Annotated in this window: 51 protein-coding genes, 1 tRNA gene, 3 pseudogenes and 1 riboswitch (2 of these 56 cut by a window edge); of the genes and pseudogenes, 28 read left to right on the plus strand and 27 right to left on the minus strand. The window is 69.5% G+C overall.

All coding sequences use genetic code 11. The features are described from left to right. The 7 genes from ASE25_RS11640 to ASE25_RS11670 form a co-directional block, all read right to left on the minus strand. Nucleotides 1-694, minus strand: the 5' portion of a protein-coding gene (locus ASE25_RS11640) for a tyrosine-type recombinase/integrase (RefSeq protein WP_082622829.1). It extends 446 nt beyond the left edge of the window; the window shows 694 of its 1,140 coding nt (coding positions 1-694); the start codon lies at nt 692-694; its stop codon lies beyond the left edge, outside the window. Nucleotides 695-815: 121 nt separating this feature from the next. Further along, nucleotides 816-2,276: an ATP-binding protein gene (locus ASE25_RS11645; protein WP_235508642.1), complete on the minus strand. Its 1,461-nt coding sequence runs from the start codon at nt 2,274-2,276 to the stop codon at nt 816-818. After that, nucleotides 2,276-3,724 carry an SCO6880 family protein gene (locus ASE25_RS11650; RefSeq protein WP_056825476.1) on the minus strand — a complete coding sequence of 483 codons (1,449 nt, stop codon included), beginning with the start codon at nt 3,722-3,724 and terminating at the stop codon, nt 2,276-2,278. The genes ASE25_RS11645 and ASE25_RS11650 overlap by 1 nt, the downstream gene beginning before the upstream one ends. A gap of 1 nt (nt 3,725) precedes the next feature. Next, a complete protein-coding gene (locus ASE25_RS22780; protein ID WP_056825478.1) occupies nt 3,726-5,060 on the minus strand; it encodes a type IV secretion system protein in 1,335 nt (444 codons plus the stop codon). Then, nucleotides 5,057-5,650, minus strand: a complete 594-nt coding sequence (locus ASE25_RS11660) for a hypothetical protein (protein ID WP_056825483.1) — start codon at nt 5,648-5,650, stop codon at nt 5,057-5,059. Before ASE25_RS11660 ends, ASE25_RS22780 begins: the two co-directional genes overlap by 4 nt. A gap of 199 nt (nt 5,651-5,849) precedes the next feature. Further along, on the minus strand, nt 5,850-6,143 hold the full coding sequence (locus ASE25_RS11665) for a DUF6112 family protein (protein ID WP_056825485.1): 294 nt from the start codon (nt 6,141-6,143) through the stop codon (nt 5,850-5,852). Between the two features lie 109 nt (nt 6,144-6,252). Beyond that, the gene (locus ASE25_RS11670; protein WP_235508643.1) at nt 6,253-7,209 is read right to left on the minus strand and encodes a C40 family peptidase; all 957 of its coding nucleotides are present in this window, start codon (nt 7,207-7,209) and stop codon (nt 6,253-6,255) included. A 217-nt stretch (nt 7,210-7,426) separates the two neighbouring features. Between ASE25_RS11670 and ASE25_RS22785 the strand changes: the two genes are divergently transcribed. Continuing rightward, nucleotides 7,427-7,906 carry a hypothetical protein gene (locus ASE25_RS22785; protein ID WP_157623398.1) on the plus strand — a complete coding sequence of 160 codons (480 nt, stop codon included), beginning with the start codon at nt 7,427-7,429 and terminating at the stop codon, nt 7,904-7,906. Here the strand turns inward: ASE25_RS22785 and ASE25_RS11675 are convergent. Beyond that, on the minus strand, nt 7,846-8,271 hold the full coding sequence (locus tag ASE25_RS11675; protein ID WP_235508644.1) for a hypothetical protein: 426 nt from the start codon (nt 8,269-8,271) through the stop codon (nt 7,846-7,848). The genes ASE25_RS22785 and ASE25_RS11675 overlap by 61 nt on opposite strands. 5 nt (nt 8,272-8,276) lie before the next feature. Further along, entirely contained in the window at nt 8,277-8,687 is a 411-nt protein-coding gene (locus ASE25_RS11680; protein WP_056825494.1) for a hypothetical protein, read from the minus strand. Nucleotides 8,688-9,043: 356 nt separating this feature from the next. Between ASE25_RS11680 and ASE25_RS11685 the strand changes: the two genes are divergently transcribed. Both ASE25_RS11685 and ASE25_RS11690 read left to right on the plus strand, forming a co-directional pair. Further along, on the plus strand, nt 9,044-10,567 hold the full coding sequence (locus tag ASE25_RS11685; protein ID WP_157623399.1) for a transcriptional regulator: 1,524 nt from the start codon (nt 9,044-9,046) through the stop codon (nt 10,565-10,567). Continuing rightward, the gene (locus tag ASE25_RS11690) at nt 10,564-10,908 is read left to right on the plus strand and encodes a hypothetical protein (protein WP_056825497.1); all 345 of its coding nucleotides are present in this window, start codon (nt 10,564-10,566) and stop codon (nt 10,906-10,908) included. Before ASE25_RS11685 ends, ASE25_RS11690 begins: the two co-directional genes overlap by 4 nt. A 59-nt stretch (nt 10,909-10,967) precedes the next feature. On the opposite strand, the gene ASE25_RS23470 is transcribed toward ASE25_RS11690, so the two are convergent. The 3 genes and pseudogenes from ASE25_RS23470 to ASE25_RS23810 form a co-directional block, all read right to left on the minus strand. Next, entirely contained in the window at nt 10,968-12,647 is a 1,680-nt protein-coding gene (locus ASE25_RS23470; protein ID WP_235508645.1) for a cutinase family protein, read from the minus strand. Then, entirely contained in the window at nt 12,536-13,273 is a 738-nt protein-coding gene (locus ASE25_RS23805; protein WP_369793484.1) for an IPT/TIG domain-containing protein, read from the minus strand. The genes ASE25_RS23470 and ASE25_RS23805 overlap by 112 nt, the downstream gene beginning before the upstream one ends. A gap of 84 nt (nt 13,274-13,357) precedes the next feature. Beyond that, nucleotides 13,358-14,402 (minus strand): annotated as a pseudogene (locus tag ASE25_RS23810) (IPT/TIG domain-containing protein); the annotation flags it as partial. A gap of 1,192 nt (nt 14,403-15,594) precedes the next feature. Here ASE25_RS23810 and mobF point away from each other — a divergent pair. Further along, nucleotides 15,595-18,546: a MobF family relaxase gene (gene mobF, locus ASE25_RS11715; protein WP_235508663.1), complete on the plus strand. Its 2,952-nt coding sequence runs from the start codon at nt 15,595-15,597 to the stop codon at nt 18,544-18,546. Between the two features lie 158 nt (nt 18,547-18,704). On the opposite strand, the gene ASE25_RS11720 is transcribed toward mobF, so the two are convergent. From ASE25_RS11720 to ASE25_RS11730, 3 genes are all read right to left on the minus strand, one after another. Then, complete coding sequence (locus ASE25_RS11720; protein ID WP_056825511.1) at nt 18,705-18,887, minus strand: YegP family protein; 183 nt, start codon at nt 18,885-18,887, stop codon at nt 18,705-18,707. Between the two features lie 439 nt (nt 18,888-19,326). Beyond that, nucleotides 19,327-20,295: a hypothetical protein gene (locus ASE25_RS11725; RefSeq protein ID WP_056825513.1), complete on the minus strand. Its 969-nt coding sequence runs from the start codon at nt 20,293-20,295 to the stop codon at nt 19,327-19,329. A 447-nt stretch (nt 20,296-20,742) separates the two neighbouring features. After that, complete coding sequence (locus ASE25_RS11730; protein WP_056825516.1) at nt 20,743-21,771, minus strand: hypothetical protein; 1,029 nt, start codon at nt 21,769-21,771, stop codon at nt 20,743-20,745. Nucleotides 21,772-22,731: 960 nt separating this feature from the next. Here ASE25_RS11730 and ASE25_RS11735 point away from each other — a divergent pair. After that, nucleotides 22,732-22,944, plus strand: coding sequence for a hypothetical protein (locus ASE25_RS11735; protein WP_056825518.1), 213 nt, complete (start codon nt 22,732-22,734; stop codon nt 22,942-22,944). Then, on the plus strand, nt 22,941-23,522 hold the full coding sequence (locus ASE25_RS11740; protein ID WP_056825519.1) for a hypothetical protein: 582 nt from the start codon (nt 22,941-22,943) through the stop codon (nt 23,520-23,522). The genes ASE25_RS11735 and ASE25_RS11740 overlap by 4 nt, the downstream gene beginning before the upstream one ends. Before the next feature lie 275 nt (nt 23,523-23,797). Here the strand turns inward: ASE25_RS11740 and ASE25_RS11745 are convergent, their stop codons facing one another. The 3 genes and pseudogenes from ASE25_RS11745 to ASE25_RS11755 form a co-directional block, all read right to left on the minus strand. Further along, a complete protein-coding gene (locus tag ASE25_RS11745) occupies nt 23,798-24,601 on the minus strand; it encodes a helix-turn-helix domain-containing protein (RefSeq protein WP_056825521.1) in 804 nt (267 codons plus the stop codon). Between the two features lie 320 nt (nt 24,602-24,921). Beyond that, nucleotides 24,922-25,349 (minus strand): annotated as a pseudogene (locus ASE25_RS22400) (integrase core domain-containing protein); the annotation flags it as partial. Nucleotides 25,350-26,127: 778 nt separating this feature from the next. Beyond that, nucleotides 26,128-26,196 (minus strand) — tRNA-Phe (locus ASE25_RS11755). A 521-nt stretch (nt 26,197-26,717) separates the two neighbouring features. On the opposite strand from ASE25_RS11755, the gene ASE25_RS11760 reads away from it, so the two are divergent. The 3 genes from ASE25_RS11760 (at nt 26,718) to ASE25_RS11770 (ending at nt 30,056) form a co-directional block, all read left to right on the plus strand. Next, nucleotides 26,718-27,221, plus strand: coding sequence for a hypothetical protein (locus tag ASE25_RS11760; protein WP_157623401.1), 504 nt, complete (start codon nt 26,718-26,720; stop codon nt 27,219-27,221). A 109-nt stretch (nt 27,222-27,330) separates the two neighbouring features. Continuing rightward, entirely contained in the window at nt 27,331-28,314 is a 984-nt protein-coding gene (locus tag ASE25_RS11765) for a hypothetical protein (RefSeq protein ID WP_056825526.1), read from the plus strand. Next, complete coding sequence (locus ASE25_RS11770; RefSeq protein ID WP_157623402.1) at nt 28,314-30,056, plus strand: Ig-like domain-containing protein; 1,743 nt, start codon at nt 28,314-28,316, stop codon at nt 30,054-30,056. The genes ASE25_RS11765 and ASE25_RS11770 overlap by 1 nt, the downstream gene beginning before the upstream one ends. A gap of 65 nt (nt 30,057-30,121) precedes the next feature. On the opposite strand, the gene ASE25_RS11775 is transcribed toward ASE25_RS11770, so the two are convergent. After that, complete coding sequence (locus ASE25_RS11775; protein ID WP_304437916.1) at nt 30,122-30,925, minus strand: acyltransferase; 804 nt, start codon at nt 30,923-30,925, stop codon at nt 30,122-30,124. Nucleotides 30,926-31,055: 130 nt separating this feature from the next. Next, nucleotides 31,056-32,480 (minus strand): YibE/F family protein, encoded by a 1,425-nt coding sequence (locus ASE25_RS11780; protein WP_056825530.1) that lies wholly within the window; start codon nt 32,478-32,480, stop codon nt 31,056-31,058. Nucleotides 32,481-32,638: 158 nt separating this feature from the next. Between ASE25_RS11780 and ASE25_RS11785 the strand changes: the two genes are divergently transcribed. The 11 genes from ASE25_RS11785 (at nt 32,639) to ASE25_RS11835 (ending at nt 43,735) form a co-directional block, all read left to right on the plus strand. Then, entirely contained in the window at nt 32,639-33,247 is a 609-nt protein-coding gene (locus ASE25_RS11785) for a CDP-alcohol phosphatidyltransferase family protein (protein WP_235508646.1), read from the plus strand. Continuing rightward, the gene (locus tag ASE25_RS11790) at nt 33,244-34,293 is read left to right on the plus strand and encodes a DUF881 domain-containing protein (RefSeq protein WP_056777151.1); all 1,050 of its coding nucleotides are present in this window, start codon (nt 33,244-33,246) and stop codon (nt 34,291-34,293) included. Before ASE25_RS11785 ends, ASE25_RS11790 begins: the two co-directional genes overlap by 4 nt. Next, complete coding sequence (locus tag ASE25_RS11795; RefSeq protein WP_028785606.1) at nt 34,290-34,622, plus strand: small basic family protein; 333 nt, start codon at nt 34,290-34,292, stop codon at nt 34,620-34,622. The genes ASE25_RS11790 and ASE25_RS11795 overlap by 4 nt, the downstream gene beginning before the upstream one ends. A gap of 2 nt (nt 34,623-34,624) precedes the next feature. Next, complete coding sequence (locus ASE25_RS11800; protein WP_056777148.1) at nt 34,625-35,695, plus strand: DUF881 domain-containing protein; 1,071 nt, start codon at nt 34,625-34,627, stop codon at nt 35,693-35,695. A gap of 187 nt (nt 35,696-35,882) precedes the next feature. After that, nucleotides 35,883-36,272, plus strand: coding sequence for a glycine cleavage system protein GcvH (gcvH, locus tag ASE25_RS11805; protein WP_056825532.1), 390 nt, complete (start codon nt 35,883-35,885; stop codon nt 36,270-36,272). 106 nt (nt 36,273-36,378) lie between these two features. Next, nucleotides 36,379-36,849: an FHA domain-containing protein gene (locus ASE25_RS11810; RefSeq protein WP_056777143.1), complete on the plus strand. Its 471-nt coding sequence runs from the start codon at nt 36,379-36,381 to the stop codon at nt 36,847-36,849. Continuing rightward, complete coding sequence (locus tag ASE25_RS11815) at nt 36,846-37,571, plus strand: MerR family transcriptional regulator (protein WP_056825534.1); 726 nt, start codon at nt 36,846-36,848, stop codon at nt 37,569-37,571. Before ASE25_RS11810 ends, ASE25_RS11815 begins: the two co-directional genes overlap by 4 nt. A 40-nt stretch (nt 37,572-37,611) precedes the next feature. Further along, on the plus strand, nt 37,612-38,130 hold the full coding sequence (locus ASE25_RS11820) for a bifunctional nuclease family protein (RefSeq protein WP_056777139.1): 519 nt from the start codon (nt 37,612-37,614) through the stop codon (nt 38,128-38,130). 213 nt (nt 38,131-38,343) lie between these two features. Then, nucleotides 38,344-38,928, plus strand: a complete 585-nt coding sequence (locus ASE25_RS11825; protein ID WP_056825535.1) for a MerR family transcriptional regulator — start codon at nt 38,344-38,346, stop codon at nt 38,926-38,928. A gap of 108 nt (nt 38,929-39,036) precedes the next feature. Further along, nucleotides 39,037-39,136: riboswitch (glycine riboswitch) on the plus strand. 77 nt (nt 39,137-39,213) lie between these two features. Next, nucleotides 39,214-42,141, plus strand: a complete 2,928-nt coding sequence (gcvP, locus tag ASE25_RS11830) for an aminomethyl-transferring glycine dehydrogenase (protein WP_082622835.1) — start codon at nt 39,214-39,216, stop codon at nt 42,139-42,141. A 106-nt stretch (nt 42,142-42,247) separates the two neighbouring features. Continuing rightward, nucleotides 42,248-43,735, plus strand: coding sequence for a hypothetical protein (locus ASE25_RS11835; RefSeq protein ID WP_056777134.1), 1,488 nt, complete (start codon nt 42,248-42,250; stop codon nt 43,733-43,735). 87 nt (nt 43,736-43,822) lie between these two features. Here ASE25_RS11835 and ASE25_RS11840 read toward each other — a convergent pair whose 3' ends face one another. Further along, on the minus strand, nt 43,823-44,449 hold the full coding sequence (locus ASE25_RS11840) for a histidine phosphatase family protein (RefSeq protein ID WP_056777132.1): 627 nt from the start codon (nt 44,447-44,449) through the stop codon (nt 43,823-43,825). A gap of 72 nt (nt 44,450-44,521) precedes the next feature. Here ASE25_RS11840 and ASE25_RS11845 point away from each other — a divergent pair, with 72 nt between their 5' ends. Both ASE25_RS11845 and ASE25_RS11850 read left to right on the plus strand, forming a co-directional pair. Continuing rightward, nucleotides 44,522-45,394 carry a PhzF family phenazine biosynthesis protein gene (locus ASE25_RS11845; protein WP_056825537.1) on the plus strand — a complete coding sequence of 291 codons (873 nt, stop codon included), beginning with the start codon at nt 44,522-44,524 and terminating at the stop codon, nt 45,392-45,394. Nucleotide 45,395: 1 nt separating this feature from the next. Beyond that, nucleotides 45,396-45,935, plus strand: coding sequence for a DUF1697 domain-containing protein (locus ASE25_RS11850; RefSeq protein ID WP_056777126.1), 540 nt, complete (start codon nt 45,396-45,398; stop codon nt 45,933-45,935). Nucleotides 45,936-45,945: 10 nt separating this feature from the next. Here the strand turns inward: ASE25_RS11850 and ASE25_RS11855 are convergent, their stop codons facing one another. Further along, a complete protein-coding gene (locus ASE25_RS11855; RefSeq protein WP_056777122.1) occupies nt 45,946-46,707 on the minus strand; it encodes an RNA methyltransferase in 762 nt (253 codons plus the stop codon). Nucleotides 46,708-46,815: 108 nt separating this feature from the next. On the opposite strand from ASE25_RS11855, the gene ASE25_RS11860 reads away from it, so the two are divergent. The 3 genes from ASE25_RS11860 (at nt 46,816) to ASE25_RS11870 (ending at nt 49,855) form a co-directional block, all read left to right on the plus strand. Beyond that, nucleotides 46,816-47,910: an LLM class flavin-dependent oxidoreductase gene (locus ASE25_RS11860; RefSeq protein WP_056825541.1), complete on the plus strand. Its 1,095-nt coding sequence runs from the start codon at nt 46,816-46,818 to the stop codon at nt 47,908-47,910. Beyond that, entirely contained in the window at nt 47,907-48,530 is a 624-nt protein-coding gene (locus ASE25_RS11865) for a CE1759 family FMN reductase (RefSeq protein WP_056777115.1), read from the plus strand. Before ASE25_RS11860 ends, ASE25_RS11865 begins: the two co-directional genes overlap by 4 nt. A 140-nt stretch (nt 48,531-48,670) precedes the next feature. After that, complete coding sequence (locus ASE25_RS11870) at nt 48,671-49,855, plus strand: WXG100 family type VII secretion target (RefSeq protein WP_056825543.1); 1,185 nt, start codon at nt 48,671-48,673, stop codon at nt 49,853-49,855. A 189-nt stretch (nt 49,856-50,044) separates the two neighbouring features. On the opposite strand, the pseudogene lhgO reads toward ASE25_RS11870, so the two are convergent. Continuing rightward, nucleotides 50,045-51,166, minus strand: a pseudogene (lhgO, locus tag ASE25_RS22405) (L-2-hydroxyglutarate oxidase); the annotation flags it as partial. After that, entirely contained in the window at nt 51,093-51,500 is a 408-nt protein-coding gene (locus ASE25_RS11880) for a GNAT family N-acetyltransferase (RefSeq protein ID WP_056825547.1), read from the minus strand. The pseudogene lhgO and the gene ASE25_RS11880, both read right to left, overlap by 74 nt. 25 nt (nt 51,501-51,525) lie before the next feature. On the opposite strand from ASE25_RS11880, the gene ASE25_RS11885 reads away from it, so the two are divergent. From ASE25_RS11885 to ASE25_RS11895, 3 genes are all read left to right on the plus strand, one after another. Further along, entirely contained in the window at nt 51,526-52,146 is a 621-nt protein-coding gene (locus ASE25_RS11885; RefSeq protein WP_056777102.1) for an L-threonylcarbamoyladenylate synthase, read from the plus strand. Between the two features lie 63 nt (nt 52,147-52,209). After that, the gene (locus ASE25_RS11890) at nt 52,210-54,171 is read left to right on the plus strand and encodes an amylosucrase (RefSeq protein ID WP_056825778.1); all 1,962 of its coding nucleotides are present in this window, start codon (nt 52,210-52,212) and stop codon (nt 54,169-54,171) included. A gap of 59 nt (nt 54,172-54,230) precedes the next feature. Beyond that, a complete protein-coding gene (locus ASE25_RS11895; protein WP_056825548.1) occupies nt 54,231-55,427 on the plus strand; it encodes a Fic family protein in 1,197 nt (398 codons plus the stop codon). On the opposite strand, the gene ASE25_RS11900 is transcribed toward ASE25_RS11895, so the two are convergent. The 3 genes from ASE25_RS11900 to ASE25_RS11905 all read right to left on the minus strand — a co-directional run. Further along, a complete protein-coding gene (locus ASE25_RS11900; RefSeq protein WP_056772792.1) occupies nt 55,398-56,384 on the minus strand; it encodes an IS481 family transposase in 987 nt (328 codons plus the stop codon). The genes ASE25_RS11895 and ASE25_RS11900 overlap by 30 nt on opposite strands. Nucleotides 56,385-56,634: 250 nt before the next feature. Further along, nucleotides 56,635-56,859 carry a hypothetical protein gene (locus ASE25_RS22410; protein ID WP_235508647.1) on the minus strand — a complete coding sequence of 75 codons (225 nt, stop codon included), beginning with the start codon at nt 56,857-56,859 and terminating at the stop codon, nt 56,635-56,637. Beyond that, a protein-coding gene (locus tag ASE25_RS11905; RefSeq protein ID WP_056825551.1) for a DUF2332 domain-containing protein crosses the window boundary here: on the minus strand, nt 56,823-57,671 show its 3' portion. Its footprint extends 303 nt past the window's final position; the window shows 849 of its 1,152 coding nt (coding positions 304-1,152); the start codon falls outside the window, past its right edge; it ends in the stop codon at nt 56,823-56,825. Before ASE25_RS11905 ends, ASE25_RS22410 begins: the two co-directional genes overlap by 37 nt.

Genomic DNA, 57,671 nt, shown 5'->3' on the forward strand with positions numbered 1-57,671 from the left:
GGTAGGCGGCCAGGTGCTCGAAGAAACGGGACGAGATCGGCACGAACCGTTGGTGGCCGCCCTTGCCCTCAGCGATGAACAGCCACCGCTCCGCGGCGCGGACATCCTCCAGCCGCAGCCCCAGGACCTCGCAGCGCCGCAACCCGCCGAGGAGCATCGCGGCGACCATGGCCCGGTCCCGGTGCGTACGCAACGCCGCGGTGAGGGCATCGACCTCGGTCGGGGTCAGGATCCGCGGCAGCGTCCGTCCCGGCGCCCGCACCAACGGCACGCCTTGGGTTGGGCGGTGCCGTTCGCGGCGGGTCGGCAGCCCGCGCGGGACCGGGCTCGCGGGCACGTCGCCTCGGGCAGTCAGGAACGCGTACAGCCCTGCGATCGTGGACAGTCGGCGACGCACGGTACGCAGCGACACCCCGACCGTGTCACCGTCGGCCGCAGCGAGCAGGGGGTCCGGAAGGTGCGCGGAGCCGCTGCGCTGGGCCGTGATGAACCCCAGCACGTCCGTCGCCGTCACTGCCTCGGTCGGCTTGGCCACCACCCGGAAGAACACCGTCAGGTCGAACCGCGCCGCCAGCACCGAGTTCGGCCTGCAGCGCCCGGACAAGAACTCCACATACGCATCGAGCAGCGGATCACCGAACGGCTCGTGTCGTGGCTCAGTGGACGGGATCAGACACGGCGCGACCTGCGGCATACGGGGCCTCCTCGAGGAGAACGGACACCCCAACGTAGGAGCGCCGGCGACCCCGAAGGATCACCCACATATCAAGCAGATCCGGTAGATCATGAACGCCTGAGGTAAGAGCGGGCGGGACTCATCCAGTCGACCTTGAGAGCTCCATGCGCGAGTTGGTGTCAAACAGCGTTAGCTCGTCGTCCGTCGCCACGTGCCGAACTACGAATGCCCTCTGGCCAACACGCCAGAGCCCTTCGCCGCGTTGGAGATCCGGGAGTTGGGCGCGCTCCGCCGATGACAGACCGAGCTCGAGTGCCGTTTGGGGTGCTTCGCTGACCTCCTGCTGGTAGACGATCTTCGTTGAGCAGTCGCCGAGCAGACCTCGAGCGAGGGCACGTGACTCCGAGCCAGCGTTGCCCACGGCGTCAAGGTCCGACAGCCGGTGCACGATGAGAAGGTTCGCGATGCCCAGGCCGCGCGACAGCTTCCATTGGGACTGCATGCGGGCGAGCAGGGCCGGCTGGCGCATGAGCCGCCAGGCCTCGTCGTAGATGACCCATCGCTGCCCTCCGTCGGGTGTGGACAGCGCCGACTCCATCCATGCCGAGGCGCACGTCATCACCATCGCGATGAGCTGATCGGAGCCCTGAATCTGCGAAAGGTCCAACGAGACCATCGGCAGAGTCGGGTCGAAGGTGAGGGTTGAGGGTCCGTCGAACAGGCCGCTGAGGTCACCGGCGACCAAACGCCGCATGGCATGGGCAAGGTCGCGCCCGTCGCGTGCGAGCTCAGCGGCGGTTGAGCCAGGAAGTGCAGACTGTGGCTCCAAGAGCAGATCGACGACCATCGGCAACGTCGGTTCGACCGCCGCCGCAGCTGCGCCGGCCAGCGCAACGTCGAGGGCGGTGTGCTCCACGGACACCAGAGGCCGCCCGAGTGCCGACTGGGCCAGTGACCCGACCAGGGCGCGTCGCCGGTTGGCGACCAGTAGGTGCCACTGGGAGTCAGGGAGCGCCGGGTCGCGAGGCCCGGGGTCCAGCGGGTTCAGACGGTTGCTTGACCCGCCTCCGAGCTGGATAGCGGCGCCACCGACCGCCTTGGCGACGACGGACCATTCACCCTTCGGGTCGCCCGGCACGTAGACCCGCCGCCCGAAGGCGATCGACCGAGTCGCCAACGACTTGGCGAGGCATGACTTTCCCTTCCCGACGACCCCGGCGAGCAAGCAGTTCGGATTCGTGATGATGCCTTGGCGATAGAGCACCCAGGGGTCGAAGCAGAAGCCACCTCCCGACCAGGCGTCCTGACCGACGTAGACGCCTTCGCTCCCAAGACCAGCCTCCGCAAGGAAGGGGTAGGCGCCAGCGACCACGTCGGAGGTGGCGCGGTGTCCCGGCAGCCGAAGCCGGCGATAGGACCGTCCAGCCTCAGGGCCGCTCTCTCCCTCGACAGGAAGGAATCGCTGCGAGTCTTCGTCACCATTGCGTCTGCTAGGTGCCTCGTCACCCGAGCGAGCAGCCGGTGGCTTCTCATGCCGACCACGTCGACGCTTGGTGCCCTGTGGCGCATAGAAGGTTCCTGACGCTCCTGCTGACGACATCAGCTCACCTTTCGCGCGAGCGGAAGTGAAGCCGAGACGAAGGCTCGGGCCTGCTGCCCGTAGAGCCGTCGCGTCTCGCACCCGCACTGGATGGCGGCGCGCGAGATCTCCGCGACTGATGCTTCGAGCTCATCCCGCGACGGCGCAGTGATGGAAATGAGGCCGGTGAACTTGACGTCCGCGTGGCCGCTGATGAGCGCCCGTTCGCGTTCGAGGACGTCGTCGCGTTCGGCACTGTCCGAGAGGTCGGCGATGGCGCCGATCTTGGCCTTCTGCGCCGCCTCGGTGGCGTACTCGACCTTGGCCTTCCGGATGTCACGCATCGCGGCATCCGCGGGGATCGGCTGGATCGTCATCGAGAGTGTCTTGCGGATGCCGGGCTGGAAGACCAGCGAGTGCAGGAAGTACGGCGGCGCACCGACCCGCGGCCACTCGCAGATCCAGAGCACGGCGGAGTATGCCGTGTCGTGGCGGACGTGGTCCCACTCTTCGTCCATGGCCACCGGACCAGCACTCGCCAGCGTCTGAGTGCCGGCGTCACCCGTCTCGTGCCCGGGCTCGAACGATTCACGCAGAGTCGCCGCGAGCTCGCTCTCGTTGAGCCATGTGGCAAGCGACAGGTCGGCGGCGCGGAGCGCCGCCTCGAGGGACGTCATCTCCTGTCGTAGGAACGCGGCGGCCCCGCGGAGTCCACGTCCCGCCTGCTTGATGTGTGCCCGGGCGCTGCGGAGGTCGAGCGAGAGCGCGAGAACCGTGCGGTGGGTCGATGCTGCCGGCGCCGCTGTTTTCATGAGCGACTCGTACTGGTGCACGGCCCATTGGCCCGGCTGCTTGACACCGTTGACCTCCCACCAGCCGGTGATGCCGCGACCCGCGTCCGGTAGCGACACCTCGAGCACCTGCAGCCGGCAGCCGGTCCCGGACGCGGCCAGGTTGGCCAGCGCTCGACCCCATCCGTGAACGCGTCTCGCCTGCTCGTCGCTGGACAGGAGCACGTATGCCGGGTGACGCACGAGAGCCACCGCGGTGAGCGTGTGCCCGTGTGGGTCGTGCAGCATCGCGGCGCCGGACTCCTCGTCGATGAGGAAGCGAAGCGCGGCTGCGTCGCCGGGGAGGGCGAGCGTGCCGCCGGGTCGCGGCGCCGATGGGCGCGCGCGGAACTTGGTCTGACCGTTGAGCTTCCGCACCGCGTAGTGCCCCGCCGTGGGGAGCGACTCGACGGCGGGTCGGCCGTGCCAGCGGACAAAGGCGAGGGCGATGAGTCCACCCCAGAGCGGTGCCGTCAGCCCCGCGCCGGTCGAGCTGCCCAGGAAGATCGCGGGGACGAAGACGAGCGCGGAGATGCTCAGGCAGAGAATGCGTGACGAAGAGAGCCCGAGGAGCAGGCCCCGCCGGGGGAGGCGTCCGAATCGGACGGTCATCGGGGTGGTGGTCGTGGCGTCGGTCATGTCAGCTCCTCGAGCCGTGGGTGAGTGGCTGCTTCAGGGGCGACTCCTGGATGGCGGCGCTCGGGCCACCGCCGGGGGAAGAGACCCCGGGTGGGTTGGTAGCGACGTCGCCGGCCTTCATGGCTATGGCCTTGCCTCCGAGGGCGACCCCGGCGACTGCGGCAGCTGGGGCAGCCAGCGAGGCGGCGGCTGCGGCGCCTCCCGCGCTGGCTGCTCCAGCCGGTCCTGTGGCACCGGCCGCAAGTCCGGATCCCGGGCCCGGCGGCGGGCCCGCGGGTCCCGGGGGAGCGGGGCGCGGGGGAGGCGGCGGCATACCGCCACCGCTCTTGCCGCCGCGGCTGTGTCCGGACGATCCAACGGAGGCGAGTGCGCGGCCCTGTGCCTGGATCGCGCTGACCTTCTGGGGTGCGCTGACCAGGGTCTGCGCGCCGACCGAGGCCTGCCGCGCCGTGGCGTGCGCAGAGTGAAGGGTGTCGCCGGCGAAGTGGAACATGCGGATCGCCACCCAGGGAGCCAGCCCGCCCAGCAGCAGGATCAAGGAACCGCCGGCGAGCTGGGTGACGGTCTGACCCACGCCAGTGCCGGACTGCCCGGCGCCGTTGAGGACGGCGACGCCGATGCTCAGGATGATGACGAGGAGCAGCTTGGAGACGATCATGGCCGCGACGAACTCGATCCAGCGACGCACCCAGGCGCGTGTGAAGTCGGCCGTCGCCCCGGCAAAAGCCAAAGGGGCCAGCACGGCGGCCACGATGAGCATCAGCTTGCGGATCATCATGGCCGCCCAGACGACGACTGCCGCGAAGATGATGACGATCGCCAGAAGGATCACGACGGCAGGGTTCTGCATCTGGGCGAGCCCGACGAAGGACAGCTTGCCACCGAGGGCGCCCATCTGCGTGTCCATCGTGAAGCGGACGACTCCGTCGCTGAGGGCGTCGACGGCTCCGAGGACGACGCGCGTCGTCGCCAAGGCGAGCGCGGACCCCACGAAACTGATGAGGAGGCCGCTCAGGGCGCGGCCCAAAGTCACCGGATGCCCCCGGAGGGCAGCGGTGGTGACCTGGATGATGAAGAGGCCGAGACATAGAGTGGCCGCGATCGCGCCGGTGATCGCCATCTCCCGCGCGAGAGCCGGCGAGGCCAGATCCAGCGTGGTCGCCTCGCCGATCTGCTGCCACAGCCAGGTGGTGGCGTTCTGAGCTGCGAGCCCGAAGTAGCCGGCGATGTTGCTGAAGGCCCCGTCGACGACGTTGGACGCGGCCCCCGCGGTTCCCGCTGCCGCTTGGGCGACGAGACACATCGGGTTGGCCGCCATGATGCCGTCGCAGCTCATGACGCGCTCACCGCCAGGGACGAATAGGTGACCGCAGTGACGAAACCCCACGACGCGCGCGTCGGTGGCCCTTGAATGTTGAGCGTCATGGCTACGGAGGACGTCGACGTCACGGCCTTCCCCTCCTTTCGGTAGTGGAGGGTGACGGCGGCGGCGACCTCACGTCCGGTGATGCCCGGGTCGCTGATTCTCCCGCTCGAGACGGCGGTGCTCCACGCCATCGGCTCTGTCACCCCTTCGATGCGGACGGTGGTGTAGGCGTCCTGCAGTCCGAGGGCGGTCCACTCGTTCTGTCCGAGGACAGCAGGCGGCTGGCTTACAGCGTCGGTCACGGAGTAGACGGCGAGATGGTCGCGCAGCTCCTTCGGCACCAGCCCGATGACGAGCGGCTCGGAGGTCTGGGCGGCTTCTGACTGCACCCAGGCGAGGTGCTCGGCTCGCGACGTCCGGTAGTCCTGGGTCAGGAGACGGCGGACGAACTCAGCGGCGTACAGGTCGGGCTGTTGAGAGAAGTCGCCGGTAATGCGCCGCCCCGGCGGCCCGGGTGCGACTCGTGCCGCGGCTCGAAGGCGCTCGATCTCAGTCGTCACTGGATCCTTGGTCGGCTCGGACGACTGAGTGGTCGTCGAGTGTGGCGTCGGCGTGACGCCCGGTGTTGGCGAGCCCGAAACCGGGGGTGCGCCGCCGACGGGCGCATCGGAGTGAGACAGCGCGACGACTCCAGCCAGAACGAGCAGGCCGACGACGCTCGCAGCGGCCAAGTAGGGGCGCAGAGCTCTCCAGCCCATGTCACTGGACCGCGGAGCCCGCAGCGCTGAAGAAGGTCACGAGTGTGTTCGCCGCGCCGATGAGCATCGCTGCCCCCGCGGAGACGAGGACGCCGGTCTTGCCGCGACCGGCCACGTGGGGGTTGGAGGAGTGGGAACCGATGGCCCATGCGATCGCCGAGATGGCAATGCCGGCCACGGCCGCGATCAGGCCGAAGGTCAGCAGGGCGCCGACGATCTTCTCAATCGCGGCGATGCCAGGCAGTCCGTTCTGGTTGGGCGGGACGTCGACGGAGGGGATGATCCAGGTCCTCATGGTGGTGCCTTTCGCAGCTTGTGCAGACCGGTTCCGCACATGGCAGCGATAGAGGACCGGTCGGGGCACTATTGGTCGAAGCGCCGCAGATGAGGCCCAGGTTGCGACGTCAGGAGATGTGCCGAAGCCCTGAAACGCCCTGCGAGACAAAGGACTTGTAGGAGACAACCCGCACGACGTCGCCAGTTCGAGGAGCATTCACGACGAGTCCACGGCCGATGTACATGCCGACGTGGCCAGGGGAGGCGAGCGTCCCGGAGGACCCCGGGATCATCACTAGGTCGCCCGGGGCCAGCGCGCCCGAGGTCGTGGCCGTGCCGTTGCGCAACTGCTGGCTGACGACGCGTCCGATGGAGATGCCGGCTCGGCGCCACGCCTGTTGAGTGAGCCCAGAGCAGTCGAAGGCCCCAGGTCCGTTGCCACCCCACAGGTATGGCTTCCCGAGCTGGGCGAGCGCAAAGGCCACTGCCGTACGCCCCTCGGGAGATGTCGTGGCCGGCAACCCGAAACCTGCCGGGAGCCCGTGAGTGCCGGATCCGCCCGGCGCGAGGGCGTCTGATGGAGCGCCTCCGCAGTCGAGGCTTGCAGTGTCACGCTCGATGAAGGCCAGGACGGCTGATGCGCGGGCGGTCTGTCGTTGGTAGTTGCCACCCACAATGCTCGAGCCACCGTTCGCCGCGCTGGGGCGCCCAGTGAACGCTGACCGCTGGACCATTTGGGCGGCATACCAAGGCGTCATCGACTGCCAGCCATCGAGCCGGAGGAGGGCGTCGACGAAGAGGTGGGTCGACTCGGCCGCGTCCATCCGTTCGGCCGCACTGCCCCACCCCGGACGCTGCTGGAACAGGCCCAAGGAGTCGTGGTCGAAGCCGACGCCCTCGCTCGGGAACGCCGAGCCCGTCGGGTCATTCGGGTTGGAGAGGACGCGCAGGTCCGATTCGGCCAGAGCAACCGTGAGGGCGATGAAGGCACCGGCCCTGCCCGCCCGTTGTTCGGCTGCCGCAACGATCGTGCGGGCGTTCTGCGCTTGGGCCGGCGAGAGTCCGTGGACGGAGCCGCTCGACACGCACGCGGGAGGGCGGGATGGGAGCGCGCCACTCTGCGTGGCGGCGATCGTCACAACACCCAGGCCACCGAGCACTGCGACTCCGCCCGCGGCAACGACGGCGGCTGCATGGGTGAGCGGCATGGTGCGCGAACCGCGGGGTCGGGGCACTACCGGCATGTCGTGCGCCGATGGTGCCCCATGACGGCAAGTTCTCCTCGCCAAGGAGGTATGCCGTATGAACGGACTGAGATCACGGCCACGTCCCGCTCGCCTCAGGTCCGACGACTCGGCGGACGCTCGACAGCTTGCGCTGGAGCTCGCCGGGCTGACGCCGCTGCGGATTGTCGATGTCATGTCGCTGGGGCTCGTCCTCGAGCCCGGCGAACGCGCGCTGCGCCAGGTGCCGCTCGAGGTGCGACACGCTGACCGGACCCGCTGGACGGGGGAGTCGCGGGGTGTCAGCTTGCTGACTGACCGCCGCCTTCTGGTCAACCTCGAGACGGGACACTCGATCTCGTTCTGGTGGGGAACTTTGGTTGGGTTCCGGCCATGCGTTGAAGGCGGCTACGCGGTGCTCGACTATGGCGACGGGATCCCTCGACTACTGTCGAGTCGCGCCCTGGCGTCGATCGCGGTCGCCGGCGTCGCTGTGCTCTACGGCAACGCCGGACTCGTCGAACACCCGGCGCTCGCCCTGCTGCGAGGCACCGCGTGATGGCGCAGAGTCTGCACCTGACGGCGCGCGTACTGACGCTGTCCACCGGTGAGGTCCTGCGACGCGGCATACAGCCGGAGCAGTCCGGGCCACCCCGAGGGGGAGCCGGCGAGGAGCCGGTGGACGGCGCGCCGCTGCGCGGCGGTGAAGCCGAGCTGCTCGAGCATCCGCTTGGTGCATGCGCGAGAGTTCCCTCCGGCCCGCTTGGTCGTGATCGTGGTCAACGGGTCTGCAGCGCCACGTCGTCTGGCTTCCTCGATCCTGGAGATGAACAGGTCGAAGACGGGGGTGAGATTGATGTCGGCGAGCTCCTCGGCCGTGAGGTGGAGCTGAGCTGCCGTCCAGTCGTTGAAGGTGGTCTGCATGATGGTCACGCCACTTCCGACATCTCGAGGTCGGCGAAGACAACCGGCTCTCCCGGGCTCACGTGGGTCATGCCGTGAAGCGCGTCGGCCTGCGCTGCGCGTGCGGATCCGAGCGCGCCGCGGGTGGCAACACCCCGCAGCATGATGAAGAGCTCGCGAGGCGCCATCGCTCTCGCCTGGGCCTCGTGGGCGACGAGCCACTCCATAGCCGCAATGAGCTCGTCGGTGGAGTGCTCGGGCGTCACCCACACCGGGGACGTCGACCCCATCGGCACGATGTGACATGTGCTGCGGGTGCAGACCACCTCTTGAATCGTGAGCCACAGATCATCTCTTCCATCAGACACCTGGGCCAACGGCCCGCACTGGCGCAGGCTCTCAGCGAGCTGCTCGGCCTTGACGTCGCGAGTGGTCATCCCCTGCTCCTTCGTGAGATCAGCGGGGCCCCTGCAGCAGCCCGCTCCTTACCATTTGTCCCGCTTGTCGCCACTCGGCGCTCGCCCGGTCTCACGCAGTTGTGGACAAGTCTCAGAAGGCGACACGTTGTCCACATGGGCGACGCGGACGAGTTGCGGCCCGGCGAGATCGACGCACAATGCGCGCGCCGAGGGGTGTGGATCACCCGGACGTCGGCCGTGTTCGGGCCCGCTTGCCGTGATGACTTCATGCGATCCAGTCAGCCAGCGCCGGAGCCATCGCCCCATGACCCGCTGATGCACTCGCGATGCACTCAGGTGAACAGCCGAGCCCCGCGACGCTCGGGAGGTAGCTCATGACGTCAGTCGTGGTGCCGACCTGGCAGCCTGCCGACGCGGTCTGTCTCCAGCAGGCCCTGAGGCTGACGAACGAAGCCTTTGCCGAGACTCTGGGCTCAGCCGCTCGCACGGTCGCGAAGTGGCACGCGAACCCAGCCATGAAGCTCACGACGGAGATGCAGGCCGCGCTGGACACGCTCCTCAGCCGCGCCACCGAGGATGCGCGCGAACGCTTCGCCCAGCTTCGCTTAACTGGGGCCACCGACTCATCGCAGGTGGCTGAGTCCGTGGTTGCACTGCAGGGCGCGACGCACCTCCACTCGGCTCTGCAGTTCCTCGACGAGCTGCGAGGGTCCAGCCCTGGCACATCGCTTGCAGCAGTTGCTAATCGGGCGGCCGCGTTGACTCGTGACGAGCCGACCTGTCATGTCGACAGGCGGGTGGTAAGTGATCGGCTGTTGGACTTCTACAGCACCGAGAGTGGGCTCGAGGGAGCGGTGCACATTCGGTCCAGCGAGGGAGACATGACGACGACTCTGGTCACCCCGTACGGGGGCCTGGCCGCTCGGAAGAGCAGAGTGCCGTCTTTCGGATTCGCTCGCCGTGCATCGGCTCCACCGCTACTCGCTACACCAGCCCTGCTCGCGGCCGCCGAAACGCGGATGGCGGGTTGTCTGTTGGGTGGCACGCGCTTTTCGGATCAACCGACCTACCGTCTCGTGGACCTAAAAAACGAGCCGGACGGCATACGAGCGCAGTTCACCATGACCACGTTCGCGCGCTACGCACTCACGTGGGATCTGCTCGAGGCGGAGGTCCTCACGGCCCTCGCTGCCGGCTCGTCACTGCTTCCACTCCGAGAGCAGCTGTTGCCCACCGCACGAGCGGTGCTCACCCCGAGCGCCCGAGAGTGTGTCGGGGGAGCGCTCGCACTGTCGGCCTTCGCTCGTCCGGCATCGGGCAACCGGCTGGCTGACTACGTCCTGCTCATCCAGCAGCGCAGCGCCAGGGTTCTCAACGGAGCTGGACGCATCGCCGTGATCCCCAAGTGCTTCCACCAGCCGACCAACGAGGCGACTGCTGAGGTGGACGTGCGACTCACTCTCCATCGGGAGACAGAGGAGGAGCTGTTCGGGCGGGTGGAGACGGACAACAGCCTCGGGCCGTCATCGGTGGCCGACCTCCTGCACCCGAGCCGCATGACGCCGGCAATGCGTTGGCTGACGGAGTCCTCGGCTCTCGACGTGCACCTCAACGGCTTCGCGTACAACCTCGTGGCTGGGAGCTTCGAGTTCCCCGCCCTGCTCGCCGTGCACGACGAGACCTTCTGGCAGCGCTTTGGTGGTGACGTCGAAGCGAACTGGGAGGCCTCTGGGCTGCTGCGCTACTCGAGCGCCGACGCTGACGGACTCGCTGCGCTGCTGCATGACCCGCAATGGACGGATGAGGGGCTTGTCGCATGTGCCCTAGGTTTGAAGCGGCTCGCCCAGCTCAACCCGGAGCGAGTCAGACTGCCGGCCTTCCAGATTGGAGTCTCGTGAGCATCGCTACTGGCAACGCGTTCGATGACGGCCCCGCGCACCGTGGGTGGCTCGTCGGGAACTTCATCGCGCCTCCCGACAGCGTGGCGAACACGACCGACGTGGAGATCAAGTGGGGCACGCATGCCGCGGGGGAGGAGCGCGCCGACTGGACCACGGGTGAGACCCGCACCTCGATGATGTTCCTGATCTCCGGGCGTTTCGTTCAACGGCTCCCGGACCGTGAAGTTGAGTTAAGTCGGCAAGGCGACTACGTGATTTGGGGTCCAGGGGTCCTCCACGCTTGGCGGGCCGTTGAGGACTCGGTCATGCTCACGGTTCGCTGGCCATCTATGGATTGACCCATAGGCCGGCTCATGGATCTGCCGGTCTTGGTTTCTCGGACGTCGGCACCCCGCAACTACAGGGCATCGATAGAAAGCATGTATCCCAAGGCCGAGAGCTCCGTCGCCGTATAGCTCGTATGCGGGCCGATGCCTGCCCCTGGATACAGCGAGCACACCATGTCCTTTTCGTGGCACAACGCTGCCGTTCGAGACGTCACTGATGTCGGAAGCGGACCTGCCACGTCACCGTCAAAGAGGCCCAGCGGCGACCACACGCCTCCGCTAAGCGTCTGGGCAACCGTGGGCGCATACACGGTGAGCTGAGAACCGTCGTAGGAGGCGCTCCTCCACCAGTCCTCCTGAGCGTTGGGGACGCGGCCGGGGTCGGCGACAAAGGCCACTCCCGCGACTCGCGACAACATGGTCGAGTCAGACTTTGCGAGTTGCCGCAAAGCCAGGTGCCCGGCCAACGCACCTTGCGAGTAGCCCAGGATCAGGAACTTGGTCGAGGGGCAGTCCCGCTGCTCGCGGTACATCCGTGAGATCAACTTGTCCACTCCGTCGTAGATACTCCGGGTGTAGTCGTCCGGCCAAACTCTCAGGTCGACGACCGGTACTGGTAGAGCCTGATATTGCACGGCGACCTGCTTTACGGACGACGTCTTGTACTTCTTGAAGGCGTCAAGCACCTGGCCGTTGTAGTTGCCGAACCCGTCAGTCTCGCTGCTGAATGACGGGGTTGACCATCCGGTCAGTAGACTCCAGTTTCCCTGCGGCGCTTCAGCCGATCCGCGAAGACCAAGCGCCACGTAAGTCGTGCAACGGGTTGAGTTGTCCGTAGGAACGGTCTGCGCTGGAGAGGTAGCAGGTCGCGGCGGCGCGACGTACCCGACCCACGGCGTATATACGACTCCTGTGCCCTGGACGTCGCTTGCATCTGGTCCAGTTGACGCGCCCCAATCCACGTTCCGGGCATCTACGTAGTCGCCATTCGAGACCACGCCCGAGGAGCAGTTAGCGATCTTGCCTGAGATGGCTGCAGATCCTCCGGAGTATACGTAGAGAGCAGTTGATGCGTATCGCACCTCTGTGTTCTGGAGCTGGGCGGACCCTCCGGAGTTGACGTAGATCCCGTACCAGTTGCCGGCGGCGGGGGTGGTGGCGGTGCCGTCGGCGTTGGTGTCGTCGTCGCGCAGCGAGGTGAACACGACGGGGCTGGTGGAGGTGCCTGTGGCGGTGAGGGTGCCGTTGACGGTCAGGCTGCCTTGGTAGGACTTGACGACCTGTCCGGCGGCCACGGTCATCGTGACGCCGGTGGGGATGGTCAGGTTCGAGGTCGACCAGGAGCCGTCGCTGATTTGCAGGGGGAGTCCGCCGAGGGGGACGTTGAGCGCGGAGGTGACCGTGCCGGCTAGGGCGATGGTGTTGCTCTTGCTGCCGGTGCCGGTGTTGCCGCGCAGTAGGGCGCCGTCGAGCGCGTCGCCGTTGACGCGGATCGCGGTGGTGTTGCTGCCGGTGCCGGAGCGGGTCACGGTGTTGTTGCTGACGTTGGGGACAGGGATCTGGGTGCCGGAGCCGGTTGGGGTTCCGGTCGCGTCGATCCAGATGCCGGTCGAGTAGGTGTCGGTGACGGTGGTGTCGGTCACCTCGATCGTTGAGGTGCCGGCGTTGAGGCCGGAGCGGTCCACGTCGGCCGAGATGCCGTTGCCGGAGCTCGATCGGACAGTGCCGTGGCGCACGACCAGCTTGTCCATGTCGGTGCCGTTGATGCCGGCGCTGGTGTAGGCGACAGCGGCGTAGTCGAGGGTGGCCGAGCCGTGGGAGTTGACGTAGATCCCGTACCAGTTGCCGGCGGCGGGGGTGGTGGCGGTGCCGTCGGCGTTGGTTCGTCGCGCAGCGAGGTGAACACGACGGGGCTGGTGGAGGTGCCTGTGGCGGTGAGGGTGCCGTTGACGGTCAGGCTGCCTTGGTAGGACTTGACGACAGTGCCTGCAGTCACTGTCAGTGAGGCCCCGGCGTTCACTGTGACCTGACCATCCAGGACATAGGTTCCCGCACAGTCCGGGGCCCAGGTCATGTTGGATGCGATCGAACCGGAGATGTGCTGTATGTCCGTGTAAGACGTGCCGCACGACGTAGGTGTCGTGTAGCTGAACTGGGTGGCGTTGCTGGCTGTGGTGGTGCCGCCCGGGGTGGTGACGCTGACGGTGACGGCTCCGGCGGAGCCGGCAGGGCTGGTGGCCTTGACCTGTGTCGAGCTGACGACCGTGAGGTTGGTGCCGGCGATCGTGCCGAACTTCACGGCGGTTGCGCCGGTGAGGTTGCTGCCGGTGATGGTGACGACAGTGCCACCGGTTGTGGGTCCGGTCGTTGGCGAGATCGAGCTGGCAACCGGCGCGGCGGGCGTCGGTGTCGTGTAGCTGAACTGGGTGGCGGTGCTGGCTGTGGTGGTGCCGCCCGGGGNTCACGGCGGTTGCGCCGGTGAGGTTGCTGCCGGTGATGGTGACGACAGTGCCACCGGTTGTGGGTCCGGTCGTTGGCGAGATCGAGCTGGCAACCGGCGCGGCGGGCGTCGGTGTCGTGTAGCTGAACTGGGTGGCGTTGCTGGCTGTGGTGGTGCCGCCCGGGGTGGTGACGSTGACGGTGACGGCTCCGGCGGAGCCGGCAGGGCTGGTGGCCTTGACCTGTGTCGAGCTGACGACCGTGAGGTTGGTGCCGGCGATCGTGCCGAACCTCACGGCGGTTGCGCCGGTGAGGTTGCTGCCGGTGATGGTGACGACAGTGCCACCGGTTGTGGGTCCGGTCGTTGGCGAGATCGAGCTGGCAACCGGCTTGCTGCCGGTGATGGTGACGACAGTGCCACCGGTTGTGGGTCCGGTCGTTGGCGAGATCGAGCTGGCAACCGGTGCCGCGACGGATGTGACCGTGCGGGTGGGGGTGTAGAGCCCGGCGGCCGTAGTGGTGGGAGCGACGTAGAGGCGGTAGTACCAGGTGCCGGCGGCGGGCAGGGTGTAGCTGATCTTCGCGATGCCGGTCGTGCTGGTCGCAGTGGTCGACAGGAGCGTCCACGACGTGGAGGTCGAGGGCCGGCGCTGAAGCTGGACGCTGCGGGTGGTCGTGGTCGTCCCGGTCTTCACGGTGATGGTGTTGCTGACGGGGTATCCGACTGCCGCGGTCAGCGCGGTGCTGGTCCACCCAGACACGGTGGTCGCTGTTCCGGTGATGCTCTTGACCGTGCGGGTGGGGGTGTAGAGCCCGGCGGCCGTAGTGGTGGGAGCGACGTAGAGGCGGTAGTACCAGGTGCCGGCGGCGGGCAGGGTGTAGCTGAGCTGCGGGTGGTCGTGGTCGTCCCGGTCTTCACGGTGATGGTGTTGCTGACGGGGTATCCGACTGCCGCGGTCAGCGCGGTGCTGGTCCACCCAGACACCGTCGTGGTTGAGAGCGACGCGGCCACGTTCGCGTGCGGCCCAACCAGGGCCGCGACCGCGGCCAGGAGTGCTGCCAGCCACCGTCGATGTCTAATTGGGCCTCTATTCGCGGTCCGGCCCGGTGCTGCCAACGGCGCGTCTGTGAACTTAAGGCGCATGAGTCGCTCTCCCCTGTACCCCTGTAGCGGCCGTTGCCGCGAATGAGCCGAACTTATGGCACTGGTCATGGGCGGGTCAGCGTTTCGTCGCAAGAAAGCCCACTCGTCTTAAGAAGCACACAATGCGTTCAAGGACGCTCGTGTATGGCTGAAGTCTTTTGGGTCACCGAGTTGCCGACTCTCAGGTTCCGACGGAGTTCCCTTTCGTCGAGGTCCAAGAGGAGTGACGCCCTTGCGACGCCCGAGACCTCCACAAGAACACGCTGCGCCTCGAGGACCTCCGATTCAGCCTTCGCGGCCCTGAGTGCCATGCGTGCACGAGTCCGCTCCGCTTGCTCGACCAAGCGCAACGCGTCGGACTCTGCGCGCTGAGCTGCGAGGAGTCGCTGCCGTGCCGTGCCGTCTACGGGGTAGCTCATAAGTTCATCCCTTCCGCTGTGCACGGCACACCGATGCGCTGGGTCACCACTGGCTCGGCCTCGCTGTCGCTGTGACACACGTAAGCCATTCGGGCGAGGTGTCGCCGTCAAACGACGCGGGTCAGCAGCTGCGAAGACAACCATTGCTGGACGAGGGCGCCGTCGTCCTCGATCACGTAGGTGACAAGTGCCCACCAACCGTCATCGCGCTTGGCCCACTCCACGATGAGGCCTGGGTGTGGCCCTGGAGATCCCTGCGGCCCGCTGACCCAGCAGTGCCGGCGCGCTGGTGGCGGCATAGGAATGGGATGTTTATGTCCCCTTCCAGATCCGCCCGCCATGCGTCTAGTGTGTCGCATGATCGAACATGTGTTCGCATGCCAGCAAAATGTGGGCCCGCCGCCCGCAGAGGGGTACGAGCGCCGGCACGGCCACAGTCCGGCCCCGGCCTGTTCCCGACGCGCCCGCGTTTCCTCGAGGTCACCGCGCCAGTCCACTCGCTGAGGCAACCCCAGACACGACTCTGGCCGGAACGTCCAGCCAGGCCCCGTCCTCCCTTGAACTACGACGAGCCGTTCCCGCCCGCCTAGCCCACGGCTGTCCTTAAGCAGTCGATCCTTCGCGCCACACGTCTGGCACCAAGGTGGAACCCGGGTCCGGCGGGTGCCCCGCGCGCGGTGTTGGCTCGGGGTGACGATGTCGATCCGCCGGATGACGCTGGGCTCGGGCTACCGCTACCTGATGTCGTCGGTCGCTCGCGGCGATGCCGCTGGCCGGACGGGGTCACCGCTGTCGTCGTACTACGCCGAGCCCGGCACACCGCCAGGGCAATTCCTCGGTTCTGGGCTCGCCGGTCTTGACGACGGCCGAGGCATGGATCTGGGTTCCATCGTGAGCGAGGAGCACCTGTGGCGGATGCTCGGCATGCTGCAGGACCCGGCCACCGGGCACCCGTTGGGCCGAGCTCCGGGGGCTGAGCGGACGGCATACCTCGACGCTCTGAACCGCCCGCGGAAGGCGCCGAAGATGGTTGCTGGGTTCGACCTCACCTTCAGTGCGCCGAAGTCGGTGTCCGTGGCCTGGGGCTTGGCCGATGAGGTCACGAGGCAGCGGATCTACGCCGCTCATGTGGCCGCGACGGAGTTCGTCATCGGCTACGCGGAGCGGACGGTTTTTGCGACGAGGACGGGCCGCGGGGGAGTGGTGTCTGAGGATGTGCGTGGGGTGGTCGCCGCGGCGTTCGATCATTGGGACTCACGGTCGGGGGATCCGCAGCTCCACACCCACATCGTCGTCGTGAACCGTGCTCAAGCGGTGTCGGACGGCGGCTGGCGGACGCTCGACAGCAAGACGCTCTTCCGGGCGGCGGTGGGCTTGTCGGAGCTCTATAACGGCGTCCTGGCCGACCTGGTGACGGCGGATCTGGGTTACGGCTGGGAGCCTGAGCAGCGTCGGCACTCTCCGGCGGAGAAGTGGGAGGTCGCGGGCGTGGGCGAGGCGCTTCGTGCCGAGTTCTCGCAGCGCACCACCGAGATCGACGCTGCCAAGGACGCCCTGGTCGCCCATTTCGTCGCCGCTCATGGACGTGAGCCGACGGCGCGTGAGGTCTTGCAGATGCGTCAGCGGGCGACATTGGAGACGCGCCCGGACAAGGAGCTGCGCCCGCTCGGACAGCTCATCGCCGGCTGGCGAGGGCGCGCCGAATCGTTCATCGAGGGTGAGCCGGTCGCGTGGGTGGCGGGCTTGGCGGGACGAAACGATCTGCCGTTGCTGCGGGCCGATGACTTGGCGCCGGGGATGCTCGACGAGGCGGCCAGGGTCTCGCTCGAGGTGGTCTCGGGCAAGCGCTCGACGTTCACTCGCGCGAACGTTTTCGCGGAAGCGCTCCGTCAGATCCAAGGCGTCCGCTTCGCGTCGCCGCAGGATCGAGCGGTTGTCGCTGAGGGGATCGCGGCTCTCGGGCTCGATAGAGCAGTGGCGCTCACTCCTCCGGAGGTCGGCTACGTCCCTGACGAGCTGCGGCGGGCGGACGGCACGTCGCGGTTCCGCCCACGTGACTCGGAGCAGTACACGACTCAGGCGCTGCTCGATGCCGAGGAGCGTCTGCTGGCGGCCGGTCGCGCGGCGGATGCTCCGGTCGTCGATGAGGCCCGCGCCGCGGACGTCTGTGCCAAGGACCTGCCAGGCCGTGGCCACCCTCTCTCGGCTGAACAGTCCACTGCCGTATGCCGTGTCGCCTCGTCTGGTCGGGCGCTCGACGTGCTTGTGGGTCCGGCAGGAGCGGGAAAGTCGACCGCCATGGCCGGTGTGCGCGCCGTGTGGGAGTCGCGTTTTGGACCGCGGTCGGTGGTCGGGTTGGCGCCCTCGGCTGCGGCCGCAGACGTGCTCGCCGAAGCGGTCGGAGTGCCGACGGAGAACACTGCCAAGTGGCTCGCCGAAGCGGCACGGCAACCGACTCGCTTGGCGGAGCTGGAGGGCGTGAAGGTCGCCTTGGATCGGGCAAGTCCGTCCCTGCGGACCCGGTCCCTGGCCCGGCGAGCACGACAGCTCTCAGCCGAAGTGGACAGGTGGGGACTGCGCGCAGGACAGCTCGTTATCGTCGACGAAGCCTCCATGGTGGGCACCCACGAGCTTGACTCGCTCACCGCATACGCACGCTCCGCCGGAGCCAAGGTGCTGCTCGTCGGGGACTGGGCGCAGCTCTCAGCCGTAGCCGCCGGCGGCGCCTTCAAACTACTGGCCACCGACCGCACCGACCCGCCTTCGCTGCTTGACGTGCGACGGTTCCGGCACGAGTGGGAGCGTGACGCCTCCCTTCGGTTGCGGACTGGTGCGAAGGGGGCAGCGGCGGAGTACGCCCGCCGAGGTCGGGTCCGCGGCGGGGACCGGGACACGATGCTCGACGAGCTGTTTGCCAACTGGACGGACGACATCACGGCAGGCCGGCGGTCTCTGATGGTGGCCGCTGACACCGCAACCGTGGCCGATCTGAACCGTCGCGCCCGCGCGCAGCGAGTAGCTGAGGGGGCGGTCACAGGGGCCGGCATCACCCTCGCGGATGGGACCGTCATTGGTATCGGCGACGTCGTCGTGACGCGCCAGAACCAGCGGGACCTCGGCTCGTCAACGACGTGGGTGAAGAACGGTGACCAGTGGGTCGTCGACGCCGTCGCGGATGATGGAGCGCTGACCGTCAGACGTCAGACAGGTGGGGGAGTCGCGTGTCTCCCCGCTGAATACGTCTCTGCTCACGTTGAACTCGGATACGCCACCACGGCGCACCGCGCTCAAGGGCGGACGGTCGACACGGCGCATGCTTTCGTCACATCGAACACGATGCGTGAACCCCTGTACGTCATGGCAACTCGTGGCCGTGAGAGCAACATCCTCTACGTCGATACGATGTACGACCCTGATGCAGGTACCTCTCACCAAGACCCCGACGTGCTCGATCCGGTGGTCGTTCTCGACCGGGTTCTCGAGCAGTCTGGCGCCGACCTGAGCGCCACTGAAGTTCGCGCGAAGGAGGCGGCCGCTGTCTCCAGCCCGGCACGATTGGCCGCAGAGGGTGCCGCGGTTTCTGCCGCGCACCGTGCCCGCCGCTACCCGCAGGTTCACGGGATGCGGGCACCCAACCGCGAGCTTTGACGGTCGGACGAGCGTTCCGGGACACGCGCCGCGTGACGCAGGTCCAGCTCAGTTCTGAGTTGCACTAACTGGACGGGAGGCTGACGTCAGCCCCCGTCGACGCGCATCCGGCTGGCCGCGCATGCGTGCGGGTCGGGGACCGGCACGCAGATCGCGCCTCAGGCGGTCTGGTCGTCCAGTGGGGCCTCTCCGGCGTTCTTGCGGACAGACTCGATGCCGTTCAGGGCACTGGCCTTGCTCTCGTACGCCTCGCCGGTCGCGATGACCTGACCGTTGCTGGCCTTGAGTCGGAACCGGTACTTCCCCGCAGCGTCCTTGTACAACTCGAACTTGCCCGCCATCGGATGCTCCCTTGCCTGGGCGACGTTGACTGACTGAACGGTACTTGCTCCAGAGTGGCGATCGTCGCGACTCGCCGTCCAGCTGTGGGACTTGGGCACAGCACGAGAGAGGCCAGGGAAGAGCCGGTGTCGTGAGTCAGCCGTGCGTGCCTAGCCGGCTTGACGCGCTACGGGGTGACCAGGGGAGGCGATGCTCGGCCTGAGCTACGGTCTGGCCAAATGGACCCAGAGCACCGAGGTCACGGTCCTCGGCGGGCCGACCTCCTTTGAGGGGTGTGGCCGGCGGCGTGGGGCGGCTCTCCCAAGGCATTACGGCGGCGCAACTTGCCGGAACCATCGGCGAAATGCCCACGGGGATGTGGCTTCTGCGGCGTCCTTACGCGTGCGGACGCCCCAGGACGTGTTCATGCGCTGAACGGTCACTGGCGCGATCGAAGGTTCAAGCCGGGCCTGCTGCCCTCGAAGCCGCTGCGGCTTCGGAGAAGTAGGAGAATCCGAGGCGTTGTAGGCACAGCACGCCAAACAGCGTCACCTCATAGGTCGTTCCGGGGTCCCATGGCCTAATTTCAGGGTTTCGCACTCTGGTGAGGAACGACTTGACTGTTAACCGGGGCGGGTCTTTCTCTTGGATGAGTCCCTCTCGTTCAAGGACCGAAAGTACGGGGCGCGATACATCAGGACTCAGATCCTCGTCGCGGGTCTTGGTTCCAAACAGCAGCCTGGTTACCTTGCGCACGGTTACATCACCCGACGGATTCGCGTGGGCCGTGGCGAGAACTCGGACGTGGACGGGATCGAGGCTGGCAAGTGCCTTGACGATGAGCAACTCGTAGTCCGCCTTTGTGCCGTCGTCGAACCCGTTCGCGAGACAAGTCGCCAAGGCCCTAATCTTCTCCTCGTCGCCCGCGTTTGCCCCGGCCTGAACGGCGTTCTTGAAGAGAGCTCTCTGGGATGGGTTGTTGAGGACTTCCTGCACGAACAACTCGAGGTCAACCCCACTTTGATCGGAGGCGATCTGCACAACGGCCGCCCCGTTGGCCTGCTGCCGCCCGACAATCTCGTCCCACGCCCGACCGACTAATTCAATCGTGCCAGGCGTGATGGCGGCACCGATGATGCCTCCTACTGGCCCACCAAGCAGGGCGCCGACGGCGGCTCCCGCCGCGGTGCCAGCAACCTCCACTCCCTTGGACCGCCCCTTGCTCTCAGGCATGTTCAGAAGGGTGGCATAGATTAGCCCGGCGCGCTGCAGCGGCCGCGTGCGTACTACCGTGGGGTGCTCGCCCCGAACGTAGGCGGTGTTGACGTCGGCGAGGTCTAGCCGCTTCAGGAGCACCGAGCCGCGCAGCTGCTCAACGAACGCGAGGACGCCCTGATGGATGTCGACCTCGTCGCTGAGTGTGCCCACGTGACAGGCGAAGGCGTCGGCCGAACACTGCCAACGCAGGCTACGGTGAGAACGCGAGCAGCGGTGCAGTGGCACCGGGGGCAGGAACGGTGAAACTGGCCACGAACATGACGACTCCCTTCTCGATGAAGAAGGACCGTGCAGGGCCGTGGAGCCACGAACGAGTCCGACCCACCTGCCCGAGACGACGAGCCCTGCCGATGCCCGCGTCCGGCGGCGCATGGCTGAACCCGCTGACTCGCGGTGGCACGGTGAGCCGGCAGGTGTGCGCCGATGGGCCGGGTCGAACTGCTGCCTGGCCCGATAGGCCCTCGCTACAGAGAGGGTTCTGGCAACCCTGCAGCGAGGTTCCTGGTGAGGGTTTCAGCCCTGTCCCGGTCCGGCAGCCCCACCCACGCACACAGTGACGTGCTGCCCGCACGTTCGCTGGCCGTCGCCTCGGCTGACTTACTGCTTCGGGCCGTGAGCGAGCGGGACCTCGAAGGTGTCGTTGCCGTGGACGAGATCTTCCAACGCCGCATTGCGCTTACGTTCATCGTCCGCGGTCTCCGCCGGCACCAGTCGTAGCTGGTCGTACATCCGGAAGCGGTTCAGGTGCAACCACGCTGAGAACGCGCGGCCATACGCGTCCGCGGCGACAACGGATCCACGGTAGGAAAGCCATCCTCCAGCAAGTGGGACCAAAGCCAGAAGCAGCCACAAGCCGTGGGGCCAGAAGGCGATGAAGGACAGGCCCGTGCAGACCACGCCGACGAACGACATCCGGACTGCCAAGTCTAGGTCGCTTCTCTGGTCCACGACGTAGGCGTTGTGCGCTGGGTCCGCGGAAAGCCCGATGTGCGTCGCCCACTGCAGAATCGGGAGGTTGACCGCTCGTCCCGCCAAGGTCTCGTGACGTCGAAGCACGTTGCCCAGTCGTGTCGGCATCATGTCGACCAGGTCCGACGGGTAGATCAAGAGAGCTTTCCGAGCCGTGTCGACCTTCAACTGCAGCTCGACGACGGAGCGTGCGACGGAGTCGTTGTCCGGCAGTGCGGGATAGGTCAAATGGTCAAGAAGCTCATCGCCCAGCGCGTCGTGCCTCTCCTTGAGCCGGTGGACGGCCCAATCGGCGGTCCCCGTCATCGTCGCCCGGGACTTCAGATGCGCCAGGACGCGGGCAGCCGCCAGGCGACGGCCGAGATGGCCGAAACCCCAGTAGCCCTCAAAGGCCTGGACGATTGCCGTCTGAAGAGGATGGGTCACGACGGCCGTGATCCACGCCGCGACCGCGATCGCGATTGCATGAGACGGATGTGTGATCGGGTTGACCGATCCCAGATGTGACAGCTGAGGAGGTCCGTGAAACGGGTCAAGAACCAGGATCAGGTAGACCCACAGGACGAGTACCAGGCTGGGGATCGTCGACACGATGCCGAAGTACCGCCCGATCGACGAGGACGTACCGAGGGTCGGTTCCGTATCGAGCGCGCCCACAGCACCTACGCTTCAGCGACGGGCGGACGTACATCATGGCCACCAGAACAGCGGTACATGGTTCCACGCCGTTCGAGCGTCTTCGTCTCGTGACCCGCACGGGGACAGCGAAGCGTCCCGTCGGATAGCTGCTGAGCCGGCGGCGGTGCAGACGTGGCCGATCGATACGGAGAATGTCCGTATGGCTTGTGATCCGGCGTCTCGACCATTGTGGCAACCCCTTAGGCCCGTAATCAGATTACGGACTGCACCTCGGCGCGTCGATAGCCGCGGCGCGCCAGTCCCCCGCACCCCAAGTTCGCTGCGACGATGAGCTCATGACGGACCCGGCGGCCACGAGCGGGCACAGCGCCTCCCCGGCACCCGCCGAGGCTGCGCCAGCGAGTTCAGCCCCGCCCGCAGGTTCACCAGACCCCTCGACAGCCCAGCCCGCAACCGCACCGGATGTCGGGTCAGCCGACCCGAGATCCGCGCCACCAACCCCACCACCAGCGGCCCCACCACCGGAGCCGGACCAACCCGCGTCACCACGGTCCCTGTGGTTGTGGCCGGCAATGGTCACGGCAGCCATCGCGCTCATAGGGCAGTTCCTAAACGCCAGGAGTGCAGCAGGCGCCATTGCCGTCGCGGGCGCCGGAGCCTCCGGGGTCCTGATAGCCACGGCAGCCCCGCGCAAGAGTCGACCGTTCGCCGCCGCCGCCGGAGTCATCGTCGGCATTATCGTCCTCCTCGTGCTGTGGGCCCAGCTACACAAAGTCCTGCCCGACACAGCTCCCACGGACCAGTCGACATCCGGATCCACAGCCACCCCGCCACCAGCGACCTCGACACCACCCACGTCGTCCACGACGAGCGGCTCGCCGAGCCCGTGACCTCGAACGCGACACGCATCCAGCACCTCGTCCCTACCTGTGGCCACGTCAACGAACGGCTGTCGGCGGTGAGTGAGAACCTCCATCCATGGATTTCGCAGATCTCGTCGAGGTGGGTGCGCGGCGGACGCCACGCCGCACTTTGCGCTGGTTGGCGATGCTGACCATCCTCGTCCTCGGGCTGGCCCCCGCCGTGCGTGAGAAGGCCATCGCCGCGTGGACCGGTCATGAGTCCCGGCAGCTCATGGAGCGGATAGGGCCGGTCCTGCCAACGCCTTCAGAAGGCATCGAGCGGCCGTGACGAGCGCACAGCCACTTCCACCGCCAGACGCGCCGGGCATTCCCTCGCCGCCAAGAGCTGAGCGCGACCGTTGCGGCGTCCCCGTCAACCTCCTCGGACAGCACCACGAGGACTTCTACAGCATCATCGGCAGGATCATAACGCTGTGCTCCCTGCTAGACGAGCGCCTGCACATACTCGATGCACGCCTGAAGACCGTCGATGCCCCGCGCGCAGCCCCAAACCTGAACGCCGTGATCAAGTCCTGCTGGGAACAGCTGCCGACCGTAGCCGACGAGAACTTGCGCGCCGCACTGGAACTGCTCCTGGACGAGTCAGACCGATACCGGCACACCCGCAACGACGCCGCCCACAGCCTCTTCCCCGCGCAAGCCGACGGAACCGTCGTCTGGTGGCGCCAGGACGGCAACCGGCTCCAGACATTCGCCCCTGGTGCGGCAGCCGGCCCTGCCGACATCGCGACTGAGGACCCATACCGGCCGACCACGCTCGACGGGTGGCGGAATCTCGTTCGCCAGCTCGCAGACCTCGTCGTCGCAGCCGACTCCCTGACGTGGCGCCTATCAGCGAGCACTTGAGGTGCCACGCAGACCAACCCGACCGAGCCGGCACTTGCCTCGACACCTCCACAGCTCGAGGCCCTCGCTATGTGGCGACATCCTGCGAGACGCACTGAAGGGTGCGTCAAACGGCCGCAAACTGAGCACGCTCCGCGCCACTGACTCGCGCCCGACCCGCTCACAACCTCAATGTCGACAGCCCACCCCAGGGCGCACCTCTTCCAGCCCGGACCGGGGCCAGCACAGGCCGACTGACGCGACCAACCATCGACGTCAGCGAGCCCCGCCGGCCGCTAAGCGCGCGCCCCGCCGGCCGCTAAGCGCGCGCCCCGCTGATCGATGATCGCCTCCACGTAGCCGCGCACTCGCTCTCGCTCAAGCCCGGACAGAGACCGGAGCAGCTCATCCAACTCAGGCGCCGTCACCGCCGCGCCCCGACGCCGCACGACCGGTTGAAGCCTCTCAATCATGGGGACACGCACCTCGAACCGGTGCCTGAACCCGGCTGAGCGCCGACCGTTCGTGTGACCCCAATAGCATTCGATCACCGGCACCGGGACGAACTCCCGCCAGTGCCGTGACTCCTCCGCTTCCTCGTGCGCGGTGAGCGTCAGGCCCTCCTCCATCTCTTCGACATGCAAGGGTTCGTAGTAGAGCGGGTCCACCCCGATCCCGGCGTTTGGAAGGGCCCTCCGAAGGACCGTCGTCATCAACTCCGCGAGCCGATAGATCGGCTCCAGGTCTGGCCGCGTTACAAGCTCCTTCGCGATGCTCGCGCTCAGCGCGTCGGTACCCAACCGCTCACCCGCGACGGCATAGAAGACGCGGCGGTCACCGACGAGGACCTCGCCCTGCGACAGCCACCACAGCTCGAGAAGATCGCCCGGCTCGACCTCAAGGGCGTGGGACCACGCCTTGATCTTTGGCTCCTTGAGAGCTCTCTGGCCCTTCTCCACCTGCGAAATGGTTGCCACCGGCGCTCCGATCCGGTCCCCCACCTCACGCATGGAGACCCCCGTCCGCACCTGTCGGATCATCGCCAGGAGCTGCCCGAACAGCACTGCCGATGGCGTCCCCCGCCTCATATCACTGTCCATCCACTCATCATAGCCGCACGCAGGTTGTGGAAGTGAGTTAACCTGGCTTAACGCAATGTGCCTTGACGCATCAGCCTGATTCATATGCTTCACCAGAGATTGGAACCACATGGACAGCTCAGCTTCCGCCCCCCAGCCCCCCGCGACGCAAGTCAGCGCGGTCACCCCGTTATCGCAGGGACAGGCGATGACCCTGTGCGTCGTCGCCGGTCTGCTCGGGCTTGCGGCGGTCGGCGCGCTCGCCTGCAAGGGCGGCTCCCTTAACGTCAGCCCTAGCCAGGTCACGTTGACGGTGAACTCTCGCGCCTAGGTGTACCCGGTCATGACGTTGGTGACAGGCGGCTGACGGGTGGGAGCCCTTTCAGGGCGGTGTGGCGTCGTCGAGTGTTGTAGTGCTCGAGCCAGGGTGCAGGGGCGGCGGCTCGTTCGGCGTTGGTGGTGAACACCTGTCGGTAGGCCCATTCGGTGGCTGGCGTGCGGTTGTACCTCTCGACCTTCCCGTTCTGCCACGGGCAGTCTGGCTTGATGAACTTCTGCCTCGCGCCGGCCGCGGACACGCACGGAAAGCGCGGCCGTGGCGGTATGCGAAGGCGTTGTCGGTCATGACCCGTTCGATGCTGGGAATGCCGTGTTCAGCGAAGTAAGCCATGGCTCGGGCCAGGAACGTGGCGCAGGTTATGGCGGTCTCGTCCGGGTGGATCTCGCTGTAGGCCAGGCGGCAGTGGTCATCGACCATCGAGTGGACGTAGAGACAGAGATGGACCAGTGCAATCGCACAGGGATCGCACGACTCGCCGAAGCGCGCGCCGTGAGTCCAAGACGTTTCCGCAGGTCAGCGGCCTTTGCGAACGCTCCTCCGCCCGACGTCTTGTAAACAGGTGGCGCCGGGGCGGGTGCCCGCCTCGGCTCCGTGCACGGCCGTGGTCCCGATCGCCGCTCGACTGCCCACCGGACACTCGGAAGCGCCGGGACACGACTGGACGCGCATGGCCACCGATGTACGTCGGGATCGCAGGGGCATCGCAAGTCGAGACAGGAGCCGCTAACTGGGGCGCCTGCAGTAGATGTCGGCCCAGGCATCCAGTCGGAGCCGAGGGCGTGACTCATGGCCCAACCCTGGTAGAGCAACTCGGCGGCTTCGTCCTCACGGCCCCAAGGAGTTCGCAGATCGTCCGTCACGCTGCGTTGGTCGGACACGCACGGTGGGGGTTGGCATGCCTTCCCGATCGTCCCGCAGGTGCGCGCAGTGACTTCTCGTGCGCAGGACGACGGGGCGTGAACCGCCGGGTGACCCACCCGTAGGTAACAGGTCGACATGACCGAAGTCAGCATGCATCGGCCCGTAGCCGGGCAAGAGGTGTCTCGACGTCAAGACGTCGTGCGATGAGTCGTGCGATAACTCGCGGCGATCACCGGCGTGTCGCGGTCAATGACGGGCACTCGGCCGGGGGCTGGGCGAAGCACGCAGCGTCGCAAGGAATGACGAAACCGCAGGTCAGAGGCTTCTGACCTGCGGTTTCGGGTTGTGGCCAGGGGCGGGGTCGAACCGCCGACCTTCCGATTTTCAGTCGGACAGCGGCGCCAAACACCCTGCCGAGTTCAACGGTTGCGGCACGACTGGCAGACCCCAGCCGAAGAGCTCTCGTGAGTAAGGGGCCGGGGGAGGGTCCGTCCCGGACCCCCTCAATCGTGGGCCCAACTTGGGCCCAACGGCCTGCACGCGGTGCCCACATCCACCTTCAAGAGGGTCTCGCTGCTCGCCAGCGCGAGCTCGCGAGGTGACCTCAACCGATCTGGGGGTCAAGGGGTCGCAGGTTCAAATCCTGTCAGCCCGACCGAACGACGAAGGGCCGCACTCTCCACGGAGAGGGCGGCCCTTCGTCGTGCCCTCGCTCGCGTGCTGGTCGCGCGTGCCGTCGACGGGGTCTGAATCCGCTTGTTGTGCAAGGTGTCCCGGCCGTCACTGCAAGGTCTCCGCCGTGGCCACAAGCAACCCGCAAGGTATGCGCAACGTTGTCCGAGGTGCCCCTGAATCGGCCGAAACGCGTGTCACTGTTCCCTCAGCAGCACACCAAGAACCGGTAAAGCCACTCGAGGGAAGGTCATGGGGATCACCATGCGCACTCAGAAGAAGTCCAGCTCCAAGAAGAAGAAGTCCGCAGCCTTCCTCGCAGCCGGGGTCATCGGCCTCGCGACCGCCGGCGGCGCCTACGCCTACTGGACGAGCCTCGGTGGCGGAAGCGGCACGGCCTCCACGCGGGCCGGCGCCGACAACGTCTTCCTCGTCACCGGCGGCAGCGCGACGGCGATGTTCCCCGGCGACTCGGCGCAGACGATCACGGCGACGGTCAAGAACACCGGCACCGAGAACTACAAGATCCAGGCGGTCAAGGCCTACGTCACGACGAACAAGTCGAACTGCGACGGCAGCGACTACAAGCTGAACGGCGCCGTGGCCCCGCTCACCGAGGCCACGGCCGTGTCGCTCTCCGTCGTTCCCGTCGACCTCGCGCCGGCCGCGACGACGACCGTCGACTACACCCTGCAGTTCAACAACAAGGCGACGAGCCAGGACGCCTGCAAGGGCGCCACGGTGACCATCAACTACGTCGCCAGCTGAGACCCCGAAGGGGTGGGACGCCGCATCGACCCCGGCGCCCCGCCCTTCCGCGGCCCTCGCAGGACCGCACGAAGCGCTGGCCCGCACCGACCACGACCGGGGGAGTCCCATGAAGACGCCGACGAACGCCAGGCACACCGCCCTGGCGCTGCTCGGCGTCTTCGTCGCGCTCCTCGTCACGGTCCACGGGATGCCCCGTGCGGCCTCGGGTCAGTCTGTCGTCAGCCCTGTCATCACCTCGCGTCCGGCCGACCCGTCAGCCACCACGACGGCGACGTTCGCCTTCGCGACCCTGTCGGGTGCCGCCTTCCGGTGCGCCCGCGACGGGTCCACCTTCACGGCGTGCGCGAGCCCGGTCACCTACACCGGCCTCACGCAGGGCAGGCACACCTTCAGCATCGTGACGGTCGTTGCCGGCACGGAGAGCATCCCCACGGCCTACGACTGGGTCGTCGACACCGTGGCACCGCCTGCTCCCGTGCTGACCACGGTGCCGGCGAACCCCACGAGCAACGCGACGAACACCGCGAGCTGGACCAGCGCCGAGGCGGGGGCCACGTTCCGCTGCTCCCTCGAGAACGGGCCCTGGACCACGTGCACGTCGCCGCTGACGTGGGTCATCGACACCTCGAACAACGGACAGCACCAGCTCGCCGTCCAGGCCGTCGATGCAGCGGGCAACGTCTCCGCGACGACGGCCTACGCGTTCAAGTACCAGAAGGGTCTGCCCGAGAGCGGCCTGCCCTTCACCGTCGCGGGGAGCGTCGGTGACCTCGTGCCGGGCGTGTGGCGTCCCCTCTCGGTGACGGTCACGAACCCGAACCCCGTCACCATCAGGGTCTCGGCGCTGACGGTCGCCGTCGCGGCCGACAGCACCCCGCCCGGCTGCACCTCGGCAGCGAACCTCGAGCTGCGCCAGCCCTCGGTCACGACGAGCTCCGTGCTGCTCGTCCCGTCCCGCGGCTCGGTCACCCTTCCCGACCAGGGAGTGGCGACCGCGGAGATCCGCCTGCGCAACCTGCCGACCGTCAACCAGGACGTCTGCAAGAACAAGGGCTTCGCGCTCACGTGGTCGGGCACGGCGAGCAACTGATGCCTGCCCCGACACCCCCGAAGACGCGCGCACGCCGTGCAGCCCCGAGCCGCGGCGTGCGCGCCCTCCACGTCACCGTCCTGCTGGCGGTGCTCATGACGGTGTCCGGCACTGCCTGGGCGTCCTGGACCGTGACCGGACGCGGCACCGGCACGGCCCCGACGGCAACCCTCACGGCCCCGACGTCGGTCACGGCCACGGCAGCCGCCGGGGCCACGACCGTGTCCGTCGCATGGTCCGCGCCGACGACGGGGGTGGCCCCCACGGGCTACCGCATCGACCGCACCGACGTCGGCAGCGCTGCCACCGTCGCCGCCTGCGGCACGTCGCCCTCCTCGCTCCTCGCCACGACGTCCTGCAACGACGCGTCGGTACCGGACGGGAGCTACCGCTACACCGTCGTCGCCGTGCGCTCCGGGTGGACGGCGACGAGCGCATCGAGCGCCTCCGTGACCGTCCTGGCCTCGGTTGGCACGAGCACCTCGGTGACGTCGTCGGCCAACCCGTCGGTGGTGGGCCAGTCCGTGACCTACACCGCCACCGTCAGCGCGGCCACCGGGACACCGACCGGGGCGGTCGCGTTCCGCGACGGCGGCTCCGCGATCACGTGCGCCGGCGGCTCCCAGACGCTCAGCTCCGGCACCGCGACGTGCACGGTGCCCCAGGCGTCCGCCGGCACCCGGTCGATCACGGCGGCGTATGCCGGGTCGGCACCGTACGCGGCATCGTCGTCGTCTTCGCTGTCGCAGGTCGTCGCCCCGGCATCGACGACGACGTCACTCACGTCGTCGGCGAACCCTTCGGCCGTCGGTCAGCCCGTGACCTACACGGCCAGCGTGTCGGTGTCCGCGCCCGGAGGCGGCGCCCCGAGCGGGACGGTCACCTTCAAGGACGGCTCGACGCCCCTGGCCTGCGCGGGCGGCACGCAGACCCTCGGCTCCGGATCGGCGACCTGCGTGGTGACCCACACCGCTGCCCTGACGCGCAGCGTCACCGCCGTCTACTCCGGCTCGGCCGACCACCTCACGTCCACCTCGCCGACCGTCAACCAGGTCGTCGGGCCGGCGGCCACGACGACCACCCTGACGACCTCGGCGCAGACGGTCCGGAGCGGCCAGAGCGTCACCTACACCGCGACCGTGGCGGCCACGGTTCCCGGCGGGGGAGTGCCGACCGGCACCGTGACCTTCAAGGACGGCTCGACCGTGATCAGCTGCTCGTCCGGCACACAGACACTCAGCGCGTCGGGTGTCGCCACCTGCACGACGACCTTCACGACGACCGGCACCCGGTCGGTCACGGCGGCGTATGCCGGCACGACGAACCACTCGGCGTCGACGTCCGCATCGCTGAGCCAGGGGGTCGTCAACGGCCAGGCGGCTGGGCTCGTCTTCTCGAACGTCACCGTGGGTGGCACCCCGGTGACTCCGAGCTGCACCGGCACGGCCGGCTCCTCGTACAGCTGCACGGTCCCCGGCGGCAACAACGCGGTCGTCATGGCGAACGTCGGGTTCGCGAGCAGCACGCAGGCGCCGGTGCCCTACAGCGGCGCGACCGAGAGCATCGGCTGGACCTCGTCGGGCAAGACCGCCGGCGCGGGGACCGTCACCGTGGCCCCGAACGCCACGACCTCGTCCGCCACGGTGACGGCAACGAAGAACGGCGTGAACCCCGCCTCCGTCACGGTGACGTTCACAGAGGCCGGTGGGTCGACGTGGACCGCGGTGCTGACGGTCTCCTGAGCGTCAGCCTCCCCGGAGTCCCCGGAGTCCCCGGAGTCCCCGGAGTAGTCCGAGTCCCCGAGGGCTCAGGCGCGACGGGTCAGCGCGTCGGCCCTGGCCCGGACGGCCTTGAGGCTCCGGCGCGTGCGTCGGCGGGCGCCGGCGTAGATCTCGCGGCTCCGTGACGGCCTGCTGCCGGGGTCGACGGTCAGGGTCCAGTAGTCGGTCGACTTCTTGACCGAGGCCACGGTCGGCTTCCGGTAGGGCGGGTCGAGGGTGAGGTGCGGGCGCTCCCAGGCCACGTTCCGCTTGACGACCTTCGCCGGTGAGCCCGCGCCGACGACGTTGTTGGGCAGGGACCGCGTCACGACCGAGCGCATGCCGACGACGGTGCCGTCGCCGATGGTCACGCCACCGAGGACGCAGGCGCCGAGGCCGAGCCACACGTGGTTGCCGATGACGATCGACCTGGCCGCGTTGACGCGCTTGCCGGTGCGGACGTCGAAGATGGGGTGGCCGTCGTCGGCGCGGATCTGGATGTCGGACGCGATCATGACGTCGTCGCCGATCGTGATCGACGTGCCCTCCGCCGTCGACATCGCCACCGTCGTCGTCGACGACACGTTCTTGCCGATGCGCACCTGGCAGCCGTCCCCGACGCGGATCGCCGCGCGCAGACCCGGCACGCCGCGGCTGCTGCCGATCTCCACGAGGCCGTCGTCGCAGTCGAAGTCGACGAAGAGCTGGGCGATGTTCTGCTGGCTCGCGACACGCAGGACGTTGTTACGTCCCTTGAACTTCACCCGGATGTTCTTGTCGACGCTCCCGCTGAACTCGATGCGGTTCCCCCGGTCGTCGTCGTACGCCTCGAGGGTCGTCACATGGTTCATGGCGGCGAGCCTAGTGGTTGCTGAGAACTGGTTGAAAGCCCGACGAGCGCGGGCAGACTCGAGCTGCGAGGTGACCTGCGCAGATGCCCGTCGCGGCTGGTGCCGGTCCCTCGGTGACGGCACGAACCGGTCAGGAGGAGGACATTCTCGAGCGTGCCTCGGCCCGCGTCGTGGGTGCCGGCGGCCCGCTCGCAGCCCGGACGAGGTCACCCGCGGTGGGGCCCTGGTGCTCCGACTCGTCGACCGTGCGCGGCTCACCCCGGCCGCGTCCGTCGCCGTCCACCGGCGCACGCGTCCGCGCTGCACCGACGGTGAGGGCCGCGACCGCCGTCGTGACGGGTACGGCGAGCACGAGGCCGATGGCGCTGGCGAGCGTGCGCACGATCTCCTCCGAGAGCGACTCCGTCTGGAGCATCTCGAGCACAGGCCGCTCGTAGAGGAAGAGGAGGAGCAGCACGGGTAGCGCCGCACCGGCATACGCGAAGACGATCGTGTAGATCGTCGAGGCGATGTGGTCGCGCCCGATGCGCATGCCCGACTGGAAGAGCGCCCGTCGCCCCATCGAGGGGGCCGCCGCACGCAGCTCCCACACGGCCGAGGACTGCGTGATCGTCACGTCGTTGAGGACGCCCAGACCGGCCACGATGATCGCGCACGTCAGCAGCTCGCGCGGGTTCATCGTCGTGACGAAGGAGGCCAGGGTGGCGCCCTCGTCGTTGGCGACCCCGCTGAGGCGTGCCAGGTCGACGGCGAGCAGACCCAGACCGGCCGTGACCGCGACGCCGAAGAGCGTGCCGGCGAGGGCCGTGCTCGTCCGCACCGAGAGCCCGTGGGCGAGGTAGAGCACGACGAACATGATCGCCGAGGAGCCGATGAGGGCCACGAGCAGCCCCGGCTGGCCCTCGAGCAGGGCCGGCAGCATGAACTTGACGACGACGAAGCCGCCGAAGACGAGACCGGCGAGAGCCAGGATCCCGCGCCACCGCGCGACCACCGCCACGACGACGAGGAAGAGCGCGAGCATGAGCGACAGGGGAGCCCCGCGCTGCACCTGGAGGAAGGAGTACGTCTCGGGCTGGGTGTCCTGTGGCGGGGTCCGCAGCAGCATGACGGTGTCGCCCTCGCGCAGGCCCGACGTGGAGACCGTGGGAGGCACCGAGACGGACACGACCGGACGCACGTCGCCGGACGTCGCGGTGGGTTGCTCGAGCTGCACCGTGATCGCGCCGCAGGTCGGGTTGCCATCGACGGCGTCACCGCCCTGACCGCCGGCGGGGCCGGCCGCCGTGCTGCCCTCGGCACCCTCGCAGACCGGGAGGACCCGCTGGACCTCGGCGACGGGAAAGGTCACCCCGGGAGCCGCGAAGTCGGACGTGCCCACCCGGACGGCCGCCTGCGACTCCGCCGGCCAGTAGCGCACGAGACCGAAGATCGTGGCCGCGGCAGCGAGCGTGATCAGGAGGGTGAGGCCGACCCGGGCCAGCGTGCTGACGGCGACGGTGCCGGACGCTGCACGGGCTCCGTGGGCATGGCTGTGCGAGTGTCCGCCGGGCATGGTGCCGAGTGTGCCAGAGCAGACCGGCGGGGACGCACCCGCGGCACCGCCCCTCGCACGTTCCGCGCGGACTCCGTCCTCGCTCGACGAGGGGTCGTGTCCGGATCGATGCCGGGCACGCATCTCGGCCCCTCCGGACGCCCGTTAGGCTTGCCGCCGTGGAGGTCGAGAGAGCGGGGGAGCGCGAGCACGTCGTGACGGAGCGCCTGATGACGATCCCCAACGTGCTGTCGGTGCTTCGGCTTCTCGGCGTGCCCGTCTTCCTCTGGGCGATCGTCTCGGAGCGCGACGGGCTGGCCTTCTTGCTGCTGTTGTTCTCGGGCGTCACCGACTACCTCGACGGCAAGATCGCCCGTCGGTTCAACATGGAGAGTCGCCTGGGCCAGTTCCTCGACCCCATCGCCGACCGGCTCTACATCCTCACGACCCTCGTCGGGCTCATGTGGCGCGAGATCATCCCGGTCTGGCTCGTCGTCGTGCTCCTCGCCCGCGAGGTCGTCATGGCGCTGATGCTGCTCTACCTGCGCAGCAAGGGACAGCTCGGCCTGCCCGTTCACTTCGTCGGCAAGGCCGCGACGTTCAACCTGCTCTACGCCTTCCCCCTGCTGCTCCTCGCGCACCGTGACGACTGGCTCGGCGACCTCGTCCGCCCCATCGGCTGGGGCTTCGCGTGGTGGGGCGTCGTCCTCTACTGGCTCGCCGCCGTGCTGTATGCCGTCCACGCCCGCCTCGTGCTGGCGCAGCGCCCCCGGGTGGTGACCCCGTGAGCCCCGAGAGACGTCCGGACGAGTCGATGACGCTGCTGACCACGATGATGGAGCGGCCCCTCGACGCGGGCTACCAGGAGGCCGCCGACCGACGGGTCGCGGCCGGGCTGCCCGGAGCCACCTCTACGCGCACCGTCCTCGTCGTCGTCCTGGCGATCCTCACCGGCTTCCTCTTCGCCGTGGCGGCGCAGTCGCTGCGTCCGAAGCCGACCGCTGCCGCGGCCGTGAAGAAGGAGCTCGTCACGCGCATCGAGGCGCTGCAGAAGCATGGGACCGACCAGGAGGCCAAGGTGGCCGCCCTCGGCAAGCAGGTGCGTGACTACGAGGCCCTCGCCCTCCAGCAGTCGGGCGGCACCGACCTCACGAGCACCATCAAGGACCTCGAGGTCCAGGCCGGAGCCGTGCCCCTCACCGGGCCCGGGCTGACGCTGACCCTCGACGACGCCGCCTCGACCGACGCCGGCGCCGACGCGGGGAGCCGCCCGAGCAGCGGGTTCCAGGAGGGACGGGTGACCTCCGGCGACCTCCAGATCATCGTCAACGGCCTCTGGGGGGCCGGAGCCGAGGCCATCTCCATCAATGGGCACCGGCTCAGCTCCACGGCCGCCATCCGGTTCGCCGGACAGGCGATCATCGTCGACTTCCGACCGCTGTCACGGCCCTACGTCATCACCGCCCTCGGCGACTCCCAGGGCATGCAGCAGCTCTTCGAGCCCTCGTTCGCGGGGCTCTACCTCTCGCAGCTGACCGACGAGTACAAGATCCGGTCGATCATGGCCGGGAGCGACTCCCTGACCGTGCCCGGAGACTCGGCCGTGCGGCTCGAGGTCGCAGAACCCGTCGGTCCGCCCGTAGGCTCGACCGCGCCGGGCGCCACGACGCTGCAGCAGGGCACGACTGCCCCGAAGCGGAGCGCGGGTGCGGGTGTGGCCCCGACCGGCACGGGCACGTCGACGACGCGCTCACCCTCGGACACCCCGAGCGGCACCACCGACTCCGGCACCGGCAGCCCGGCGTCACCGACCAGTCAGGAGAACCCTTCGTGATCCCAGTTCTCGGCCTTCTGGCCGGACTCGCGGTGGGGCTCTTCCTCGATCCCTCGGTGCCTGTGTGGCTCCAGCCCTACCTGCCGATCGCGGTCATCGCCGCTCTCGACGCCGTCTTCGGTGCCATCCGCGCGATCCTCGACGGCATCTTCAACGACAAGGTCTTCGTCGTCTCCTTCCTGTCCAACGTCGTCGTCGCCGCGTTCATCGTCTTCCTCGGCGACCAGCTCGGCGTCGGGTCGCAGCTCTCCACCGGTGTCGTCGTCGTCCTCGGCGTGCGGATCTTCTCCAACGTGGCCTCGATCCGCCGGCACCTGTTCAAGGCCTGAACATGGGCAAGCGCAAGAAGGGTCGTCCCGCTCCCACTCCTGTCGACCGGCCGGAGCCGCTCGTCGACGCCGCAGAGGGGAAGGCCACCGACAGCGCCCCGGCTCCGGAGACGCCGACCGAGCCGGTTCGTGAGTCGCTTCGTGAGTCGACTCCCGAGGCCACTCCCGAGCCGCCGACCGAGCCCGCGCTCGAGTCGCCCTTGGAGCCGTCAGCGCAACCAGCCGTGGTTCCGGCTCCCGTGCTCGACGCCGGTGCCGGCGATTCACGGTCGCCCGACGCACCGTCGTCCGAGGCGCCCTCGCTCGAGATCACGTCATCCGGCGCGCCCGAGACCGGGACGAGCCGGGTGCCCGTCGAGGGGCAGGCCGCGTGGACGCGCCTGCTCAAGATGAGCAGCCCGCGCGCCACCCGGGCCAACCTGCTGGCGGCCCTGCTGGCCGTGCTCCTCGGTGCCGGCATCGCGGCCCAGGTGCAGCTGACCAACCAGCGCGGGCTCGACGAGCTGAGCCAGACCGACCTCGTCCGGGTGCTCGACGACATCTCGCTGCGCTCCTCCCGCCTCGACCAGCAGGTGCGCGAGCTCGAGTCCACCCGCGACCGGCTCAAGAACGGCACGGGCACCGCGGCCGAGGCCCTAGAGCAGGCACAGAAACGCGTCGACACCCTCGGTATCCTGGCCGGCACCCTCGCGGCCAAGGGTCCCGGCATCACGCTGCGCATCACGGACCCGACCAACGCCGTGACCGGTCCGATCGTCCTCGACATCATCCAGGAGCTCCGGGACGCGGGCGCCGAGTCGATCGACGTCGGCGGTGTCCGCGTCGTGGCCTCGTCGTTCGTCGGCGACCGGGACGGCGAGATCCTCGTCGACGGGGTGCAGGTGACCCGGCCCCTCGTGATCAAGGTGATCGGTGACTCGAAGACGCTCTCGTCGGCGATGACGATCCCCGGCGGCATCGTCGAGTCCGTGCGGCAGAAGGGCGCCGAGGCCAGCGTCACCGAGTCGAGCCTCGTCGAGATCACCTCGCTGCACCGACCGGCCGAGATGACCCACGCGAAGCCCGTCGAGTGACGGCACCGGGGCGCCGGCGACGACGCGCGACCAACCGCTGCGGCACTCAGTGGGGCCCACTTCCTGCGCTCGTCGCGCGGGCATGGCATCCTCTCAGGTGCCACCGCATCGCCGGCGACACCAGCGCCCAGCAGCACGCGCATCCACCGCGACCCCGACCGGGGCCGTCCACTGACGAAGGAGCGACATGAGCGACCTGGACTACCCCTCCGACCTGCGCTACACCAGCGACCACGAGTGGGTCCGCGTCGGCGACGACGGAGTGGTCCGCATCGGCATCACGTCCTTCGCCCAGGACGCGCTGGGCGACGTCGTCTACGTGTCCCTGCCGGCCGTCGGCGACACCGTGACGCCCGGGGACTCGTGTGGCGAGGTCGAGTCGACGAAGTCGGTCAGCGACGTCTACGCCCCCCTCGAGGGCGAGGTGACGGCCACCAACGCCGCCCTGGACTCCTCACCCGAGCTGATCAACTCCGACCCCTACGGTGAGGGCTGGATGTTCGAGCTACGCCTGGCCGACCCCTCGGCCGTCGAGGGGCTCATGGACGCCTCGACGTACACCGCGTCGCTGTCCTGACGCCCGACAGCAGCCTGTCCGCCGCCGTGCTGGGGCAGGCTCCGACCCGTCCGGGTCAACTAGAGTGGATGGACCCGAATCCGCCCGCACCACAGAGGAGGACCGCATGTCGAGCGACCTGCCCGACCCCGACGACATGAACGTCGAACCCCGCACCATGCGGTTCCAAGGCGTGCCGTCGCTGGACAGCGACCACGTCGACACCGTCGACGCCCGGGGCCTCACGGCCGAGGACCAGGCCACCATCGAGGCCCTGCGACCCGGGACCGCCCTGCTCGTCGTGCTCCGCGGTCCCAACACGGGCGCCCGCTTCCTGCTCGACGACCAGGAGGTGGCCGCCGGCCGACACCCGGACTCCGACATCTTCCTCGACGACGTCACCGTGTCGCGCAAGCACGCGGCGTTCGTCGCGCAGGGTGGCGGCTACGTCGTCCGCGACGCCGGCTCCCTCAACGGCACCTACGTCAACCGCGAGCGGATCGACGAGGCGCCCCTGCACCAGGGTGACGAGGTCCAGATCGGCAAGTTCCGCCTCGTCTACTACTCGTCCGGAGCGCCCCAGCAATCACCCGCATGACCGCAGCCACGGTGGCCGGCGACGGGGGAGCGCCGACACCCCGCCGTCTGACGATCGGCAAGGTGCTGGCGGCCCTCTCCGAGGACTTCCCCGACGTCACCGCGTCGAAGATCCGCTTCCTCGAGGCCGAGGGTCTGGTGCTGCCGCACCGCACAGCATCGGGCTACCGCACCTACACCGACGACGACGTGCGCCGGCTGCACTACATCCTGTCCGCGCAGCGCGACCGCTACTGGCCGCTCAAGGTCATCCGGGAGGCGCTCGACGCGCTCGACCGTGGTCTGTCGGATCCCGGCGGGGAGTCGGGTGGCCGGCCCCGGCCGCCCGCGCCCTCGGCCGACCCCGAGGTCCCGACACCGCACGACCTGGCGGCTCGAAGCGACGTGTCGCTCACGGGCCCGGAGCTGCGCGAGGCGACCGGCATCGACCGCGACACGATGCTCGCCCTCGAGACGTACGGACTGCTCCAGCCCGACGAGAAAGGCCACTTCGGCCACGATGCGCTGGCGATCGCCGCCGCAGCCCGGACCCTCGCCGGACACGGCCTCGAGGCGCGTCACCTGCGTCCGTTCCGCACCGCCGCCGACCGCGAGATCGGCCTCGTCGACCAGGTCCTGGCCACGCGTTCCGGGAGCGGCACGCGGGAGGATCGAGCGGGCGAGATCGCTTCTGCCTGCATCGCGTTGCACGTCGCGCTGGTCCGCGCCGGCCTGTCCCGCTGAGGCCGTCCCCACCGTCCACGTGCCGGGGTACGGTGGAGGAGTGAGAGAGGTCGATGTCCTGGGCGTACGCGTCGAGATGCCCACGAACCAGCCGATCGTCCTGCTGCGTGAGCGGGACGGCGGGCGCTACCTGCCGATCTGGATCGGTGCGGCCGAGGCCGCGGCGATCACCTATGCCCAGCAGGGTGTCGTGCCGCCGCGACCGCTGACCCACGACCTCATGCGCGACGTCCTGTCGGTGCTCGGTCACGAGCTGACCGAGGTGCGGATCGTGGCCCTCAAGGACTCCGTCTTCCACGCGGCGCTCATCATCGACGGCAAGGCCGAGGTCAGCTCGCGAGCCAGCGACGCCATCGCTCTCGCCCTGCGCACGGGCGCCAAGGTCCTCGTCGAACCGGGCATCCTCGACGAGGCGGCCATCGTCGTCTCCTCGGAGGAGGACGACGAGGTCGAGCGCTTCAAGGAGTTCCTCGACCACGTGTCCGCCGAGGACTTCGAGGGCCCCGCGCCCGAGGAGGAGCAGGGCGACCGTCCCGACCTGCCGGATCGGCCGGACTGACCGTCGACCCAGCACTCCGGTGAGACCTTCACCTTCACGTAGTACCTGAATGTTTCCGACGTCTTCTCGACACGCCGTCGGCTCGTGCCCGGGGTGATTGACCGAACGGGGGTAGCGGCCTACCGTCAGGAGAACGACGTGACTGTAGTTATCCGGTTGTCGTCTGCGCGCACGCACCACCGCGGCTCGCAGCCTGAGCAGGAGGAGGACGGCATGGCCGCCATCGAGGACGCGCACGACGCCGGTCGGGTCATGCCCGCCGGGTCCCAGGGCCTGCTGTTCACCGACGACCTGCCCGAGCTGTCCGAGGACACCGGCTACCGCGGTCCGACCGCCTGCAACGCCGCCGGCATCACCTACCGACAGCTCGACTACTGGGCCCGCACGGGTCTCGTCGAGCCGTCCGTCCGCAGCGCGACCGGCTCCGGCACCCAGCGCCTCTACGGCTTCCGCGACATCCTCGTGCTCAAGGTCGTCAAGCGACTGCTCGACACCGGGGTCTCGCTGCAGCAGATCCGTGTCGCCATCAGCCACCTGCGCGAGCGCGGCGTCGAGGACCTGGCGCAGATCACGCTGATGAGCGACGGCGCCTCGGTCTACGAGTGCACCTCGGCCGACGAGGTCATCGACCTCGTCCAGGGAGGCCAGGGAGTCTTCGGCATCGCCGTCGGTCGGGTGTGGCGCGAGGTCGAGGGCGAGCTCGCCCAGCTGCCGAGCGAGCGGGCCGACGACGACACGCCGGCTGACCACCCCGACGACGAGCTGAACGCACGCCGCCAGGCCCGGCGACTGGCCTGACCCGGGCACCTCGCCGACGACCGTTCGACACGGCCCGACCGGACACTCCGGTCGGGCCTCGTCCGTGCCGGACCCCGGCCACCTGCTGGTAGATTCGGGGGTGCCGATCGACCCTGCGTGGGAGAGTCCTCGGGGTGCCCAGCACCTGCGAGGCGCCGAAGGGGCAACATCCCCGGAACCTCTCAGGCGCCAGGACCACGCGGGCGAGGCAACTCTGGAGGCACCCCCACGGTGCTCGACAGACGGGGAGCGTGTGTCGTCCGCTCGAACCCGCCAGGAGCCCGCATGTCGATCGACCAGCTCGTGCCCGTCACCACCGGAACGTCCACCGAGACCGTGATGGCCGACTTCGTCAGCCGTCACGTCGGCCCAGCCGGCGACGACGTGCGCCACATGCTCGAGGTCGTCGGCCAGCCGAGCCTCGACGCGATGTGCGACCGCGCCATCCCCGGCGCCATCCGGTCCGAGTCGCCCCTGCGCATCGAGGCGGCCGCCAGCGAGAGCGCCGTCATCGAGGAGCTGCGTGGGTTCGCCTCCCGCAACACCGTCCTCACCTCGCTCATCGGCCTGGGCTACTACGGCACCGTGACCCCGCCGGTCGTGCGCCGCAACGTGCTCGAGAACCCTGCCTGGTACACCGCCTACACGCCCTACCAGCCCGAGATCTCCCAGGGCCGGCTCGAGGCCCTGCTCAACTTCCAGACGGTCGTCACCGACCTGACCGGCCTCGACGTGGCGGGGTCCTCCCTCCTCGACGAGTCGACCGCCGCCGCCGAGGCGATGTCGCTCATGCGGCGTGCGAGCAAGGCGCCGGCCGACGCCGTCGTGCTCGTCGACGAGCGGCTCTTCCCGCAGACGATCGCCGTGATGCGCACCCGCGCCGAGGCGCTCGGGCTGCCCCTCGCCGTGGCCGACCTCCGAGCCGTCAGCGACGGCGACTCCCTCTCTGCAGCAGCAGGCGGGCGCGCCGTCGTGGGGGCGATGGTGCAGTACCCCGACGCCACCGGCGAGCTCGTCGACTGGGCCCCGCTGACCTCCGCCGTCCACGAGGCGAAGGGCCTCGTCACGGCCTGCGCCGACCTGCTCGCCCTGACCCTGGCCAGCGCGCCGGGGGAGTGGGGCGCCGACATCGCCGTCGGCAGCGCGCAGCGTTTCGGCGTCCCGATGGGCTTCGGCGGCCCACACGCCGGCTACATGGCCGTCCACCGCGGCCTCGAGCGCCAGATCCCCGGTCGCCTCGTCGGAGTCTCGATCGATGCCGAGGGGCACCAGGCCTACCGCCTCGCCCTCCAGACGCGTGAGCAGCACATCCGCCGCGAGAAGGCGACGTCCAACATCTGCACCGCGCAGGTGCTCCTCGCCGTCATGGCGAGCATGTATGCCGTGTGGCACGGTCCCGCGGGCCTCGTGGCCATCGCGCAGCGTATCAGCGGTCTGACGGCCGCGCTGCGTGGCGCCCTCGTCGACGGCGGGCTCGACGTCGAGACGACGGCGTTCTTCGACACCCTGACGGTCGTGCTGCCCGGTCGGGCCGACGAGGTCACGACGACCTTCGCCGACCGGGGCATCAACGTCTGGCGCGTCGACGCCGACCGTGTGTCGATGAGCCTCGACGAGACGTCCACGCCGGCAACGGTGCTCGCGGTCCTCGACGCCTTCGGGGTGACGCCGTCGGACGACGTCACCGCCGGCGTGAGCGCGACCGGGGCACACGGCATACCCCAGGCGCTGACGCGCACGTCCGAGTTCCTCACGCACCCGGTCTTCCACGCGCACCACTCCGAGACGGCGATGCTGCGCTACCTGCGCCGTCTCTCCGACCGTGACTTCGCCCTCGACCGGGGCATGATCCCGCTCGGGTCGTGCACGATGAAGCTCAACGCCACCACCGAGATGGAGGCGGTGACCTGGCCGGAGTTCGCCAACCTGCACCCCTTCGCCCCGGCCGAGCAGACGGTGGGCATCCGCGCCCTCATCGACGACCTGTCGTCGTGGCTGTGCGAGATCACCGGCTACGACGCGGTGTCGCTCCAGCCCAACGCCGGCTCCCAGGGCGAGTTCGCGGGGCTGCTGGCGATCCACGCCTACCACCAGGCCAGGGGTGAGGGGCACCGCCGCGTCTGCCTCATCCCCGCCAGCGCGCACGGCACCAACGCGGCCTCGGCCGTCATGGCGGGCCTCAAGGTCGTCGTCGTCAAGACCGCTGCCGGCGGCACCGTCGACATGGACGACCTGCGCGCCAAGGTCGAGGCGCACCGCGACGACCTCGCCGCGATCATGGTGACCTACCCGTCGACGCACGGCGTCTACGAGGACACGATCACCGAGCTGTGCGAGCTCGTCCACGAGGCCGGCGGCCAGGTCTACGTCGACGGCGCCAACCTCAACGCCCTCGTGGGCCTCGCCCAGCCCGGCACGTTCGGCGCCGACGTCAGCCACCTCAACCTGCACAAGACCTTCTGCATCCCGCACGGTGGCGGCGGTCCCGGGGTCGGCCCGGTGGCGGTGCGCGCGCACCTCGCCCCGCACCTGCCCAACCACCCGCTCGCGGCGGAGGCCGGGCCCGAGTCCGGGGTCGGTCCCGTCTCCGCGGCCCCCTACGGCTCGGCGAGCATCCTGCCGATCTCGTGGGCCTACGTCCGGCTCATGGGCGGCGAGGGCCTGCGGCACGCCACCCAGATGGCCGTCCTCGGCGCCAACTACATCGCCGCCCGGCTGCGCGAGCACTACCCGGTGCTCTACTCCGGCCACGACGACCTCGTCGCGCACGAGTGCATCCTCGACGTGCGCCAGATCACGGCCGAGACCGGCGTCACCGTCGACGACATCGCCAAGCGCCTCGTCGACTACGGCTTCCACGCACCGACGATGAGCTTCCCGGTCGCGGGCACGCTCATGGTCGAGCCCACCGAGTCCGAGAACCTCTACGAGCTCGACCGCTTCTGCGACGCGATGATCGCGATCCGCGGCGAGATCGAGGCGATCCGAGCCGGTGAGGTCGCCGTCGGCGACAGCATGCTGCGGCACGCGCCGCACACGGCCCTCAACATCGCGGGGGAGTGGGACCACCCCTACGAGCGCAACGAGGCCGCCTTCCCCGTCGGCATCAACGCCGCCGACAAGTACTGGCCGCCGGTCAGCCGCATCGACGGCGCCTACGGCGACCGCAACCTCGTCTGCTCGTGCCCGCCGCCGGAGGCCTTCGAGGGCTGAGCGGCCCCGCACGACACCGGTCACCACGGGGCCGAGGACCGGCCCCGTGGTGACCAGTCCGTGCGCGCCTCTCGCGCCGGGACCCCGAGTGTGGTTGTCTCGGCACGTGGGAGCCGACGTCGAGCAGGCCAGGTACACACGCGAGCAGCGGCAGCAGTACCGGGAGAAGGTGCGCCGCGACCTCGACGTGTTCGAACGCATGCTCGGCAAGAGCGAGTTCGAGTTCGACCGGCCCATGACGGGTCTCGAGATCGAGCTCAACCTCGTCAACGAGGACCTCGGGCCCAAGCTCGACAACAAGACGGTGCTCGAGCAGATCGCCGACGAGGACTACCAGACCGAGCTCGCGCGCTACAACATCGAGCTCAACGTCCACCCGCGCCCCCTGCCGGGCGACTCGGCCATCGAGCTCGAGCAGCTGCTGCGCGAGTCCCTCAACCGGGCCTCCGCCAAGGCCGCCGAGGCCCACGCGGGCATCGTCGCCATCGGGATCCTGCCGACGGTCATGCCCGAGCACTTCGAGGGCGACTGGATCAGCGAGAACATCCGCTACGCCGCCCTCAACAACGCCGTCCTCGACGCCCGCGGCGAGGACGTCTGGCTCGAGCTCGAGGGTCCGACGGGCGAGCGGATCGCCCGCTACTCCGACAGCCTCGCACCCGAGTCGGCGTGCACCTCGATCCAGCTGCACCTGCAGGTCCAGCCGGAGCGCTTCGCAGACCACTGGAACGCCGCCCAGGTCCTCGCTGGACCGCAGCTCGCCCTCGGCGCCAACTCGCCCTTCTTCCTCGGGCAGCGGCTCTGGGCCGAGACGCGCATCCCGCTCTTCACCCAGGCCACCGACACGCGGTCGGTCGAGCTCAAGAACCAGGGCGTGCGGCCCCGGGTCTGGTTCGGCGAACGGTGGATCACCTCGATCTTCGACCTCTTCGAGGAGAACGTCCGCTACTTCCCGGCCCTGCTGCCCGAGCTCTACGACGAGGAGCCCGAGGAGGTCTTCGAGCGGGGCGAGGTGCCCGAGCTCCGCGAGCTGCGCCTGCACAACGGCACGGTCTACCGCTGGAACCGCCCGATCTACGACATCGTCAGCGGCCGCCCGCACCTGCGCGTCGAGAACCGCGTCCTGCCGGCGGGTCCGAGCATCGCCGACGTCATGGCCAACGCCGCGTTCTACTACGGCACGATGCGGGTGCTCGCGGAGGAGGACCGTCCGGTGTGGACCCGGATGAGTTTCTCCGCCGCCGAGTCGAACTTCGAGGAGGGCGCCCGGCTCGGCATCGACGCCCGCACCTACTGGCCCGGCCTCGGCGACGTGCCCGCCACCGAGCTCGTCCTGCGGCGCCTGCTCCCGATGGCCCACGAGGGCCTCGAGCGGTGGGGCGTCTCGGCGGCCGTGCGGGACCGCTTCCTCACGATCATCGAGCAGCGCTGCCTCACCGGTGTCAACGGCGCGTGGTGGCAGACCGAGTGCGTGGCCCGCCTCGAGGCACGCGGCCTGACGCGTGACAAGGCCCTGCGCGAGATGCTGCGTCACTACATCGAGGGCATGATGGCCAACGAGCCCGTGCACACCTGGGAGCTCCCCCGGGACTGACCGCAGCGGCGGGTCCCACTGCGCCACGGCGCAACCCGCGTATGCCGTGTGCCCGGGGACACGGCATACGCCCTCCTCGTGCGGGGTTCAGTCGGAGAGCAGGCGCCAGGGGGAGAGGTTGTACATCCCGAGGCACCGGGTGGACCGGTGGTGCGTCAGCACGCTCATCGAGCCCGCGTCGAGGATGAGCTGCTGGCCGAACCGCGGGTCGAGCCCGAGGTAGGTCGCGGTGAGGACGCGCAGCGCGTGGCCGTGCCCGAAGAGCGCGACGTCGCCGTGCTCGAGGTCGGGCCAGACCTTGTCGATGACCTGCTGGGCCCGCGCCGACACCTGCTCGACCGTCTCACCGGGGGTGACTCCGGGCTGCACGCCGTCGACGAACACCTCCCACGGGTGGCCGATCTCGGCGCTGATCTGCTTCGTCGTGATGCCCTCGTAGGCGCCGTAGTCCCACTCGCGCAGCAGCGGCTCGACCTCGAAGTCCCCGAGGCCGGCGAGCTCGGCCGTGCGCTTGGCGCGCTGGAGGGGGGAGACGAGGACGCGCTCGAACCGGTGCTTGCGCAGCACGTCGGCGAGCTCACGTGCTGCGGCCTCGCCCTCGGGCAGGAGCGGGAGGTCGGTCGTGCCGGTGTGCTGTCCGCTCAGCGACCACTCGGTCTCGCCGTGCCGGAAGAGGTAGATGTTGCCGGGGACGACACCGTCGGGAGAGGCCATGCCGCCACAGTATCGGCGTGGCAGGCCCTTCGACCCTGCCGTCCGGGCCGGCGCTCGGGCACACTCGGGTGCATGGACCTGCCCTTCCACCTGCTCAACGTCTTCTCCATCGAGGGGGAGCCCTTCTCGGGCAACCCGCTGTGCGTCTTCCCCGAGGCGGGTGGACTCTCCGACGACGAGATGCTCGCGTGGGCGCGACAGTTCAACCTCAGCGAGTCGACCTTCGTGACGTCGCTCGGCGAGGGATCCACGACGGGTGACGCGGCCGTGCGCATCTTCACTCCCGGTCACGAGATGCCCTTCGCGGGGCACCCCACCCTCGGCACCGCGGAGGTTGTCGCGACGTTGGGCGGCGGCCTCGACAGCGTGCACCTCAGCATGCCGGCGGGACGCATCCCCGTGGGGCGGGTCGACGGCGGCTGGCGCCTCGCAGCCCGGCCGGCAACGGTGCGCGAGGTGACCTCGAGCGGCGCCGAGCTGGCCGAGGCGCTCGGCATCGACCGCATGCTCGTCGTGCGCTCGGACGCGTCCTGGGTCGACGCCGGGGTCGAGCAGCTGCTCGTGCGCCTCGACTCCGTCGACGCCGTGCGGGCCTGCGACCCCGACGCACACCTCATGGCCGTGCACATGACGTCCCCGCCGCGGGCACCGCACGTGTACGCGTGGGCGTGGACCGGGCCCAAGAGCATCGAGGCGAGGCTCTTCTACACCCAGGGTCAGGCGGTCCTCGAGGACCCAGCGACCGGGTCGGCGTGCGCCAACCTCGGTGGCTGGCTCGTCTCCCAGGGCGCCCGCGACGTCTCGGTGGTCGTCAGCCAGGGCACGGCCGTCGGACGCCCCTCGCGCCTGCTGCTCGACATCGACTCCGACGGGGCCGTCCACGTGGGAGGACGCGTCGAGACCGTCGGCCGCGGCACCTGCTCGCTCGGCGCGGTGGGGGCCTGACGTGCCGGTGTGGATCGGGTTCCTCCGCGCCGTCAACGTCGGCAAGCGGCAGGTGCGCATGGCGTCGCTGCGCACACTGCTCGAGGCGGACGGCTACGAGGACGTCGAGACGCACATCCAGAGCGGCAACCTCAAGGTCCGCTCGTCCACGCGGAGTGCCGCCAAGGTCGAGGCCGACCTGCGACGGGCCATCAGCGCCGAGTTCGGTTTCGACGTGCCCGTCGTCGTGCGCACGCCGGCGCAGCTGCGGACGCTGGCCGACGAGGCCGAGGCCCTCGACTCGCCCATCGCCGCGGACGCGAAGCGCTACGTGACGTTCATGACGGGCGACCTCGACCCCGAGGGCGTCGCCGCCCTGCACGAGTGGGACGTCGCCACCGAGGGCGCACGCGTCGTCGGCAACGACGTCGTGCTCTTCCTCTCCGACGGCGTGCAGGCGGCCAAGCTGTCCAACACCCGCATCGAGAAGCTGACGGGCGCGGTCGGGACGGCGCGCAACATCACCGTCGTCCGGGCCCTCGCCGAGAAGTGGGGCGGCTGACGCGGTCGCGTCAGAGGCGCGCGCGGCGGACGAGCTCGAAGCAGACGACCGCAGCCGCGGCCGAGACGTTGAGCGACTCGACGCCGGCGGCCATCGGGATCGACACCCACGTGTCGACGAGCTCGGCCACCTCGGGCGTCAGCCCGGCCGTCTCGCTGCCGAGTACGAACGCGACGGGCTCGGGCAGGTGGGCGGCGAAGAGGTCGTCGTCGCCGCCGGCATCGAGCCCGACGACGTGGAAGCCGGAGCGCTTGAGGTCGCTCACGGCCTCCGCCGCGGTGAACGCCTTGAGGATGGGCGCCCGGAACGCGACGCCGGCCGAGGCCTTGACGACGAGCGGGTCGAGGGAGGCGACTCCCTTGCGGGGGACGACGATGCCGTCGACGCCGGCTGCCGTGGCCGAACGCAGGATCATGCCGACGTTGGCAGGTGTCGTCACGCCGTCGAGCACGAGCACGGCGCGCAGCGAGCCGGCGTCCTCGGTGAGCGCCGACTCGAGAGGACGCATCCGGGGCGCGACGACGTCGGCGAAGACGCCCTGGTCCTGCCGTCCGTTGCCGGCGAGCTTCTTGACGCGCTCGGCGCTCGCGTACTGCACCTCGACGCCCCGGCGGCGAGCCGCCTGCTGGATCTCGCGCAGGCCGCTGCCACGGGCACCGTCGGCGATGACGACCTTGTCGACGAGGAGGTCACCGTCGAGGAGCACCTCGTGGACCGGGTTGCGGCCGTAGACCGTGATGAAGCGGTCCTTGGGGGAGATCTCAGCGCTCACCGCGACAGGATCCCACAGCACCGGCGGCGCGCCGGACCGCCCGGGAATGGGGGAGCCCCCCTCGATGTTCAGTATGATTGAATCGTCAATCAAAAGGAGCTGGGACACATGCAGTTCGGGATCTTCACCGTCGGCGACGTGACCACCGACCCCACGACGGGCCGTACGCCGACCGAGCACGAGCGGATCGAGGCCACCGTCGCCATCGCCAAGAAGGCGGAGGAGGTCGGGCTCGACGTCTTCGCGACCGGACAGCACCACAACCCGCCGTTCATCCCGTCGGCCCCGACGACGACGCTCGCGTACATCGCCGCCCAGACGGAGCGGATCATCCTGTCCACGTCGACGACCCTCATCACGACGACGGACCCCGTGCGGATCGCGGAGGACTACGCCACCCTGCAGCACCTGAGCAACGGGCGCATGGACCTCATGATGGGCCGCGGCAACACCGGCCCGGTCTACCCGTGGTTCGGCAAGGACATCCGCGACGGGATCCCGCTCGCCATCGAGAACTACGCGCTGCTCCACCGGCTGTGGCGCGAGGACGTCGTCGACTGGCAGGGGAAGTACCGCACCCCGCTCCAGGGCTTCACCTCGACGCCGCGCCCGCTCGACGGCATACCGCCGTTCGTCTGGCACGGCTCGATCCGCAGCCCCGAGATCGCCGAGCAGGCGGCCTACTACGGCGACGGCTTCTTCTCCAACCACATCTTCTGGCCGGCCAGCCACACGAAGCAGATGGTCCAGCTCTACCGCCGCCGCTTCGAGCACTACGGCCACGGCAGCGCCGACCAGGCGATCGTCGGGCTCGGCGGGCAGGTCTTCATGCGGAAGAACAGCCAGGACGCGGTGCGCGAGTTCCGTCCGTACTTCGACAACGCCCCCGTCTACGGCCACGGTCCGTCACTCGAGGAGTTCACGAGCCAGACCCCGCTCACCGTCGGCAGCCCGCAGGAGGTCATCGAGAGGACGCTCGGCTTCCGCGAGTACGCCGGCGACTACCAGCGACAGCTGTGGCTGCTCGACCACGCCGGCCTGCCGCTCAAGACCGTCCTCGAGCAGCTCGACATCCTCGGCGAGGAGGTCGTGCCGGTCCTGCGCAAGGAGTTCGCCGCCCTCAGGCCCGCCCACGTCCCGGACGCCCCGACCCACGCGAGCCAGCTCGCCGCCGCAACCCCCGAGAAGGAGCTCATCCCGTGACCACCTTCCACCTCGCCGTCATCACGGCCGGCATCACGCAGCCGTCGTCGACGCGCCTGCTCGCCGACCGCCTCACCGAGGCCACCGTCCGGGCGCTCGCCCGGCACGACGTCGGCGAGGTCGTCGTCGAGGTCGTCGACGTGCGCGAGGTCGCGCACGACCTGACGAACCACGTCCTGACCGGCTTCGCCTCGCCCGACCTGCAGGTACGTCTCGACGCGATCACCGAGGCGGACGCGGTCGTCGTCGCCACCCCGGTGTATGCCGCGTCGTACAGCGGGCTGTTCAAGATGCTCATCGACGTGCTCCCCAAGGACGCGCTGCGCGACACCCCGGTGCTGCTCGGCGCGACCGGTGGCACGGCCCGCCACTCCCTCGCGATCGACCACGCCCTCCGCCCGCTCTTCGCCCACCTCGGCGCGCTCGTCGCGCCGGTGGCGGTCTTCGCGGCCAGCGAGGACTGGGGGAGCGTCGACGCCGGCCGGCTGGGCGAGCGGATCGAACGCGCAGGTGCCGCCTTCGCGGCCCTCGTGAGCGGTTCGCCGCGGGCCGATCGGGTCGACCCGTTCGAGCAGGTCACGCCCTTCGAGTCGATGCTCACCGACCTCCGCGCACGATGACGCGAGCACCCGGTCGGCCCCCCGGGGCCTGACCGGGTGTCGTCACGTCCGCAGCGACGCGACACGCTGGGGAGTCCTCCCCATGGCCCCGCCGGGCGGCTCCCACCTACCGTGGGGCCCACCGTCGACAGGAGGCCGCCGTGCTCTACCGCAAGGGTGCAGACCCCGAAGTCCTGGACCGCGCCGCTCGCGAGCTCACGGCGTGCGCCACCGAGGTGGACGGCATCCGTGCGACCGGGACCCGGGCGCTCGCGGTCATCGGCCGCTCGTGGGGTGGCGACGACGCCCAGTCGGCCCAGGAGAGCTGGCGCTCCACCTCGGCGGCCCTGGCGGACCTCGGCTCGACACTCGAGACGATGTCGCGGCGCCTCACCGACAACGCGCGGGCGCAGCGAGGCACGAGCGGCGCCGACGGGGTGCTGCCCGGCCCGATCGGCTTCCCGCCCCCGTCCCCGGGCCTGGGCGGGTCGGGCTCCGTCGGAGCCGACGCCACCGCCGAGCCGACCCCGCTCGGTGAGCAGGTGCGCGGGACGTCACCACAGGCCATCGACCTCGAGCTCGCCCACGTGGCCGACAACGTCTACCACCCGAGCGCGGTCGACGGCTGGACCCCGCTCGACGCCGACGCCCTCGAGGGGCTCGGCATCGACCCGGACACCCTCCACCGCCGCGACGGCCTCGACGCGGCCGTCTATCGCAACGACGAGGGCCAGTACGTCCTCGCCTTCGCCGGCACGTCCTCCCTCGCCGACTGGGGCACGAACCTCCAGCAAGGGGTCGGGGCGCTCAGCGGTCAGCACCTCGCGGCGATCGCGCTCGCCCGGGGCCTCGCCGGGGCGGTGGGCAGCGAGAACCTGGTGATCACCGGTCACTCCCTCGGTGGCGGTCTCGCGAGCACCGCCTCCGTCGCCACCGACATCCCCGCCGTGACGTTCAACGCCGCGGGCGTGCACCCCAACACCGTGCTGGCCGCGGGCGCCCTCGACACGGGGGACGCCGGCTACTCCCCGGGCCAGATCCGCAACTACCACGTGCGCGGGGAGCTGCTCACGACGCTCCAGAACCCGCTCGGCTCCTTCGTCGACCACGTGCCCTTCGTCGGCGACGACCCGCTCCCGAACGCCCTGGGCACCCAGATCGCGGTCGACCCCACCCACGGGCCCGAGATCACGGTCTCGAAGTGGGCGGGGCTCGCCGGCACCTTCGCGCCGGCCGTCGTCGGCATCGATGCCGGCCTCGACGTCATCGGTTGGTCCAAGGACGCCCATGGAGGCGACTCCGTCGTCGACGCCATGGAGGCGAGCACCTACTTCGGCAAGCAGTGACCGACCACCACCGAGGCGGGACGGCGGCCCTTCAGCCGAGGTCGAGCCGGTCGACGACGAGGTCCGCGATGGCGAGCGATGCGGTCGCTGCCGGCGACGGCGCGTTGCGGATGCACAGGACGGAGCCGACGCGACTGAAACGGAAGTCTCGACGAGCGCACCGTCCCGATCCATCGCCTGGGCCCGGACGCCGGCAGCAGCCGGCACGACATCTGCGTCGCCGATCGCAGGGACGTAGCGCCTGACCCGCTCGACGAACGCGTGACGGCTCAGCGACCCCAGGACCTCGTGCACGCCTGTCCGCAGGTTGGCGCGGGCGAACCGCAGGAACCCGCGGGACGAGACGAGCTCCCGGACGACGTCCAGGTCGACGTCGCGACGGCGGTAGCCCTCGCGAGCGGTCGCAAGCACGGCGTTCGGACCGAGCAGCACGCTGCCGTCGACGCGCTTCGTCAGATGGACCCCGAGGAACGGGTAGCGGGGGTCGGGTACCGGGTAGACGAGCCCGCGCACGAGGTGCTCGGCTGACGGCACGAGCCGGTGGTACTCGCCGCGGAACGGCACGATCGACGGGCTGGGGCCGTCGCCGGCCAGTCTCGCGAGACGGTCGGCGTGCAGCCCACCCGCGAGGACGACGCGGTCGGCGACGATGCGCCGCCCGTCGGCGGCACGCACGTCGACGCGAGTGCCGCGGTGGTCGAGTCCCGTGACCTCGAAGCCGGTGACGACCACGGCGCCGGCGGACGCCGCGTCCGCGAGCAGGGCCGCGGCGACGAGGGCGAAGTCGGTGATCGCCGTCGTGGGGGAGTGCAGCGCCGCGAGCCCCACGACGTGCGGCTCGACCTCACGCAGCTCACCCGGCCGGAGCCGACGCAGACCCGGCACACCATTGGTCCGGGAGCGTGCCTCGATGGTGCGGAGACCCTCGTCCTCGGCCTCGTCGAGTGCGACGACGAGCTTGCCCACCTCGTCGTACGGCAGACCCCGGTCGGCGCAGTAGCGGCGCAGACGCCGGACGCCCTCACGCGAGAGCGCCGCCTTGGCGGAGCCGGGCGCGTAGTAGAGACCGGCATGGACGACACCGCTGTTGCGGGACGTCTGGTGCCGACCCGTCGCCATCTCCTTCTCGACGACGGTCACCTCGGGGCGCGGCGTCGACAGGGTGAGCCTCCGGGCCACTGCCGACCCGACGATGCCGCCACCCACGACGACGACGTGGGGGCGGGTCACCCGTCGCTCACCCTGCGGCCGCCGCCGCCCGCTCGGCCGCGTCGACGTCTGCCCGCGTCGGCGCGAGCACGTGGGCGGCATACGGCTCCGGGTGACGGCGGAGGTAGACCTTGATGTACGGACACAGCGCGACGATGGATCGGCCCGACGCGAGCGTGGCGTCGAGGGCGTACGCGGCGAGGCGCCCGGCGAGGCCCTGGCCTTCGTACGCCGGACCGACCTCGGTGTGGAAGAAGACGACGCGTGCGGGCACCTCTGGTGTGGCACCGGGGACGACGGCGTAGCTCGCCACCCCGATGACACGGTCCCCGTCGCGCAGCTCGAAGCGCCCGCGGTCGGGGTTGTCGGAGACCTCGATGCCGTCGTGCGCGCCGTCGCCGGCGACGATCCGGCCCTCACCCGTCTGCTCGCTCATGGCCCCAGCATGGCAGGGTGGCCCCATGGCGAAGTACTTCGACGTGCACCCGGTGGACCCCCAGCCACGGGCGATCGGACAGGCGGTCGACATCCTGCGGTCCGGTGGGCTCATCGCCTACCCCACCGACTCCTGCTTCGCGCTCGGCTGCTCCCTCGACAACCCGGAGGGCAAGGAGCGCATCCTGCGGATCCGGCACCTCGACGACAAGCACCACTTCACGCTCGTCTGCTCGGACTTCGCCCAGCTGGGCCAGTTCGTGCACCTCGACAACTCGGTGTTCCGTGCCATCAAGGCCGTGACCCCCGGCCCGTACACCTTCATCCTGCCCGCGACGAAGGAGGTGCCGCGACGCCTGCTGCACGCGAAGAAGAAGACCGTGGGTGTGCGCATCCCCGAGCACCCCGTCGTCCGCGAGCTGCTCAGGGAGATGGGTGAGCCGATCCTCTCGAGCACGCTGCTCATGCCCGACGACGACGAGCCGATGACCGAGGGCTGGGAGATCAAGGACCGTCTCGACCACGTCATCGACGCCGTCATCGACTCGGGGGAGTGCGGCCTGGAGCCGACGACCGTCGTCGACTACTCCGATGGCTTCCCCGTCGTGACCCGCGTCGGGGCCGGGGACCCGAGCCCGTTCGAGTGACCTGCCCGCGATGACGCCAGCGTGCCCCTGTCGCGCAGACGCCGGGTGCTGTTCAATCGGGCCATGAGCGACGCTGCGCACGACGTCCGACCGACGACGGAGTCGGTGAACTCGCTGCTCGCGGGGCTCGACGACCACGACCGCGAGACCATCGAGCTGAGGCTCGAGCGCTGGTCCGACGACCTCGTCGCGGCACTCATGGTCCTCTACCCCGAGCACGACGTCTCGGCGCTCGCGCTGCGCCTCGTCGAGAGCGCCGTGGCCGGCTACCGGCAGCGGTCACCCGAGCTGCGACGCCTGGACCAGCGCCGGCTGCTGCGGCCCGACTGGCTCCAGCAGCCGGACATGTTCGGCTACGCGTGCTACACCGACCGGTTCGCCGGCGACCTCGACGGCCTGCGGGGCCGAGTGGGCTACCTCCGCGACCTCGGTGTCAGCTACCTGCACCTCATGCCGCTGCTCCAGCCCCGAGAGGGAGACAACGACGGCGGCTACGCCGTCCAGGACTACCGCACCGTCCGGCCTGATCTCGGAGATGTCGAGGACCTGCGCCGGCTCGCGAGCGACCTTCGGGGGCAAGGCATCTCGCTGGTGCTGGACCTCGTGCTCAACCACGTGGCGCGCGAGCACGAGTGGGCCCGGCGTGCCCGGGCGGGGGAGTCGCACTACCGGGACTACTTCCACGTCTACCCCGACCGCGTCATGCCGGACGCGTACGAGCGCACACTGCCCGAGGTGTTCCCGGACTTCGCCCCCGGCAACTTCACGTGGGACGAGAAGCTTCGCGGCTGGGCGTGGACGACCTTCAACGAGTGGCAGTGGGACGTCAACTGGGCCAACCCCGACGTCCTCGTCGAGTACGCCGACATCGTCCTGTACCTGGCCAACCTCGGCGTCGAGGTGCTCCGGCTCGACGCCATCGCCTTCACGTGGAAGCGGCTCGGCACGAGCTGCCAGAACCAGCCGGAGGTCCACGCCGTCACGCAGGCGCTGCGTGCGGTGGCGCGCATCGGGTGCCCGGCGCTCGCGTTCAAGGCCGAGGCGATCGTCGGACCGCGTGACCTCGTGCAGTACCTCGGGCAGGGCGAGCACGCCGGCCGGGTCAGTGATCTCGCCTACCACAACAGCCTCATGGTGCAGGTCTGGTCGATGCTCGCGACGGGCAGCACCGGACTCACCAAGCAGGCCCTCTCGGCGCTCCCGACGACCCCACCGAGCGGCACGTGGATCTGCTACGTCCGGTGCCACGACGACATCGGGTGGGCCATCGACGACGGGGACGCGGCGTCAGCGGGTCTCGACGGCTATGCGCACCGCCGGTTCCTGTCCAACTGGTACTCGGGCGACCACCCCGGGTCCTGGGCGCACGGTCTGGTCTTCCAGCACAACGCTGCGACCGGCGACAAGCGGATCAGCGGCACGGCGGCATCGCTGACGGGGCTGGCCGACGCGGAGGCACGCGACGACGGGGACGGGATCGGTCAGGGACTGGCCCGCCTCTTCCTGGCCCACGCGGTCGTCGCCGGCTGGGGAGGTGTCCCCGTCGTGTGGAGCGGCGACGAGCTCGGCCTGCCGAACGACCCCGACTGGGCGCGCGAGCCCGGTCACGAGGACGACAACCGGTGGGCGCACCGGGAGCGGCTGGACTGGGCCGTCGCAGCGCGGCGCGGCGACCTCGACACCGTCTCCGGGAAGGTCTTCCAGGGCCTGCGCCATCTGGCGGGCGTGCGCGCGGGGCTGCCGCAGCTGCACGCCTCCGCGCAGACGAGGGTGATCCTCGAGACCGACGACGGGGTGCTGGCGGTCGTCCGCACGCACCCGAACGGCTCGATGGTCTGCGTCTACAACGTCACGACGTCGTGGCAGACGGTCGAGGTCCGCCACTTCGCCGACGTCGGCATCGCGCACCCCTTCGACGCGCTCGGCGGCTACCCGGTCTTCGGTGGGGCGGACGGGCTGGCGTCCTTGAGCCCGTATGCCGCGTGGTGGATCGTCGAGGCCCCCGTGGACGTCGTGCACACCTGACGACCGAGCGCTCTTGATAAAGGTTGTGCGTTAACCTTTACCAAGGAGGTGTCATCGACATGGACACGACGTGGCCCGCGCTCGGCTCGACGACGGTCCGTTGGCAGCCCGTCGAGGGCCTGCTCGACCTCTCGCGACGCGCCCAGCGGTCCACACCGGCCACGTTCGAGGCGGCCGTCGTGCCCCCGATCGCCGGGGCCGGGCTCGTGCTGCCCGGAGACCTCGCCGCCGACCTCGACGAGGCCACCCGGCTGCTCGCCACCTTCGACGCCGGGGGAGCGGGGGAGATCGCCCCGTTCGCCTCGGTGCTGCTGCGGTCCGAGAGCGCGGCCAGCTCGCAGATCGAGAACCTCACCTCGTCCGCACGGGCCCTCGCCGAGGCCGAGATCGGCGAGGGCAACCGTGCCAACGCCGCCGTCATCCTCGGCAACGTCCGCACCATGCAGGCCGCGCTCGACCTCGCCGGGCGACTCGACGAGGAGGCTGTGCTCGCGATGCACCGGGCTCTCATGGCGCAGCAGTCGCTGCACCCGGCCGGCCGCTGGCGTGAGCAGCAGGTCTGGGTGGGTGGGTCTCCCCTCCACCCGGGGGAGGCGCAGTACGTACCGCCCGTGGCCTCCGACGTGCCGGCCCTGATGGCCGACCTCGTGACCTTCATGGACCGTGACGACCTGCCGCCGCTCGCGCACGCCGCCCTCGCGCACGCCCAGTTCGAGACGATCCACCCGTTCACCGACGGCAACGGCCGCACGGGTCGGGCGCTGCTCCACTCGGTCCTGCTCCACACGGGGGCGATCCGACGGGTCACCGTCCCGATCTCGGCCGGCCTCCTCGCCATCCGCGACGACTACTTCGACGCACTCACGGCCTACCGTGGGGGAGAGGTGGAGCCCATCCTGCGATGCGTGGCCGAGGCCGCGCGCAACGGCACCCACATCGGCGAGGGACTCGTCGTGACACTCCGACAGGTGCGCGCCGACTGGGCGTCGAAGGTCACGGCGAGAGCCGGCTCCGCGGCCTGGTCGATGCTCGACCTGCTGCTGCGCCAGCCCGTCGTCACGGCGCGGGTCGTCGTGCGCGAGCTCGGGGTCTCGGCCCCCACGGCACAGGCCGCCCTGCAGCGGCTCGTCGACGACGGCATCCTGCTCGAGTCGACCGGGCACCGACGCAACCGTGTCTACCGCGCCCCGACGGTGCTCCGCGCGCTTGATGCGTACGCCGCGGGTCTAGGTGTACTGACCCGACAGGTTGGTTAAGCGGGTGATGGGTGGCTTGTTCCCGCAGGCGGTGTGGGGTCGGTGGTGGTTGTACTCGTGGAGCCATGCTGGCAGGGCCGCCCGTCGCTCGTCCTCTGAGGTGTAGCAGTGGGCGTATCCCCAGCCGTCGGCGAGGGTGCGGTGGAAGCGTTCGATCTTGCCGTTGGTCTGGGGCCGGTAGGGCCGGGTGCGTGAATGCTTGATGGCCAGTTCGGCGCAGGTGTCGCGCCACAGGTGGGAGCGGTAGGCGGAGCCGTTGTCGGACAGCACCCGCTCGGTCCTGATCCCGCGGAGGGCGAACCAGTTCACCGCGCGGCGTAGGACCGCGACAGCGGTGGTGGCGGTCTCGTCGTCGTGGACCTCGGCGTAGGCCACTCGGGAGTGGTCGTCGATGACGGTGTGCACGAATGCGTGGCCCATTTTCGGGTTGCGGTGGTCGTTCCTGGGTTTGCCCGGCGTTGCGGCGCGGTTGCGCTTTCCCTGGGTGCGCCCGACGTAACGCCAGCCGCCGCCGTCGGGGATGTTGCCCAGCTTCTTGACGTCCACGTGCAGCATCGCCCCCGGGTGCTCGTGCTCGTAGCGGCGCACCGGCTCACCGGTGGCCCGGTCGACATGCGAGAGCCGGTTCAGGCGGCAACGGGTCAACACGCGGTGTGCCGTCGAGGGCGCGACGCCGGTCAGGGCGGCGAGCTGGACCGGGCCCAGGCGTTTACGCAGCCGCAACGCCACGATCCGCTTGGTCGTCGCCGGGAGGGTCTTGGCCGGCATCGACCGGGGTCGGCTGGACCGGTCGGTCATCGTCTCCCCGGCGGCGTACCGCTCGGCCCAGCGTTTGACCGTGGGCCACGAGCACTGGAACCGGGCCGCAACCTCCGCGATCGGCACGTGCTGGTCGACGACGAGCTGGGCCACCCGGAGCCGGGCGCGTGGGGTGAGGGCAGCGTTAGCGTGGGACACGAGGGCCTCCTGTTTGGCGAAGTGAACCTTGAGCAGTTCCACTCCACCGCGGGAGGCCCTCCCACGTCAGCAGCTCAGAGCGATGAGTCGCATTCCCTCAACCAACGTGCCCGGTCAGTACATCTAGGCCGCCGCATGCGTTGATGAATTCCGTTGCAGCACAATGCAATTCGCCCATAATCGACATTATGCAAACCAGTCGTGAGGTGCGTCCCGGCGTCGAGCAGGTCGACGCCGGGACGCACTCGGCTCAGAAGGCCTTCGGGACGAGCGGGATCTTGACCGCCTCGACGCGCTTGACCTGTCCCACCGTGCCCGCGGTGGCCCCGTCCCTGACCGACAGCTGCCAGCCGACGTCCTGCACGTTCGCGCGGTACTCGACGTGACCGGCGAAGGGCAGGCGAGCCGTGGACATCCGCAGGGCCTCGAGAGGCAGGGTCAGCTGGGGGATGGTGGCAGCGAGGCGTCGATCCACGCACCATGCGGGTGACAGGTCCCGAGGACCGTGGGAGGGAGCGCGTGTCCGTGGCGCCAGCGCTGCAGGCCGAGCACGGTGTTCCCTTCCACGGGAAACTCGGGCCCGTCGAGGCCCGGGACGCACCCGCCCGGCTCGGCGGTGAGCCACGACAGGTGGGAGACGGTCCCGGCCAGCTCGTCGAGGACCGCGGCCAGGTCGCGACGACGCGGTGCGGGGAGGTAGGTCATCGCCCACGAGCTGAGGACCACGACGTGCGCGCCGTCGCCGGCGTCAGTGCGCGCGAGCGTCACCGCGTCGGTCAGTCGGTCGACCATGTCGCCACGGAGCACCGTGGGAGGGTCGGGGCGGAGCAGGTCGGCAGCCGCGCGGAAGCGCTCGATGCGGCCCGGGACCTCCGGCCAGAGGCACGCCTCGAGCCAGCGCACCTCGTCGACGGACGCGAGGTCGACGGGCTCGAGATCCACGCCGACGCGGCCACGCACGGCGGGCAGCGCAGCCCCGGCCGCCGTGAGCAGCGCCCCGACGCCGGAACGGTCCTCACCCGAGCACCGGACCGCAGAGGCGCCGTCGCCCAGGAGTGCCGACCCGGTGGGCGAGGACAGCTCGACGGCGTACTGGTCGACGCCGAGCAGCAGGCCGGCGCTCGCACCGAGCTCGACGATGGCGAGCGGGACGTCGCCGGAGTCAACTGTCGCCGCAGCGAGCCCTACGGCGACGTAGACGGCTCGGTTCACCTCGTTGGTCTGGGTGCCGTGCGTCGCAATGAGCCGGGTCAGCTCGTCGACGTGGTCGAGGACCGTCCGCCGCAC

It is taken from the genome of Terrabacter sp. Root85 (assembly GCF_001429185.1).
Classification (GTDB): Bacteria; Actinomycetota; Actinomycetes; order Actinomycetales; family Dermatophilaceae; genus Terrabacter.

Coding starts and splice junctions, on each gene's coding strand:
- ASE25_RS11645 (WP_235508642.1), bottom strand. CDS start 2,276: ATGTCGTCAGCAGGAGCGTCAGGAACCTTCTATGCGCCACAGGGCACC.
- ASE25_RS11650 (WP_056825476.1), bottom strand. CDS start 3,724: ATGACCGACGCCACGACCACCACCCCGATGACCGTCCGATTCGGACGC.
- ASE25_RS22780 (WP_056825478.1), bottom strand. CDS start 5,060: ATGAGCTGCGACGGCATCATGGCGGCCAACCCGATGTGTCTCGTCGCC.
- ASE25_RS11665 (WP_056825485.1), bottom strand. CDS start 6,143: ATGAGGACCTGGATCATCCCCTCCGTCGACGTCCCGCCCAACCAGAAC.
- ASE25_RS22785 (WP_157623398.1), top strand. CDS start 7,427: ATGAACGGACTGAGATCACGGCCACGTCCCGCTCGCCTCAGGTCCGAC.
- ASE25_RS11675 (WP_235508644.1), bottom strand. CDS start 8,271: ATGCAGACCACCTTCAACGACTGGACGGCAGCTCAGCTCCACCTCACG.
- ASE25_RS11680 (WP_056825494.1), bottom strand. CDS start 8,687: ATGACCACTCGCGACGTCAAGGCCGAGCAGCTCGCTGAGAGCCTGCGC.
- ASE25_RS11685 (WP_157623399.1), top strand. CDS start 9,044: ATGACGTCAGTCGTGGTGCCGACCTGGCAGCCTGCCGACGCGGTCTGT.
- ASE25_RS23470 (WP_235508645.1), bottom strand. CDS start 12,647: ATGGACAAGCTGGTCGTGCGCCACGGCACTGTCCGATCGAGCTCCGGC.
- mobF (WP_235508663.1), top strand. CDS start 15,595: ATGTCGATCCGCCGGATGACGCTGGGCTCGGGCTACCGCTACCTGATG.
- ASE25_RS11720 (WP_056825511.1), bottom strand. CDS start 18,887: ATGGCGGGCAAGTTCGAGTTGTACAAGGACGCTGCGGGGAAGTACCGG.
- ASE25_RS11735 (WP_056825518.1), top strand. CDS start 22,732: ATGGATTTCGCAGATCTCGTCGAGGTGGGTGCGCGGCGGACGCCACGC.
- ASE25_RS11745 (WP_056825521.1), bottom strand. CDS start 24,601: ATGGACAGTGATATGAGGCGGGGGACGCCATCGGCAGTGCTGTTCGGG.
- ASE25_RS11760 (WP_157623401.1), top strand. CDS start 26,718: ATGCGCACTCAGAAGAAGTCCAGCTCCAAGAAGAAGAAGTCCGCAGCC.
- ASE25_RS11765 (WP_056825526.1), top strand. CDS start 27,331: ATGAAGACGCCGACGAACGCCAGGCACACCGCCCTGGCGCTGCTCGGC.
- ASE25_RS11770 (WP_157623402.1), top strand. CDS start 28,314: ATGCCTGCCCCGACACCCCCGAAGACGCGCGCACGCCGTGCAGCCCCG.
- ASE25_RS11775 (WP_304437916.1), bottom strand. CDS start 30,925: ATGAACCATGTGACGACCCTCGAGGCGTACGACGACGACCGGGGGAAC.
- ASE25_RS11780 (WP_056825530.1), bottom strand. CDS start 32,480: ATGCCCGGCGGACACTCGCACAGCCATGCCCACGGAGCCCGTGCAGCG.
- ASE25_RS11800 (WP_056777148.1), top strand. CDS start 34,625: ATGGGCAAGCGCAAGAAGGGTCGTCCCGCTCCCACTCCTGTCGACCGG.
- gcvH (WP_056825532.1), top strand. CDS start 35,883: ATGAGCGACCTGGACTACCCCTCCGACCTGCGCTACACCAGCGACCAC.
- ASE25_RS11810 (WP_056777143.1), top strand. CDS start 36,379: ATGTCGAGCGACCTGCCCGACCCCGACGACATGAACGTCGAACCCCGC.
- ASE25_RS11815 (WP_056825534.1), top strand. CDS start 36,846: ATGACCGCAGCCACGGTGGCCGGCGACGGGGGAGCGCCGACACCCCGC.
- ASE25_RS11825 (WP_056825535.1), top strand. CDS start 38,344: ATGGCCGCCATCGAGGACGCGCACGACGCCGGTCGGGTCATGCCCGCC.
- gcvP (WP_082622835.1), top strand. CDS start 39,214: ATGTCGATCGACCAGCTCGTGCCCGTCACCACCGGAACGTCCACCGAG.
- ASE25_RS11840 (WP_056777132.1), bottom strand. CDS start 44,449: ATGGCCTCTCCCGACGGTGTCGTCCCCGGCAACATCTACCTCTTCCGG.
- ASE25_RS11845 (WP_056825537.1), top strand. CDS start 44,522: ATGGACCTGCCCTTCCACCTGCTCAACGTCTTCTCCATCGAGGGGGAG.
- ASE25_RS11860 (WP_056825541.1), top strand. CDS start 46,816: ATGCAGTTCGGGATCTTCACCGTCGGCGACGTGACCACCGACCCCACG.
- ASE25_RS11880 (WP_056825547.1), bottom strand. CDS start 51,500: ATGAGCGAGCAGACGGGTGAGGGCCGGATCGTCGCCGGCGACGGCGCG.
- ASE25_RS11885 (WP_056777102.1), top strand. CDS start 51,526: ATGGCGAAGTACTTCGACGTGCACCCGGTGGACCCCCAGCCACGGGCG.
- ASE25_RS11890 (WP_056825778.1), top strand. CDS start 52,210: ATGAGCGACGCTGCGCACGACGTCCGACCGACGACGGAGTCGGTGAAC.
- ASE25_RS11895 (WP_056825548.1), top strand. CDS start 54,231: ATGGACACGACGTGGCCCGCGCTCGGCTCGACGACGGTCCGTTGGCAG.